The 57,671-nt window shown below is 65.7% G+C and carries 52 protein-coding genes and 1 tRNA gene (1 of these 53 cut by a window edge); 42 read left to right on the top strand and 11 right to left on the bottom strand.

Going from position 1 to position 57,671, the window contains the following annotated elements; all coding sequences use genetic code 11:
* The 3 genes in view from AC1AYR_RS03810 to AC1AYR_RS03800 are tightly spaced (each overlapping or abutting the next) and all read left to right on the top strand, a layout consistent with a single transcriptional unit that may run on beyond the window.
* Positions 1-435: the end of a lipopolysaccharide biosynthesis protein gene (locus AC1AYR_RS03810; RefSeq protein ID WP_476511345.1), read on the top strand. Its footprint begins 1,080 nt before the window's first position; only the last 435 of its 1,515 coding nucleotides appear in the window; the start codon falls outside the window, past its left edge; it ends in the stop codon at positions 433-435.
* Positions 435-1,475 (top strand): glycosyltransferase family 2 protein, encoded by a 1,041-nt coding sequence (locus tag AC1AYR_RS03805; RefSeq protein WP_084686127.1) that lies wholly within the window; start codon positions 435-437, stop codon positions 1,473-1,475. The genes AC1AYR_RS03810 and AC1AYR_RS03805 overlap by 1 nt, the downstream gene beginning before the upstream one ends.
* Positions 1,472-3,598: a hypothetical protein gene (locus AC1AYR_RS03800; RefSeq protein WP_476555135.1), complete on the top strand. Its 2,127-nt coding sequence runs from the start codon at positions 1,472-1,474 to the stop codon at positions 3,596-3,598. Before AC1AYR_RS03805 ends, AC1AYR_RS03800 begins: the two co-directional genes overlap by 4 nt.
* 52 nt (positions 3,599-3,650) lie before the next feature.
* Here AC1AYR_RS03800 and AC1AYR_RS03795 read toward each other — a convergent pair whose 3' ends face one another.
* From AC1AYR_RS03795 to AC1AYR_RS03785, 3 genes are all read right to left on the bottom strand, one after another.
* On the bottom strand, positions 3,651-5,132 hold the full coding sequence (locus tag AC1AYR_RS03795) for an ATP-binding protein (RefSeq protein WP_476511346.1): 1,482 nt from the start codon (positions 5,130-5,132) through the stop codon (positions 3,651-3,653).
* Between the two features lie 87 nt (positions 5,133-5,219).
* Positions 5,220-5,459, bottom strand: coding sequence for a helix-turn-helix transcriptional regulator (locus AC1AYR_RS03790; RefSeq protein ID WP_051922866.1), 240 nt, complete (start codon positions 5,457-5,459; stop codon positions 5,220-5,222).
* Between the two features lie 27 nt (positions 5,460-5,486).
* Entirely contained in the window at positions 5,487-6,287 is an 801-nt protein-coding gene (locus tag AC1AYR_RS03785; RefSeq protein ID WP_034528038.1) for an AIM24 family protein, read from the bottom strand.
* Between the two features lie 259 nt (positions 6,288-6,546).
* Between AC1AYR_RS03785 and nhaA the strand changes: the two genes are divergently transcribed.
* On the top strand, positions 6,547-7,914 hold the full coding sequence (gene nhaA / locus AC1AYR_RS03780; RefSeq protein ID WP_476511347.1) for a Na+/H+ antiporter NhaA: 1,368 nt from the start codon (positions 6,547-6,549) through the stop codon (positions 7,912-7,914).
* Positions 7,915-8,068: 154 nt separating this feature from the next.
* On the opposite strand, the gene AC1AYR_RS03775 is transcribed toward nhaA, so the two are convergent.
* Complete coding sequence (locus tag AC1AYR_RS03775; RefSeq protein WP_476511348.1) at positions 8,069-9,439, bottom strand: nucleobase:cation symporter-2 family protein; 1,371 nt, start codon at positions 9,437-9,439, stop codon at positions 8,069-8,071.
* A gap of 87 nt (positions 9,440-9,526) precedes the next feature.
* Complete coding sequence (locus tag AC1AYR_RS03770; protein ID WP_034528042.1) at positions 9,527-10,108, bottom strand: xanthine phosphoribosyltransferase; 582 nt, start codon at positions 10,106-10,108, stop codon at positions 9,527-9,529.
* 172 nt (positions 10,109-10,280) lie between these two features.
* On the opposite strand from AC1AYR_RS03770, the gene AC1AYR_RS03765 reads away from it, so the two are divergent.
* From AC1AYR_RS03765 to mltG, 11 genes are all read left to right on the top strand, one after another.
* Positions 10,281-12,986, top strand: a complete 2,706-nt coding sequence (locus tag AC1AYR_RS03765) for an ATP-dependent helicase (RefSeq protein ID WP_476511349.1) — start codon at positions 10,281-10,283, stop codon at positions 12,984-12,986.
* Positions 12,987-13,230: 244 nt separating this feature from the next.
* The gene (locus AC1AYR_RS03760) at positions 13,231-13,623 is read left to right on the top strand and encodes a DUF4418 family protein (protein ID WP_476511350.1); all 393 of its coding nucleotides are present in this window, start codon (positions 13,231-13,233) and stop codon (positions 13,621-13,623) included.
* Positions 13,620-14,861: an ABC transporter permease gene (locus AC1AYR_RS03755; RefSeq protein WP_476511351.1), complete on the top strand. Its 1,242-nt coding sequence runs from the start codon at positions 13,620-13,622 to the stop codon at positions 14,859-14,861. Before AC1AYR_RS03760 ends, AC1AYR_RS03755 begins: the two co-directional genes overlap by 4 nt.
* A gap of 28 nt (positions 14,862-14,889) precedes the next feature.
* Positions 14,890-15,627, top strand: coding sequence for an ABC transporter ATP-binding protein (locus AC1AYR_RS03750; protein ID WP_476511487.1), 738 nt, complete (start codon positions 14,890-14,892; stop codon positions 15,625-15,627).
* Positions 15,628-15,838: 211 nt separating this feature from the next.
* Complete coding sequence (gene rpsD / locus AC1AYR_RS03745; RefSeq protein WP_476511352.1) at positions 15,839-16,465, top strand: 30S ribosomal protein S4; 627 nt, start codon at positions 15,839-15,841, stop codon at positions 16,463-16,465.
* A 143-nt stretch (positions 16,466-16,608) separates the two neighbouring features.
* A complete protein-coding gene (locus AC1AYR_RS03740) occupies positions 16,609-17,283 on the top strand; it encodes a histidine phosphatase family protein (protein WP_476511353.1) in 675 nt (224 codons plus the stop codon).
* A gap of 36 nt (positions 17,284-17,319) precedes the next feature.
* On the top strand, positions 17,320-17,712 hold the full coding sequence (locus AC1AYR_RS03735) for a DUF948 domain-containing protein (RefSeq protein WP_476511354.1): 393 nt from the start codon (positions 17,320-17,322) through the stop codon (positions 17,710-17,712).
* Positions 17,712-17,948, top strand: coding sequence for a hypothetical protein (locus AC1AYR_RS03730; protein WP_476511355.1), 237 nt, complete (start codon positions 17,712-17,714; stop codon positions 17,946-17,948). Before AC1AYR_RS03735 ends, AC1AYR_RS03730 begins: the two co-directional genes overlap by 1 nt.
* Before the next feature lie 133 nt (positions 17,949-18,081).
* Complete coding sequence (gene alaS, locus AC1AYR_RS03725; protein ID WP_476511356.1) at positions 18,082-20,775, top strand: alanine--tRNA ligase; 2,694 nt, start codon at positions 18,082-18,084, stop codon at positions 20,773-20,775.
* 5 nt (positions 20,776-20,780) lie between these two features.
* Positions 20,781-21,236, top strand: coding sequence for a Holliday junction resolvase RuvX (gene ruvX, locus AC1AYR_RS03720; RefSeq protein WP_476511357.1), 456 nt, complete (start codon positions 20,781-20,783; stop codon positions 21,234-21,236).
* 9 nt (positions 21,237-21,245) lie between these two features.
* A complete protein-coding gene (mltG, locus tag AC1AYR_RS03715; protein WP_476511358.1) occupies positions 21,246-22,424 on the top strand; it encodes an endolytic transglycosylase MltG in 1,179 nt (392 codons plus the stop codon).
* Positions 22,425-22,496: 72 nt separating this feature from the next.
* On the opposite strand, the gene AC1AYR_RS03710 is transcribed toward mltG, so the two are convergent.
* Positions 22,497-22,955 (bottom strand): peptidase A24, encoded by a 459-nt coding sequence (locus tag AC1AYR_RS03710; RefSeq protein WP_476511359.1) that lies wholly within the window; start codon positions 22,953-22,955, stop codon positions 22,497-22,499.
* Between the two features lie 110 nt (positions 22,956-23,065).
* On the opposite strand from AC1AYR_RS03710, the gene aroC reads away from it, so the two are divergent.
* From aroC to AC1AYR_RS03660, 10 genes are all read left to right on the top strand, one after another.
* Positions 23,066-24,259: a chorismate synthase gene (aroC, locus tag AC1AYR_RS03705; RefSeq protein ID WP_476511360.1), complete on the top strand. Its 1,194-nt coding sequence runs from the start codon at positions 23,066-23,068 to the stop codon at positions 24,257-24,259.
* 8 nt (positions 24,260-24,267) lie between these two features.
* Positions 24,268-25,890: a bifunctional shikimate kinase/3-dehydroquinate synthase gene (locus tag AC1AYR_RS03700; protein WP_476511488.1), complete on the top strand. Its 1,623-nt coding sequence runs from the start codon at positions 24,268-24,270 to the stop codon at positions 25,888-25,890.
* A 36-nt stretch (positions 25,891-25,926) separates the two neighbouring features.
* Positions 25,927-26,376, top strand: coding sequence for a type II 3-dehydroquinate dehydratase (gene aroQ / locus AC1AYR_RS03695; RefSeq protein ID WP_476511361.1), 450 nt, complete (start codon positions 25,927-25,929; stop codon positions 26,374-26,376).
* A 59-nt stretch (positions 26,377-26,435) separates the two neighbouring features.
* Positions 26,436-28,097: a CTP synthase gene (locus AC1AYR_RS03690; RefSeq protein WP_034528073.1), complete on the top strand. Its 1,662-nt coding sequence runs from the start codon at positions 26,436-26,438 to the stop codon at positions 28,095-28,097.
* Positions 28,098-28,364: 267 nt separating this feature from the next.
* Positions 28,365-29,864, top strand: a complete 1,500-nt coding sequence (gene sufB / locus AC1AYR_RS03685) for a Fe-S cluster assembly protein SufB (protein ID WP_476511362.1) — start codon at positions 28,365-28,367, stop codon at positions 29,862-29,864.
* A gap of 4 nt (positions 29,865-29,868) precedes the next feature.
* Entirely contained in the window at positions 29,869-31,104 is a 1,236-nt protein-coding gene (gene sufD, locus AC1AYR_RS03680; RefSeq protein WP_476511363.1) for a Fe-S cluster assembly protein SufD, read from the top strand.
* A gap of 33 nt (positions 31,105-31,137) precedes the next feature.
* Positions 31,138-31,917, top strand: a complete 780-nt coding sequence (gene sufC / locus AC1AYR_RS03675; protein WP_476501606.1) for a Fe-S cluster assembly ATPase SufC — start codon at positions 31,138-31,140, stop codon at positions 31,915-31,917.
* 41 nt (positions 31,918-31,958) lie between these two features.
* Positions 31,959-33,230 carry a cysteine desulfurase gene (locus tag AC1AYR_RS03670; RefSeq protein WP_476555134.1) on the top strand — a complete coding sequence of 424 codons (1,272 nt, stop codon included), beginning with the start codon at positions 31,959-31,961 and terminating at the stop codon, positions 33,228-33,230.
* A gap of 67 nt (positions 33,231-33,297) precedes the next feature.
* Positions 33,298-33,855, top strand: coding sequence for a Fe-S cluster assembly sulfur transfer protein SufU (gene sufU, locus AC1AYR_RS03665; protein ID WP_476511365.1), 558 nt, complete (start codon positions 33,298-33,300; stop codon positions 33,853-33,855).
* A 90-nt stretch (positions 33,856-33,945) separates the two neighbouring features.
* The gene (locus AC1AYR_RS03660) at positions 33,946-34,533 is read left to right on the top strand and encodes a metal-sulfur cluster assembly factor (RefSeq protein WP_476511366.1); all 588 of its coding nucleotides are present in this window, start codon (positions 33,946-33,948) and stop codon (positions 34,531-34,533) included.
* Positions 34,534-34,682: 149 nt separating this feature from the next.
* Here AC1AYR_RS03660 and glgC read toward each other — a convergent pair whose 3' ends face one another.
* The 3 genes from glgC to AC1AYR_RS03645 form a co-directional block, all read right to left on the bottom strand.
* On the bottom strand, positions 34,683-35,930 hold the full coding sequence (gene glgC / locus AC1AYR_RS03655; RefSeq protein ID WP_476511367.1) for a glucose-1-phosphate adenylyltransferase: 1,248 nt from the start codon (positions 35,928-35,930) through the stop codon (positions 34,683-34,685).
* Positions 35,931-36,087: 157 nt separating this feature from the next.
* Positions 36,088-36,960: a TrmH family RNA methyltransferase gene (locus AC1AYR_RS03650; RefSeq protein ID WP_476511368.1), complete on the bottom strand. Its 873-nt coding sequence runs from the start codon at positions 36,958-36,960 to the stop codon at positions 36,088-36,090.
* 83 nt (positions 36,961-37,043) lie between these two features.
* Positions 37,044-37,134: transfer RNA gene (locus tag AC1AYR_RS03645), tRNA-Leu, on the bottom strand.
* A 99-nt stretch (positions 37,135-37,233) separates the two neighbouring features.
* On the opposite strand from AC1AYR_RS03645, the gene AC1AYR_RS03640 reads away from it, so the two are divergent.
* The 6 genes from AC1AYR_RS03640 (at position 37,234) to era (ending at position 42,824) form a co-directional block, all read left to right on the top strand.
* Positions 37,234-38,031, top strand: a complete 798-nt coding sequence (locus AC1AYR_RS03640; RefSeq protein WP_476511369.1) for a 16S rRNA (uracil(1498)-N(3))-methyltransferase — start codon at positions 37,234-37,236, stop codon at positions 38,029-38,031.
* Between the two features lie 109 nt (positions 38,032-38,140).
* Positions 38,141-38,479, top strand: a complete 339-nt coding sequence (locus AC1AYR_RS03635; protein ID WP_476511370.1) for a histidine triad nucleotide-binding protein — start codon at positions 38,141-38,143, stop codon at positions 38,477-38,479.
* 86 nt (positions 38,480-38,565) lie between these two features.
* Positions 38,566-39,750 carry a PhoH family protein gene (locus AC1AYR_RS03630; protein ID WP_476511371.1) on the top strand — a complete coding sequence of 395 codons (1,185 nt, stop codon included), beginning with the start codon at positions 38,566-38,568 and terminating at the stop codon, positions 39,748-39,750.
* Positions 39,740-40,285, top strand: coding sequence for an rRNA maturation RNase YbeY (ybeY, locus tag AC1AYR_RS03625; protein ID WP_476511372.1), 546 nt, complete (start codon positions 39,740-39,742; stop codon positions 40,283-40,285). Before AC1AYR_RS03630 ends, ybeY begins: the two co-directional genes overlap by 11 nt.
* Before the next feature lie 84 nt (positions 40,286-40,369).
* Positions 40,370-41,812 carry a hemolysin family protein gene (locus AC1AYR_RS03620; protein WP_476511373.1) on the top strand — a complete coding sequence of 481 codons (1,443 nt, stop codon included), beginning with the start codon at positions 40,370-40,372 and terminating at the stop codon, positions 41,810-41,812.
* Between the two features lies 1 nt (position 41,813).
* Positions 41,814-42,824, top strand: coding sequence for a GTPase Era (gene era, locus AC1AYR_RS03615; protein ID WP_476511374.1), 1,011 nt, complete (start codon positions 41,814-41,816; stop codon positions 42,822-42,824).
* 99 nt (positions 42,825-42,923) lie between these two features.
* Here the strand turns inward: era and AC1AYR_RS03610 are convergent, their stop codons facing one another.
* Together AC1AYR_RS03610 and AC1AYR_RS03605 are read right to left on the bottom strand one after the other, a co-directional pair.
* Positions 42,924-44,591, bottom strand: a complete 1,668-nt coding sequence (locus AC1AYR_RS03610) for a substrate-binding domain-containing protein (protein WP_476511375.1) — start codon at positions 44,589-44,591, stop codon at positions 42,924-42,926.
* 95 nt (positions 44,592-44,686) lie between these two features.
* Positions 44,687-45,907: an NADP-dependent isocitrate dehydrogenase gene (locus tag AC1AYR_RS03605; protein WP_476511376.1), complete on the bottom strand. Its 1,221-nt coding sequence runs from the start codon at positions 45,905-45,907 to the stop codon at positions 44,687-44,689.
* 139 nt (positions 45,908-46,046) lie between these two features.
* On the opposite strand from AC1AYR_RS03605, the gene AC1AYR_RS03600 reads away from it, so the two are divergent.
* From AC1AYR_RS03600 to rlmN, 11 genes are all read left to right on the top strand, one after another.
* On the top strand, positions 46,047-47,174 hold the full coding sequence (locus tag AC1AYR_RS03600; protein WP_476511377.1) for a GuaB3 family IMP dehydrogenase-related protein: 1,128 nt from the start codon (positions 46,047-46,049) through the stop codon (positions 47,172-47,174).
* Between the two features lie 146 nt (positions 47,175-47,320).
* The gene (locus AC1AYR_RS03595) at positions 47,321-47,824 is read left to right on the top strand and encodes an Rv3235 family protein (protein ID WP_476511378.1); all 504 of its coding nucleotides are present in this window, start codon (positions 47,321-47,323) and stop codon (positions 47,822-47,824) included.
* A gap of 69 nt (positions 47,825-47,893) precedes the next feature.
* On the top strand, positions 47,894-50,002 hold the full coding sequence (locus AC1AYR_RS03590) for an AMP-dependent synthetase/ligase (RefSeq protein ID WP_476511379.1): 2,109 nt from the start codon (positions 47,894-47,896) through the stop codon (positions 50,000-50,002).
* A gap of 2 nt (positions 50,003-50,004) precedes the next feature.
* Entirely contained in the window at positions 50,005-50,490 is a 486-nt protein-coding gene (gene def, locus AC1AYR_RS03585; protein ID WP_476511380.1) for a peptide deformylase, read from the top strand.
* A gap of 292 nt (positions 50,491-50,782) precedes the next feature.
* A complete protein-coding gene (rpsB, locus tag AC1AYR_RS03580) occupies positions 50,783-51,589 on the top strand; it encodes a 30S ribosomal protein S2 (RefSeq protein WP_476511381.1) in 807 nt (268 codons plus the stop codon).
* Positions 51,590-51,720: 131 nt separating this feature from the next.
* A complete protein-coding gene (tsf, locus tag AC1AYR_RS03575) occupies positions 51,721-52,572 on the top strand; it encodes a translation elongation factor Ts (protein ID WP_476511382.1) in 852 nt (283 codons plus the stop codon).
* Between the two features lie 153 nt (positions 52,573-52,725).
* Entirely contained in the window at positions 52,726-53,661 is a 936-nt protein-coding gene (gene yddG, locus AC1AYR_RS03570; RefSeq protein ID WP_476511383.1) for an aromatic amino acid DMT transporter YddG, read from the top strand.
* A 188-nt stretch (positions 53,662-53,849) separates the two neighbouring features.
* Positions 53,850-54,599, top strand: coding sequence for a UMP kinase (gene pyrH, locus AC1AYR_RS03565; RefSeq protein WP_476511384.1), 750 nt, complete (start codon positions 53,850-53,852; stop codon positions 54,597-54,599).
* A gap of 84 nt (positions 54,600-54,683) precedes the next feature.
* The gene (gene frr, locus AC1AYR_RS03560) at positions 54,684-55,238 is read left to right on the top strand and encodes a ribosome recycling factor (protein WP_476511385.1); all 555 of its coding nucleotides are present in this window, start codon (positions 54,684-54,686) and stop codon (positions 55,236-55,238) included.
* A 16-nt stretch (positions 55,239-55,254) separates the two neighbouring features.
* Positions 55,255-56,241, top strand: a complete 987-nt coding sequence (locus tag AC1AYR_RS03555; protein ID WP_476511386.1) for a phosphatidate cytidylyltransferase — start codon at positions 55,255-55,257, stop codon at positions 56,239-56,241.
* Positions 56,242-56,384: 143 nt separating this feature from the next.
* On the top strand, positions 56,385-57,587 hold the full coding sequence (rlmN, locus tag AC1AYR_RS03550; RefSeq protein ID WP_476511387.1) for a dual-specificity RNA methyltransferase RlmN: 1,203 nt from the start codon (positions 56,385-56,387) through the stop codon (positions 57,585-57,587).
* The last annotated feature ends 84 nt before the right edge of the window (positions 57,588-57,671 follow it).

Genomic DNA, 57,671 nt, shown 5'->3' with positions numbered 1-57,671 from the left:
CTGCTGTCGCTCGTCTCCCTCGCCGTGGTCGTGCCGTTGTTCGTCGCATCGGCCCGCTACGGCATCACCGCGCTCGCCGTCTCCAGCATGGCCGCGACGTTCACCGCCATGGCCGTCTCGTACGTCGAGGTCCGGCGCCGGTTCGGCGACGTGATGAGCCGTCGCGCGTGGGCGGCGATCGGCTGCGACGCGGTGTTGTGGATCGTCATGGCCGTGGTCTCGCGGACGACGTTCCACGTGACGGACTTCGTCGCGCTCATGGTGGTGTACGCGGTCGTCTACGGCGCGTTCGTGGCCGTGCTCGTGCGGATCGGCGTCCTCGACGTGCGTGGGATCGCGGCGATGTTCGCGAAACGGACGGAGGACGCCGACGGATCGGCGACCGGCGGGACCGCGACCAGGAAAACCATAGCCAAGGAAAAGGATGGCGACTGATGCACGTGTTCGTCCAGATACCCTGCCTCAACGAGGCCAAGACACTTCCGCTCGTCATGGCGCGCATGCCGAAGCGCATCCCCGGCGTCGACCGGCTCGACGTGATGATCATCGACGACGGATGCACCGACGACACGGTCGCCGTCGCGAGGAGTCTTGGCATCCGCCACATCGTACGCCACAACGGCACGATGGGATTGGCGCGCGCGTTCCGCGACGGCGTCGACTACGCGTTGAAGCACGGCGCCGACATCGTCGTCAACACGGACGGCGACAACCAGTACCCGTCTGAACGCATCGGCGACCTCGTCCGCCCGATCATCGAGGGCCGGGCCGACATCGTCGTCGGCGACCGGCAGACCGCCACGATCAGGGAGTTCAGCCCGTTCAAACGGCTCATGCAGCGATTCGGCTCATGGGTCGTCAACCGCGCCGCCGGCACGGACATCCCCGACGCGGCGAGCGGATTCCGCGCCTATTCGAAACGTTCGCTCCTCCAGCTCAACATCGTCACCGAATTCAGCTACTGCATGGAGACGATCATCCAGGCCGGGTACAAGCGCATCGCCATCACCTCCGTGCCGATCGTCACCAATCCGAAGACGCGCAGGTCGCGTCTGTTCCACAACATCTTCGAGCACATGCGCAAATCCGCCGGCGCGATCGTGCGCAGCTTCCTCATGTTCCGGGCGCATTCGGTGTTCACGTGGTCCGCGATCCTGCCCGGCATCGCCGCGCTCGTCGTCTTCGTGCGCTATCTCACGTTCTTCTTCGCCGGACAGGGACGCGGCCACATGCAGTCGTTGCTGCTCGGCGTCATGTTCTTCATCTGGATGGTCGTCTCCCTGCTGCTGCTCATCGTCTCCGAAGTGCTGCGCACCCAGCGCAAGCTCGAGGAGGACGAACTGGAACGCGTCAAGGAGATCGCGTACGCGCCGGCATCCCGCCGCCTGTGGACGGACGACGGCGATGACGACGGCGGTGATTCGGATTCCGGTATGGCGACGGACTGGTGCGGAGCGAAGGGAGGAGAGCAGTGAGTCCGATGCCGGATCCCCGACGTTCCGCATCCCGGCTCTCGCCGTGGACGAGACCCTGCGTGGTCGCGCTCGCCGTGATCGTCACGCTCGAACTGTTCGTGTTCAACCTGCCGTTCTGGCAGACGCTCGGCTCGACGCCGCGGACGGCGCACGACGACGGGTTCGGCAACGGGCTCGTCGTCGAATCCGGCGGCACCGCCGTCGTCACCGACCCGGACCACGCGTGGCGCGACATCTCCTCCGACGAACCGATCGACTACCTGTACATCGGCCACGCCGCATCCGAACGCCCCAGCCAGAACGACGCGGTGCGCTGGCAGGTGTCCACGATGAAGCCGACCGACTCCGGCTGGTACGACGCCAACGCGGACGTCGGCTATTCGCCGTCCGCCGAACACTCCCGATACCAGCGCATCGGCGACGGCTCCACGCACGTGCGCCTGCGCTACCGGATGGACAAGGGCGCGGTCATTCCGGTCAACACAATCACCGTCAACCCGCACGTGCCGATGCGGTTCGACCCCATCCGCCTCGTCGTCGAGATTCTCACGGCGCTCATCATCATCGCCTTCCGGCCCGCATCGCCCTTCTACCGCATGCGCCTCGCCTTGCGCCGCCGCTCCACGATTGTGCCGCTCGCCGTATGCGCCGCCGTCTCATGCACTCTGCCGCTCGCCCTGTTCGCCATGGCCGCGCCGCTGGAAAGCCCCGAGCCCGTGTACTGGGATTTCTTCGCCTCCTACCAGGCGACCGACCAGTACCAGCGGCTCGCCGACGCGATCCTCCATGGCAGGACATGGCTCGACTATCCGGTCAACGACGCGCTCGCCGCCATGGACAATCCGTATGACACCCGCGCACGCACGCAGGAGGCCCTCGACAGTCCGGATACGCCCGTCTACTTCGACGTGGCCTTCCACGACGGCCGGTACTACTCGTATTTCGGCGTGCTTCCCGCGCTGCTCCTGTTCGCCCCGTTCAAAGCGGTCACCGGCATGCGCCTGCCCACGAACGCGGGAGTGGCGATTGCCGTCGCCCTCGCATCCGCGGCGACCACCCTGCTCGCCATCCAGCTGGCGCGTCTGCTCGGTCGGCGCCGTCCCGTCTCGCTCGGCGCGACCATGCTCGGCGTGACCGCCATGATGTTCGGCAACGGCATCGCCATGCTCGTCCAGCTCGGCCTGTTCTACCAGATCCCGCAGGAGATAGCCGTGGCGTTCGCCTCGCTCGGCATCGCGCTGTGGATCGAGGCGAAGCTGCGCGGGCTGGAACGGCATCTGCCGCTGCTCGCCGCGGGATCGGCATGCATGGCCCTGACCATCGCCTGCCGGCCGCAGGTCATCCTCGCCACGTTCGTCGCGATCCCGTTGTTCGCCGACGAGATCCGCGACCTGTGGACGCATGGGCTGCATGACGCGCGGGCGCTGACGCAGGAGACACGCGTGTGGGCGTGGGCGGCCATCCCGTACCTGATCGTCTTCCTGCCGCAGCTCGCCTACAACCAGGCGCGATTCGGCAGGTCCACCGACTTCGGCGCGAAATACAACCTCACCGGATACGACATGACGAACACGCATCCGCCGTTGACCCAATACCTGTCGTTCGTGTTCCAATACCTGTTCCAGCCGCCGAACCTCACCGCGCATTTCCCGTTCGTCCAATTGCAGAGCGTGCCGTTGACCACATGGCGCAGCGAACACCCCATGTTCGGCGGGTGGCTGTTCACCGCCGCGCCGTTCGCGCTCCTGCTGTTCACCATGCTCGTGTGGCGGTTCGCGCTGCGCCGCGTCGCCGCCACGCGTCTCATCGTCGGCGCGCTCGCCGCATCCGCGCTGACGTTCCTCATCGACGCTCGCGTCCCCGGCGTCGACTTCCGCTACGAGATCGACTTCGGCTTCATGATCATGACCGCCGTGCTCGTCCTGCTCTACGCGGTCGACGGCGCGGCGAACCGGGCGGGGTATGGTCCGTGGCGGGACGTGACGCGGCGCCTCACCTTCGGATGGTTCACCACCGGAATCGCGGCCGCCTTCCTGTTCCTGTTCTTCAAGCAGTTCGCCTCGGGCATGAACATGCCGGCCGCCATCTGGTGGGACACGGCCTCCTGGTTCGTGTTCATGTGATGCGACGTACGATTCACGCGCCGTATGATACGCGGCGTATACGCCTGCCGGGTCAGGCGCTCGCCAGCCGGTAGCGTTGGGTCGGGTCGTCGCGGAAACGCACCTTGGTGACCCGCCCTTCGCGTATCAGTTCGCGCATGCCGGTGGTCACCGCCAGCGGCGTCAGCTGCAGCTCGTGCAGGATCTCCCGGATGCTCATCGCCGAATGGCGTTCCAGAACGCCGGTGATCGCCTTGGCGATGTCGCTGGGGGTCCCGGCCACGGCGGTCCGATGCCGGGTGATCGTCATCGTGAACGTGTTGATCGTGTTGCGCGTCGTCGCCGGTTCGATGCCCGCCTCGCGCAACGTGGCGGCGATGCGCTGGTAGCCGTCGCCGCCCTCCGGGTTCACGTAGCCGCCGCCCGGATAGGGGGTGGATTCGAGCAGGGTGAACAGGAACTGGTTGCGGGTGGAGACGAACGGCACGCCCGTGACCGGATGCGGGTTGGCGAGCACGTCATGCGTCACCGTGCCGTAGAGGCCTCCGGGATTCGTGATCTCGATGCGGTCGGTGAATACGTTGATGTTGACCTGCGTGCCGCGGGCGTCGGGGGAGTAGTCGCGGTGGGTGAGCGAGTTCGCGATCGCCTCCCGCAGGGCCACGGGCGGATAGTCGGGCTTCTTCGCGCCGATCCAGTGCATGAGCGCGTCGACCGCATCGTCGATCATCACCGGAATCGGCCCGACGATGGTCTGCGAGGCGACGAGCCGTTCGTCACCGCGGAACACGTCGTCGCGGCTCGTACCCGGAAACACGGCGATGGAGACGCTCAGACGCGGATAGTATTTCTGAGGGTAGCGGCCGAGCGCGAGGAGACCGGCGAGCGTGGGGCGCAGCACGCCGCCCACCGCCCTGACGTCGGAATCGTCGTGGCGCAGCACCTCCAGATCGAGCAGCATGTCGGTGTCGCCGCGACCGGCGAACACGTGGGGATGCTGCCGTCTGACCCGCTCCAGCAGCCCCGCGACGAGACCGGGGTCGAGGTCATCGGGCGTGGCGCGCGGCACGACGTCCAGATCGTAGGTGGGTTGCAGGTGCTCTTCGATGAGTCGGTCCACCTCGTACGAGGTCATATGCCGGTCGCCGTCGCCGGTGCGGATATAGGAGCCGCCGTAAGGTCCCCGTTCGGTGATGAAGCAGGGCTTGTCCCGGGGGATCATCTCGTCGATGCGGGCGAACACGAGGTTCGCTCCCTCGAACGGGCAGGTGACGATCACCGGGCGCACGACCGGCGTCATCTTCTCGCACGCCTGGCTCAGCGCCTCCTGCATGGCGCGCGCGTTGAACCCTTCGACCGGCGTGAACCCGTTGCGTTCGCTAAATCCGAGGATAATCCAACCGCCCGAGCCGTTCGAGAACGCGGACAGCGTGTCCGTGATCGTGGACGAGATGCGCCGCGCGCACTCCTTGACCTCGCACTGCTGCGTGTCGTTGCCGATCAGGCGCATCAGACCGATCAGTTCGGTCATCTTCGCGGTGTAGTCATCGACCATGGCGGGCCTCCTTGCCACCATTGTGCCGTATGCGAGGCGGCGTCCGGCGTGCGTGCGTCGGTTCGCCGTCGGCCGTTCACCCGGAATTCACGCGTCGAAGCTGATGGTGAGCGTGCGGCCCATCCCGTGCGCGAGCGCCTCCAGCGTCTTGAACGACGGGTTGATGTGCGCCTGTTCGATGCGCTGAATGGTGATGCGCGAGACACCGGTCGCGTCGGCCAGCTGTTGCTGGGTCATCCCCGACTCCTTGCGCGCCTTGAGCAGCGCCGCACCCACCTCCGGGTAGACGCGCGGCTTGTCGGATGCGGTCGCGTTGCCGTCGGTCATGGTTCTCCTCCTTCCGATTGGGGCCGGTCACACGGTGCCGGAGCCGGCGTTGATATTGAACGTGGGACCGGAGACCGGCGCGAGCAGCACGCGGCCGACGCCGCGGTACACGTTCACCAATCCTTCGCCGCTCGCGGCGGAGCCGATCAGCGTCTTACCGGAGCGTTCCACCGTGAACTGCAATCCGCTGGTCCACGCGATGGCGAAGTTGCCGTCGATTTTCAGCTCGTCGTTCTCCAAATCGACGGTGATGAGCTCGGACGCGGGGACGGGGGATTCCAGCGCGACCGTGCCCTGCCCTTCAAGCGCGAGGTTGAACAGCCCCTCGCCGCCGGCGACCATCGCGCTCGGGCGCGACACCATCACCGCGCGCTGCCGCACGGTCGACTCGCACGCGTAGAACAGGCCGTCGTTGACCGTCATCGAACCGCCCATCTGCGCCGCTGGGTCGATGAGCAGGATGTGACGGTACGTGGGTTCGAGCACCAGCGTGCCGATTCCCTGGTATTCGGGTTTGACCGCGGACTCCTTGGTCACCGCGCCGCGCGCCATCTTGCCGATGAAGTCGCCCACGCCCTTGACGCCCGTCGTGGCCTGGATATGGCCGGCGGTCCACTGCATGGCGCCGGCCTGCACGGTGATCCCGGTCTTGCCGTCGAGCGTGCACACCACCTGACGGCGGCGCACGTTCATCTCGGAAGCGAAATACGCGCCGGCGGCGCCACCGTAGTCGACGGACAGGTCCCGCTTCCATTCGATGACCTGGAACGGCCCCTGCCGGGCGACGATGGCGACGTCGTCGTTGTCTGTGAAGTTGTAGATGCGCATGGCAGCTCCTTTGCCGTGATGGTTCGCGAAGCGGAGGACGATCCTCCCTCCACACCAACATACCTCATCGCCGCGTGGACGGAGGCGACCGTCCGAAGTCCTGAATCGCGGCTTCGGGACGGTTTTCGCGGGCGGCGGAGGGATGTTTGGGGGAGTCCGGTACCATGGGAAGGTTGAATCCTCGCGGCCGCGCATGACGGGCACCACATGTCATGACGGGCGGCCGACTCCATTCACCGCAAGCAGTCAGGAGCCTCACATGACCTCACACCCTCCGATCCACGAGGGCATCCTCGAACCGGGCGCCGTCAGAATACACCAGGGCAAACGCCGCCTCATCCGGTTCACCCACTCGTCCACACGCGCCACCATGCTCATGGTGGGCGCCGCGTTGGCCGCATTCCTCATCGAGAACACGCCCGCCCTGCCGTATTTCAACGAATTCTGGCAGTCCGTGCACCTCGCGTTCTCCATCGGCCCGCTCCACGCGGACATCAGCCTCGAACACTTCATCAACGATTTCCTCATGGCCCTGTTCTTCCTCATGGTCGGACTGGAGATCAAACACGAGATGCGCGCCGGAGAACTCACCGAACCACGCAAAGCCGTCCTGCCGATCGTCGCCGCGGCTGGCGGCGCCATCCTGCCGGCCCTCGTCTACCTCGCCGTCAACGCGGGCGGCGACCATGCGGGCGGCTGGGGCGTGCCCATGGCCAACGACATCGCCTTCTGCCTCGGCCTGCTCGCCCTGCTCGGCAGCCGCGTGCCCGCAGGCCTGCGCGCCTACCTGTCCACGCTCACCATCGCCGACGACATGATCGCCATCGGCGTGATCGCACTGTTCTATACGTCCGACCTGAACCTGCCGTGGCTCATCGCCGCGCTGGCCATGTTCGCCGTCCTGTTCGCGTTCAACCGTCTCCACATCCACGATCTGCCGCCCTATCTCGCGGTCGGATTCGTCATGTGGGTGTGCGTGCTGTTCTCCGGCGTGCACGCCACGCTAGCCGGCGTGATGCTTGCGCTCGCCATCCCGGCGCGCTCCGAGATCAAACTCGACCGGGTGGGCGCGTGGTTCGCGAAGCGCGTGCGTTCCGCCGAGGACCGTTACGATCCGGGCGAGCCGGACATCGCGCAGAAGGAGTATCTGCGCGAGGTGGAGTCCATTCGCCGCGTCTCCAGCGCCACCATCCCGCCGACGATCCGTCTGGAGAACGGTCTGCACACGTTCGTCTACTTCTTCGTGCTGCCGCTGTTCGCGTTCTCGAACGCGGGCGTCGTGCTGCACGGCATGTCCGTGGGCGAGATCGTGACGAGCCCGGTCGCGATCGGCGTGTTCCTTGGCCTGTTCGTCGGCAAGCCGCTCGGTATCTTTCTTGCCACGTGGGCGACCGTGCGTCTCGGCGTGTCCGGTCTGCCGGACGGCGTCAGGTGGGGGCATATCGCCGGCGTGTCCATCCTCGGCGGCGTCGGCTTCACGATGGCGATCTTCGTGACGAACCTGTCGTTCGCCGACATGCAGATCGCGGCGGTCGCGAAGACCGCGATCCTCGCCGCGTCGATCCTCGCCGGAGCGATCGGCTTCCTCGTCCTGCGCCGGCAGGTGACGGACACGGACGAGGAGTGATCCCGTCGTCGATCCGTGAGCGGACGTCCGTGACAAGGACTTCGGCCGGGCCGATATACGTGAGGGCCCCGAACCACAACGGTTCGGGGCCCTCACGCGTTTGCCCGATTCGCCAGCGTCGTCAGCTGTCGTCAGCGATGAATCGGATGGAACGTCACTCGGCGGAATCCTCCGTGCGCTCGGCCGGCGCGGAGAGGAAGTGCTCCTCGCTCGGCAGCACGGCGTTGAGGATCACGGCCACGACGAACGCGACGGCGATGCAGTTCGAGGCGAAGATCTGCTGGAACAGGGCCGGGAACTGGTCGAAGATGTCGCTCACCTGCGTGAAGCCGATGCCGATCGTCAGGCTCAGCGCGGCGATCGTGATGTTGCGCTGCGTGAAGCCGGCCTCCGCGATCATCTGGAAGCCGGAAAGGATGATGTTGCCGAACATCATGATCGTGCAGCCGCCGAGCACCGCCTGCGGCAGCGAGTTGAACACCTCGGCGATGGCCGGCACGAAGCTCGCCACCACGAGGATCAGACCGCCGGAGAGGATCACCTTGCGGTTGACGACCTTCGTCATCGCGACCAGACCGATGTTCTGCGCGAACGAGGTGAGCGGCAGGCACCCGAACAGGCCCGATACGGAGGAGATGAGACCGTCGCCGGCGATCGCGCCCGCCGTCTCCTTCTCCGTGGGCAGACGGTTGAGCCCCACCTTGGTCAAGGCGGCCGTGTCGCCCAGCACCTCGACCGAGGAGACCACGTACAGCAGGCCGAGGGAGATGATCGCACCCCAGTCGAACACCGGCTTGAACGGCATGAACTGCGGCACGGAGACGATGGCGAGATGCTGGAAGCCGGAGAAATCGACCTTGCCCATGCAGATGGCCGCCACATAGCCGACGACCAGGCCGAACAGCACGGACAGCTGCTTGGCGGTGCCCTTCATCAGCAGCTGGAACGCGAGGCAGGCGACCAGCGAGATCAGGCCCAGCGTGAGGTTCTGCCACGAACCGAAGTCCTTTGCACCGCTGCCTCCGCCGAAGCTCGTCGCGCCCACGTTGAGCAGCGAGAAGCCGATCGACGTGACGACGATCGCCGAGACGATCGGCGGCACGAACCGACGCCAGTACTTCGCGGTCAGGCCGAGCACCAGCTCCAGCAGACCGCCGACCATGACCGCGCCGACGACCGCGCCGTAACCCTTGTCCGCGCAGATCGCGACCGCGGCCGCCACGTACGTGAACGAGATGCCCGTCACCATCGGCAGACGCGAGCCGATGCGCCACGCGCCGTACAGCTGCAGGCAGGTGCCGAGACCCGCCACCAGCAGACCGGCCTGGATGACGGCGGCCGACTGGGCGGCGCTCATCTTCGCCGCCGAGGCGACGATGAAGATCGGGGCGAGGTTCGCGACGAACATCGCCATCACATGCTGCAGGCCGAACGGAATGCCCTTCCAGAAGGAGACCGGCGCGTCGAGGGAGGTCAGCGCCTCCATCGAGATGCCGGCCTTCCCGACGTTCTTCTTCTCTTCCATGATGTCCTCTCTTGATTCCATGCGACATGAACGGCCCTCCCCGGGGCGACGGCCGCGGGGAGGGCCGTTCATGTCGTCATCGTATGGTCAGCGGCGGAACTCGATGTCGCCGGTCTCGGCGTCCATGCTTTCGACGATCGCGAGGGAATCCACGTCGTAGCCCTCCTCGCGCAGCCTGTCGCCGCCGCCCTGGAAGCCCTTCTCCACCGCGATGCCGATGCCCTCGACCACCGCGCCGGCCGACTCGCACAGGTCGATCAGGCCGCGCAGCGCCTTGCCGTTCGCCAGGAAGTCGTCGATGAGCAGCACATGGTCGCCCGCGTTGAGATACTTCTTCGCAACGATCACCGGGAACTCCTTCTGCTTCGTGAAGGAGTAGACGGTGGTCGTGTACTGGTCACCGTCCAGATTGATGGACTGCGCCTTCTTCGCGAACACGACCGGCACGCCGTCGAAATGACGGGCGGCGACGCAGGCGATGCCGATGCCCGACGCCTCGATCGTGAGGATCTTCGTGATGGTCTTGCCCGCGAAATGCTCGGCCCACGCGGCACCCATGTGGTCGAACAGTGTCACGTCGCACTGGTGGTTCAGAAAGGCGTCCACCTTCAGCACGTTGCCCGGCTTGACCGTGCCCTCCCTGCGGATGCGCTCCTCGAGTTCCTTCATACAACCCCTTTGATGAATAACGGGTAACGGATGATTGAAGCGACAGTCTACGCCGCGCGCATGACCTCCACGCCCCGCCCGCACGACGACGGCATGTGGTAGACATGGATGGCCGAAAACAGGGGGAGTGCGTCCTCCGAAAGAACCCATCAGACGACAATAAGGGAGCAACGTGCAGCAGGATCCGGACGTCATCGCAAGAAGCGCCGACGAACTCGTCGGAGACCTCAACCCTCAGCAGTCGCAGGCCGTGCAGTACCGCGGGCCCGCACTGCTCATCGGCGCCGGCGCCGGATCGGGCAAGACCCGCGTGCTCACCCGACGCATCGCATGGATCCTGAGCCGGTTCGGCGCATGGCCCAGCCAGATCCTCGCCATCACCTTCACCAACAAGGCCGCCGCCGAAATGCGCGAACGCCTCGAAACGCTCATCGGACCCGTCGCCCAGCGCATGTGGGTCTCCACCTTCCACTCCGCATGCGTGCGCATCCTGCGCCGCGACGGCAAGGCCATCGGGCTCAACAGCGGATTCTCCATCTACGACTCCGCCGACTCCGAACGCCTCGTCAAGATCATCGCCACCGAATTCAACATCGACGTCAAACGCTACACGCCGCGATCCATCCTCGGACGCATCTCCGACTACAAGAACCAGCTCATCGGCGTCAAGACGCAGCTCGCCCAGTACGCGCCCGACTTCAAACCCGGCCAGCGCGGCTACAAGATCGGCACCGTCGGCGACATCGAAGCGCTGTACGCGGTCGTCTACGCCGAATACCAGCACCGGCTCGCGCTCGCCAACGCCGTCGACTTCGACGACCTCATCGTGCGCACCGTCGAACTGCTGCGCGACCACCCGGACGTCGCCGAGTACTATCACCACCGGTTCCGCTACATTCTCGTCGACGAGTATCAGGACACCAACCACGCGCAGTACGTGCTCGTGCGCGAACTCGCCGGCGTTGACGCGGGGGAGGGGAAGGCCGTCGCGCCCACCGTCCCGTCGCAGGAGGCGACCGCCGGACGGCAGGGGCCGGCGTGGATCACCGTGGTGGGCGACTCCGACCAGTCTATCTACGCGTTCCGCGGCGCCGACATCCGCAACATCCAGGACTTCGAGCAGGACTTCCCCGACGCGAAGACCATCATGCTCGAACAGAACTACCGTTCCACGCAGACCATCCTCGATGCGGCGAACGCCGTCATCTCCAACAACGAGGGGCGCAAGCCGAAGAAGCTGTGGACGGCGCTCGGCAAGGGCGAGCCGATCGTCGGCTACGCGGCCGACAACGCGCAGCAGGAGGCGCAGTGGGTGGCCGGCGAGATCGCCCGCCTCCACGCCGAGGAGGCGATCGCCTACTCGGACATGGCCGTCATGTACCGCGCCAACGCGCAGTCCCGCTCCCTGGAGGAGGCGCTCATCAACGAGGGGCTGCCGTACCAGCTGGTCGGCGGCACCAAGTTCTACGAGCGCCGCGAGGTCAAGGATGCGATGGCGTACCTGCAAGCCATCGTCAACCCGAACGACGACGTGAATTTGAGGCGCATCCTCAACGTGCCCAAGCGCGGTCTCGGCGCACGTGCCGAAGGCATCATCCTCGACTACGCGCGGGCTCACGGGGCGAGCTTCTTCGCCGGCCTCATGCACATGGACGAGATCGAGGGCGTCCCCACCCGCACACTCAAGCAGCTGCACGCGTTCCGCGACCTCATGGGCGGACTGTCCGCGTTCGCGCGCGCCAACGAGACCAAGCCGAGCGAGATCGTCGCCGAGGTGCTGGAGAAGTCCGGTCTGCTCGAGGAGCTGCGCAAATCCACCGACCCGCAGGACGAGTCACGCGTCGAGAACCTCTCCCAGCTGCAGTCCACCGCCGCCGAATTCGAACAGAAGACGCCGGACGCCACGCTCGCCGGGTTCCTGGAGACCACGGCGCTCGTCGCCGACTCCGACCAGCTGCCCGGCGAGAACGAGGATTCCGGCAAGGTCACGCTGATGACCCTCCACACGGCGAAGGGCCTGGAATACCCGGTCGTGTTCCTGACGGGCATGGAGCAGGGCACGTTCCCGCATTCGCGTTCCATGGAGGACACCAGCGAACTGCAGGAGGAGCGTCGTCTTGCCTACGTGGGCATCACACGCGCCAAGCGACGCCTGTATGTGACGCGCGCCGCCGTGCGCTCCCAATGGGGGCAGGCGGCGGACATGATGCCCAGCCAGTTCCTCGACGAGATTCCCGAAGGGCTCATCGAATGGAAACGCCGCGAGGCCGGCGTCGAACGCATGCGTTCCGCATGGGACGGCGACGACGAGTTCGGCGGATGGGACGACGACCAGCCCTCATCCGGTCCGACGTTCGGCGGCTCGTACGGCTCGTACGGTTCGTCGGGTTCCTCCCGATACGGCTCGCGCTCGTACGGTTCCGGCTCGTCGTACGGAAGCTCGTCGTACGGCGGTTCATCGTATGGCTCCGGCTCCCGCTCGTACGGCTCATCCTCGTACGGCTCGGGTTCGCGTGGTTCGTCACGGCGAGGCTCATCGTCCTATGGATCGTCCGCCTACGGCGGCTCGTCGGGCTCCCGATACGGCTCCGGCACGTCCGGCTCCGGCTCGCGCTCCGGGCGTGTCACGACCCGCCGCGTCGCCCCGAAGAGCGGGGCGACGGCCGGTCACGGCGTGCCGGCATCATCGCTCACCAAGGACAACGGACTCGACGTCAAGGACTTCGCGATTGGTGACCGCATCACCCACGACCGCTACGGCATGGGCAAGATCGTCGACGTCCAGGACAAGGGCCGCAACTCGGTCATCACCGTCGACTTCGGCACCGGCGGCGTCAAACGCCTCCTGCTCCGAGTCGCGCCTGTCGAAAAGCTCTGACGGCTTTTCGACAGGCGCCTTCGCGGCCGATGCCGCTCACCTCGCCTACGGACGCTCCACCGGACCGTCCGTTTCACGTCTCGGCTATCGAAAAGCTCTGACGGCTTTTCGATAGGCGCCTTCGCGGCTGTAGCATGCGAATGTGAAAAGTCAAGACTTGTTTTCCCAAGGATTATCTGCTCATAATGCCTGACGTTCCAAAACGGATCTCAGAACCGATCCAGCAGTGCAGGAAGAGAGAATCATGAAGAACAAGCTCATCGCATCCGTACCGGCCATCATCGTCGGCGCGCTCGCCGCCGTCGCGCCGCAGACCTTCGCCCACGCATGCCAGGGGCACGATACGTTCGGCGCCTGCCACTGGTCGCAGCAGGCCGCCACCGGCATCGGCGTCGTGATCCTCGCGCTCGGCGTCATCGCCCTGTTCGTCGGTCCCAAGACCCGCATCGGCCTCAACATCGCCGTCATCGCGGATTCGCTGCTGCTCATCGCCGTGCCCACGTTCCTCATCGGCGTCTGTCCGGGCGCGATGATGCACTGCCGCATGGTCATGCTGCCGACGCTCATCGTGCTCGGCGTGCTCGGCGCCGTCCTCGCGGCGGCCGGCGCATGGCTCGACTCCCGCTCCCGCGCATGACGGGGGAACGCGCCGACGCCAAGGGGATGTACGTCGCGCTCGGCGCACTGCCGTTCGCCAATCTCAGACGCAGGCCCCTGCGCACGGCGGCGCTGCTCGCCGTCGTCACCGTGCTGTCCGTCGCGCTGTTCGGCGGCAGCATGCTCGGCATGAACCTCGGCAACGGCATGCGCAGCATGGAGCGTCGTCTCGGCGCCGACCTCATGGTCGTGCCGCAGAACAGCGCGAACCAGGCCGAGGCGCTGCTCACCGGATCGAACTCCAGCACGTTCTATTTCACACAGGACATCGCACGCAAGGTGGAGCGTGCCGACGGCATCGCGCAGGCCAGTGAGCAGACCTATATTTCGTCGCTCGCCGCCGCATGCTGCGAGGAGAAACTACAGATCATCGGATACGACCCGTCGACCGATTTCGTCATCGGACCATGGGTCGCCTCCCAATTCTCGGGGGATCTCAAGGACGGCGAGATGATCGCCGGAGCGAACGTCAACGTGTCCGTCGACGGCACCATCGAACTCTACGGCCGTGCATGGCCGGTCGTCGCGCAGCTCGCGAACACCGGCACGGGGCTCGACAATTCGGTGTTCATCAACCAGGGCACCGTGCCCGACATGGTCAAGGCGTCCGCCGCCGTCTCCAGGCGCGTCATGCCCGAGGAATACGCGGGCAAGGCCGTCTCCACCGTGATGATCAAGGTCGAGGACGGCTATGATCCGCAGACCGTGGCGGCGAGCATCAAACGACTCGATTCCCGTTTCTCCGACCTCGGATACGTGTATCCGGGAGGCGTGACCGCGGCGACGAAGACCGCCTTGGGCTCGTTGACCGGTTATATGGCCGTGTTCATAGCCGCCCTGTGGATGATGGGCGTCATCGTGCTGATCGCCGTGTTCGCCGCCAGCGCCGACGAGCGCAAACGCGAATTCGCATCGCTGCGCATCATGGGAGCCGCTCGCGGCATGGTCAACGGCGTCATCGCGAAGGAGGCCGCCGCCATCGGACTGTCTGGCGGCATGATCGGCGTCACGGTGGGCGCATTGGCGATACTGCCGTTCAGTGCGCTCATCGGCAGCAGATTGCAGCTGCCGTACCTGCAGGCTGGCCCGTGGACGGTCATCGGTCTCGCACTGCTCGCCGTCGCCTGCTCCACGCTGGTCGGCATCGTCTCGTCGTTCGTCGTCATGGGCAGGATCGCCCGCGGCGATGCCGACGTTATTCTCAAGGAGGGACGCTGACATGGCATCGGACATCGAGAAGAAGACCATGGGGGAGACCGGCCGTCCCACACGGGCCGAGACGGCCCCGCTGCTGCGCATCGACGATCTGACCCGAAGCTTCAAACGGCGCGGCAGATCGTTCGACGCGGTGAGCCATGTGCGCCTCGAACTCGCGGCGGGCGACTTCGTCGCCATCGTCGGACGATCCGGCAATGGCAAAAGCACGCTCATCAACATGGTCGCCGGGCTGGTGCGTCCGACTTCGGGATCGGTCGAGGTGGACGGCATGCGCGTCGCCGACCTCGACGACCGCGCGCTGTCGCTCCTGCGCAACCGCGTCATCGGCTTCGTCACGCAGGAGCAGACGCTGCTCGGCAATCTGCCCGTACTCGACAACGTCATCCTCCCGTCCACCTTCTTCCCCAATCGAATGCAGGAGGAAGCCCGAGACGGCGGCGACGGGCAGTCGATCGAGGACCGCGCGATGCTGTTGCTGGAACGTCTGGGCGTCGCGGAACTCGCCGGATGCTATCCGCGGGAACTGTCCGGCGGCGAGATGAGACGCGTGTCGATCGCACGGGCGCTCATCAACGATCCGAAGATCATCATCGCGGACGAGCCGACCGGCGATCTCGACATGGACAGCACCGCGACGGTCATGCGGCTGCTGCGCGAGCGCGCCGATCTCGGGACCGCGGTGCTCATGGTCACGCACGACGCCGATGCAGTCGGCTACGCCGACACGGTGTATCGCATGGACGCCGGAACGTTGTCCCGGGCATAGGTGTAGATTAGACGATTGGTGTCTGCCGCAAGGCGGATATCGTCTGGAGTCTTAGCCCGTCAACGGGTCGGCAGCCGGAATCGCAAGGAATCCGAATGATACGGCCGCTCGTGAGCAATCACGATGAAGCGTTGGAGAGGCCCGACTCAGCGCGGCGTCCCGCAAGGGGCATCGCGTTCCGTTCAGATAACGACAGAAAGAGAACAAACCAATGACGAACGTTCAGCGTTCCCGCCGTCAGGTGCGCCTGTCCCGCGCCCTCGGCATCGCCCTGACCCCGAAGGCCCAGCGCATCTTCGAGAAGCGCCCGTACGCTCCCGGCGAGCACGGCCGCACCCGCCGCCGCACCGAGTCCGATTACGCGGTGCGTCTGCGCGAGAAGCAGCGTCTGCGCGCCCAGTTCGGCGTGTCCGAGAAGCAGCTGCGCGCCTCCTACGAGAAGGCCACCCGCACCGCCGGCCAGACCGGTAACGCCATGCTGACCGACCTTGAGGTCCGTCTCGACAACCTCGTCCTGCGCGCCGGCTTCGCCCGCACCACCGCCCAGGCCCGTCAGTTCGTGACCCACCGTCACATCCTCGTGGACGGCAACATCGTGAACCGCCCGTCCTACCGCGTCAAGCCGGGCCAGACCATTCAGGTCAAGGCCAAGAGCCAGACCATGGTCCCGTTCCAGATCGCCGCTGAAGGCGTCCACCGCGACGTCCTGCCCGCGGTCCCGGGCTACCTCGATGTGAACCTGGCCTCCCTGAAGGCCACCCTGACCCGCAAGCCGGAGGCCGAAGAGGTGCCGGTGCAGGTCAACATCCAGTACGTGGTCGAATTCTACGCCCGCTGATCCGGGCCCACTTCTGTATCCATATACAGTCAAGGACATACCGCCGAAACCCCGTGCTCCCGAAAGGGACGCGGGGTTTCCGCGTTTCCGGGGTTCCGGGCCGGATGATTCGTCTCCGCCCCCGACCGTTGTAGAGTGGTGCCATGATTCTCCACCTGCATCTCGTCCGCCACGGACAGACCACGTTCAACAAATACAACCGACTCCAGGGATGGTGCAACGCGCCCCTGACCGCATCCGGCCTCGCCGACGCCGACAAGGCCGGTCGCAAGCTCGAAGGCATCGACTTCGCCGCAGCCTACTGCTCGGACACTTCCCGCGCCGAGATCACCGCGAAGCGCATCCTCGACATCAACGAGGCCGCCGGGCATCGACGCCCCGTGCTCGTCGCCGACATGCACTTCCGCGAGCAGTGCTACGGCTACTTCGAAGGACAGGACATGTCCCTCGCCTGGACGGCCGCCGGCGGCCCCCACGGCGCGAAGAACTACAACGACATCGTCGCGAAGTTCGGCCTCGCCGCCACCCGCGACTTCCTCAAGGAGGCCGACCCGTTCCACGATGCGGAATCCGACGAAGAGTATTGGACCCGCGTCGAGGGGGCGTTCGCGCTCATCGCCGCGAACCCCGACCTCAAGGACGGCGACCACGTGCTCCAGATCTCCCACGGCAACACGTTGCTCAGCCTCGGACATCGTTTCGGCGGTCCCGATCTCGACCTGAGCGAACGACCCGCGAACGGATCCGTGACCCTCGTCGACTTCGACACGGACAAGCCGTTCGCCGAGGCGATCGCCATCGTGTCGTATGGCAAGTGATACTCTTGTGCGGGTAACTGTGTACTAGGAGGCAATATGGGAGTTGGAGAGATCGCCGGTCTCGTCGCCGCGATAGCGTTCGCCGTGCTCGCCGGGTTCATGATCTATCCGCTGATCCGTCTGGGCAAGCTGTTCGACCAGATCGCCGATACCGTGCGCGAATCGGGCGAGCACGCCATCCCGGCGCTCGACGAGGGCGTCACCACCGTCAAGCAGGTCAACAAGTCGCTGGAGGACGTCAACAAGATCTCCGCCGCCGCCTCGACGACCGCGAACAACGTGGGCGCGCTCACCGACCTGTACGGTTCGTTCCTCGGCAAGCCGGTCATCAAGATCGCCTCCGCCGTGTACGCCCTCAAGTCGACCGCGCAGTCCTTCCTCGTCCGTCAGACCGCCGGACGCCCCGACGAGCAGGCCAAGGGGGAGTGATGTTCAAACGCATCTTCTGGGTCGGTCTCGGCTTTTCGCTCGGCGTGGTCGCCGTCACCAAGGCGCAGGCCTACGTCAAGGCCAACACCCCGGACGCGGCCCGTCAGTTCCTGCTCGGCCCCGACCAGGATCATGTCGGCATGAGGACGCTCGAAGGCCTCGTCAACGAGTTCAACGCCACGCGCCGAGCCCGCGAGGCTGAACTCAACAAGCAGTACATCGGCGAAGACCGCTGAGACGGTTCCGCGTCGTGTGCCGCCCGCACCGTACGGGCGGCACACGCATGATGTAGGACGGTTACGGCGACGGCATGATTCCATAGGGCTTCACGCCCGCACAAACACACACAACAAGGAGTTCCATCCGCTTATGCGCACCTCAGAAATCGCGAAGCGCTATCTCGACTATTTCGCGGCGCACGACCATCTGGTCGTCCCCTCCGCGTCGCTGATCTCCCCGAACCCGACCACGCTGTTCACCATCGCCGGCATGGTCCCGTTCATCCCGTACCTCATGGGCGAGCAGACCCCGCCGCACAAGCGCATGGCGTCCAACCAGAAGTGCGTGCGCACGCTCGACATCGACGAGGTCGGCAAGACCACCCGCCACGGCACGTTCTTCCAGATGATCGGCAACTTCTCCTTCGGCGACTACTTCAAGGAGGAAGCCATCCACTACGCGTGGGAGCTGCTCACCTCTCCGCAGGAGAAGGGTGGCTACGGCTTCGACCCCGAGAAGCTGTGGATGACCACGTTCACCGACGACGAGGAGGCCCGCTCCATGTGGGTCAACGAGGGCGTCGACCCCGAGCACATCCAGAAGATGGGCATGGAGGACAACTTCTGGACCACCGGCGGCCCCGGCCCCGGCGGTCCCTGCTCCGAGATCTACGTCGACCGCGGCCCCGCCTTCGGCAAGGAGGGCGGCCCGATCGCCGACGAGAACCGCTACATCGAGATCTGGGATCTCGTGTTCGAGAACTACGAGGTCGACAACGTCAAGTCCAAGACCGACCTGCACATCGTCGGCGAGCTCGAGAACAAGAACATCGACACCGGCGCAGGTCTGGAGCGTCTCGCCTACCTGCTGCAGGGCAAGAACAACATCTACGAGACCGACGAGGTCTTCCCCGTCATTGAGGCCGCCGAGCGTCTCTCCGGCCGCAAGTACGGCGAGGACGAGGCGATGGACGTCAAGTTCCGCGTCGTGGCCGACCACGTGCGCTCCGCGCTCATGATCATGTCCGACGGCGTGCGCCCGTCCAACAACGGCCGCGGCTACGTGCTGCGCCGCCTGCTGCGCCGCACCATCGAGGCCATGCGCGTGCTCGGCGTCGAATCCGAGGTGCTGCCCACCCTGTTCCCGACCTCCAAGGCCGCCATGGAGCCCAGCTACCCGGAGCTCGACAAGACCTTCCACGAGGTGAGCGAATCCGCGTACGGCGAGGAGGACGCCTTCCGCCGCACCCTCACCTCCGGCATCGAGATCCTCGACGTCGCCGTGAAGAAGGCGAAGAAGGACTCCGCCGAAGGCAAGGCCGAGGCCGTCGTCTCCGGCGACGACGCGTTCAAGCTGCACGACACCTACGGCTTCCCGATCGAGCTCACCCTCGAGATGGCCGCCGATCAGGGCGTGAAGGTCGACGAGGCGAAGTTCCGCGAGCTCATGGCCGAACAGAAGGGCCGCGCCCGCGCCGACGCGCTCAAGAAGCGCCACAACGTGGACCTGTCCGTCTACGACGACTTCAAGAAGACGCTCGTCAAGCCGATCGACTTCCTCGGCTACACCGACATGTCCGCCCGCGCCACCGTGCTCGGCATCATGCAGGAGGGCAAGGGCTCCGTCCCCGCCGTCACCGGTCCGGCCAACATCGAAGTCGTGCTCGACCGCACCCCGTTCTACGCGGAGGCCGGCGGCCAGCTCGCCGATCAGGGCGAGATCCTGTCCGACGACGGCGCCGTGCTCGAGGTCGACGACGTGCAGAAGCCGATCAAGGATCTCATCGTCCACCAGTGCCGCCTGACCGAGGGCACGCTGGTCGTCGGCACGCAGGTGAACGCCAGCATCGATCTGGCCCGCCGCGGCGCCATCGCCCGTTCCCACACCGCAACGCACATGGTGCATAAGGCGCTGCGCGAGGAACTCGGCCCGCAGGCCACCCAGCGCGGCTCCGAGGACGCCCCGAACCGTCTGCGCTTCGACTTCCAGTGGTCCAAGGCGCCGACCAAGCAGGTGATGAGCGCCGTCGAGGAGCGCGTCAACGACCGTCTGCGCGACAACCTCGTCGTCACCACCAAGGAGATGAAGTTCGACGACGCCATCGCGCTCGGCGCGATGCACCTGTTCGGCGAGAAGTACGGCGACGTCGTGCGTGTCGTGTCCATCGGCGAGGACGGCTGGAGCCGTGAGCTGTGCGGCGGCACCCATGTCGACCATGTCGGCAAGATCGGTGCCATCAACATCATGTCCGAGTCCTCCATCGGTTCCGGCGTGCGCCGCGTCGACGCCGTGGTGGGTGCGGGCGCCTACGAGTTCAACGCCCGCGAGCATGCGCTTGTCTCCCAGCTGAGCGACAAGCTCAACGCCCGTCCGGACGAGCTCGCCGAGCGCGTCAACGCGCTGCTCGCCAAGCTCAAGGAATCCGACCGTCGACTGGCCGCCATGTACGAGAGCCAGCTCGCCGCCGCTGTCCCGGAGCTCGTGAAGGCTGCGCAGGCCTCCCAGGCTCCCGTCAAGGTCGCCGCGAAGAACGTCGGTCACTTCGGCTCGTTCGACGCGCTGCGCAAGACCGTGCTCGACGTGCGTTCCCGTCTCGGCGAGGAGTCGCCGGTGGTCGTGGCCCTCGCCGGCGTGAGCGCCGACGACAAGCCGATGGTCGCGGTCGCCACGAACGAGGCTGCGCGCAAGCTCGGCATCAAGGCCGGCGACCTCGTGCGCGGCGCCTCCAAGATCCTCGGCGGCGGTGGCGGCGGCAAGCCGGACTTCGCCCAGGGCGGCGGCGCGGATGCGTCGAAGATCGACGACGCGATTAGCGCTCTCGAACACGAGGCGTTGAAGGGCTGAGCCGTTTGACTTGGCTCGGTATCGATCTCGGTGATGCTCGGGTCGGACTCGCATTGTCCGACCCGGAGCTCACCCTCGCACACCCCATCGGCAACATCCAGGCGTATGGGGATTCGTTCCGCGCGCTGGACGACGTGATCTATGTCATCGAAGACGAACAGGTCGACCACATTGTCATCGGACTGCCACTGCTACTGAACGGTGACGAAGGCAAAAGCGCCAAGAAGGCGCGTCGTTGGGCGGCCAACCTCGTCAAGCGCATCGATCGGATGATCGAGGACGGAGAAATCCACCTGAATACGACACCTGACGTAGAATTGATGGATGAACGACTCACCACGGTGAGCGCGCATCGGCAGCTGCATGAGGCGAACATCGCCGGCAGGCGGCATCGGCCTATGGTCGACCAGCAATCCGCGGTCGTGATCCTGCAATCCGCGTTGGATCGCAAAGAGCGATAGGGAGAAGTGATGTCCGAAAGCTTCAACGATTTCTTCGAGGAGAACGCACTGAAGGTCTCCGGCAACTCAGCCGCGCCCGCCGTCGAGCCGCCGAAGCCTCCGAAATCGCGCCGGGAGATGCGCAAGCGTCGCAGGAAAGGCCAGCGGAAGCGCGCGATCATCATCGTGGCCGTGCTCGTCATCCTGGCGTTCATCGGCGCAGGGTGCTTCTTCGGCTACCGGCGCATCGCCGCCATCCGCGCGGTCAACGAGTACAACAAGAGCATCTCCCAGGAGTTCGACGGCAAGGCATACGGCACCGTGTACTTCACCATCGAACAGGGGCAGGATTCGTTGACGATCGGCAGGAACCTCGTCAAGGCGGGCGTCGTCAAATCCGCCGAGACGTTCGCCGCCACGGTCTCCGCCAATTCAGCGACGCTGTATCCGGGCACGTACGAGCTGCAGAAGCACATGCAGTCCGCAGACGCCGTCGATATCCTCTCCGACCAGACCAAGGCCACCGGCTTCCTCGACGTGAAATCCGGCGAACGCGTGTCCGACGTGATCGCGAACGCGGCCCAGCTGAGCGGCATCGACGAATCCGAATTCCAGTCGGTGGTAGACGGCGGCGGATCGGGCATCCTGCCCGCCGAAGCCAAAGGCAAGTTCGAGGGATGGTTCGAGCCCGGACAGTACGACGTCAAGTCGAAGAAGTCCGCCTCCGACATCCTCAAGATGATGGTCGACAAGCGCATCGCCAAACTCGATGAGCTCGGCGTGCCGACCGGCGACGAACGCGAACGCATCCTCAACATCGCCTCCATCGCCGAAGCCGAAGTGAACATGAAGGACTACTACGGCAAGGTGACTCGCGTCATTCTTAACCGTCTCGACAAGAACATGACCCTCGGCATGGATTCCACCGTCGCCTACGGCAACAACGTGAAGTCCGCGGACATCACGCAGGCGATGCTCGACGACGAGTCGAATCCGTACAACACGCGCATCAGGAAGGGATTGCCTCCCACGCCGATCTCCAACCCCGGCGACGATGCGATCAAGGCCGCGTTGAACCCCGAGGACGGCAACTGGCTGTACTTCGTCACCGTGAACCTTCAGACCGGAGAGACCAAGTTCACCGACAACGAGGACACGTTCAACGAGTACGTTCAGGAGTACAAGAACAACAACGCCAACGCGAACTGATTCGGCCGTGACGGCCGAATCCGGTGAAGTGGGGCTCCCTCTGTGCAACGCGGAGGGAGCCCCACTCGCGTATCAGACCAGCACGGCGATGACGGCGGATGCCACGATCACGGGAACGAACGGCGTCCGTCCGGCATACGCCGTCCTGCGTTGAGGATCGAATCGAGTCCACAACGTGACGAACGCGAGTCCCGATACGCCCATCGCAAGCCACCAGGCGGCGACGTGACCCAGTCCGTACACGCCCACGGCGAGTCCCAGCGGCAGCATCGCGGTCACATCGCCCAACCCGAGCGCGCCAGGCTTCGCCAAAGCGAGCAGCAGCTGGATGCCGGTGCACAGGGCCGTGAACAGCAGCGCCTGCAGCACGACGAAGAAATCGTTCGCCATGACGGCCCATGTCAGATCGGCCGCCAGTTGGGTGACGGTTCCTGCCGCCACCCATGCGCGCGGCACACGCCGCCGCCGCACGTCCTCGACGGCGAGGGCGAGGCCGCAAATGAGACCGGGAAGGCAGTACAGGTATGGCATGCCTTAACATTAACCCCTAGTTGCAAAACGCGAGAGCCTTCCGCGCCGCGGCCAGGGGACAAGCTCCCGGCGACGGTCCGGAGGCACAGACCATGGAGGAGCGAGAGATTATGTTGCGTTGGCAGACGGCGGGCGAATCGCACGGCGAGGCGCTGGTCGCAATGATCGAGGGACTTCCCGCCGGGGTGGAGGTCACCAGCCAGGACGTGGTGGACGCATTGGCCCGTCGCCGACTCGGCTACGGCCGTGGCGCCCGCATGAAGTTCGAGCAGGACAAGGTCAGGCTCCTGACCGGCGTGCGGCATGGTTCCACGCTGGGCGGCCCCATCGCCGTCGAGATCGCCAACACCGAATGGCCGAAGTGGACCGAGGTGATGAGCGCCGATCCGCTCGACCATGAGATTCCGCGCGAAGGCCGCAACGCGCCGCTGAGCCGTCCGCGCCCCGGCCACGCGGACCTGACCGGCATGCGCAAGTATGGTTTCGACGACGCTCGTCCGGTGCTCGAACGCTCCAGCGCGCGCGAGACCGCCTCGCGCGTCGCGCTCGGTTCGATCGCAGCGAAGTTCCTCGAGCAGGCGTTCGGCATCCGGACCGTCGCCCACGTGATCTCCATCGGCGGCGCCGGCGTGGAGGATGCGGACGACGCCGTGCTGCCCACTCCGGACGACGTCGCCGCGCTCGCCGCTTCCCCGGTGCGCACGCTCGACAAGGCCGCGGAGAAGCGCATGGTCGAACGCATCGACGAGATCAAGGCGAACGCGGATACGGTCGGCGGCGTCATCGAGGTCATCGCCTACGGCGTGCCCGCGGGCATCGGCACCTACGTGGAGTCCGACCGCCGCCTCGACGCGGCCCTCGCCTCCGCCGTCATGGGCATCCAAGCCATCAAGGGCGTCGAGATCGGCGACGGCTTCCTCGAGGCCGTGCGCCCCGGCTCCGCCGCGCACGACGAGATGGTGCCCGGCGAGGACGGCCGCATCACACGTCTCACCAACCGCGCCGGCGGCATCGAAGGCGGCATGTCTAACGGACAGCCGATTCGCGTGCGCGCCGCCATGAAGCCGATCCCGTCCATTCCGAAGGCCCTGCGCACCGTGGACGTCGCCAACGGCGAGGCCGCGCAGGCCATCAACCAGCGTTCCGATTCGACCGCCGTACCGGCCGCCGCGGTCGTCGCCGAAGCCATGGTGAGGCTCACGCTCGCCAAGTACGCGTTGGAGAAGTTCGGCGGCGACAGCGTCGTCGAGACGCGCCGCAACTGCGAGAACTACCTCGCCTCTTGGCCGGAGCACATGAGGTGAGGCGCGGCATCATCCGCCCGAAGGCCGTCATCATCGGCATGATGGGCGCCGGCAAGACGCGCGTCGGCAAGGAGGTGGCCCACCTCATGCACCTGTCGTTCGCCGACGCCGACATCGAGATCGAACGCGAGGTCGGGATGAAGATCCCCGCCTACTTCGAACGCTACGGCGAACCCGCGTTCCGCGAGGTGGAGGCCGACCTCATCGCCGACTACCTCGAGGACTTCGACGGCATCTTCTCTCTGGGAGGGGGAGCGCCGATGACACCGTCCACCCAAACCGCGCTGGCCGACTACATCGCCGACGGCGGCCGCGTCGTCTACCTCGACGCCGACCCGCACGAGGCGATGGAACGCGCCAACCGCGGCGGCGGACGTCCCATGCTCAACGGCGACGCGAACGCGCGCTGGAAGAAGCTGTACCGGCAGCGCGACCCCGTGTTCCGCAAGATCGCGAACGTGCACGTGCATACGCGCAGACAGACGCCGCAGATGGCGGCGAGGAAGGTGATGGACATGATCGGCGAACGCACGGTTCACGTGACCGGCAGCGGCATCGAACCATACGACGTGGTGATCGGTGAGGGGGCGATGAACCATCTCGCCGACGTGCTGGGAGGTGGCGTCGCCAAGGTCGCGCTCATCCACACGCAGCCCGTGCAGCGCCACTCGGACCGCGCGCGCACGCTGCTGCGGCAGGCGGGCTACGACGTCATCGACGTGGTCGTGCCCGACGCCGAAGCCGGCAAGACGGTCGCCGTGGCGGACGGCGTCTGGCGTCGCCTCGGCGACGAGGGATTCACCCGTTCCGATGCGATTGTCGGCGTGGGCGGGGGAGCGGCCACCGATCTGGCCGGTTTCATCGCAGCCACGTGGATGCGCGGCATCCGCTATGTGAACTGCCCGACCTCCCTGCTCGCCATGGTCGATGCCTCCACCGGAGGCAAGACCGGCATCAACACCGCGGCCGGCAAGAATCTCGTCGGCTCGTTCTACACGCCCGCCGGCGTGCTCGCCGACACGAAGACGCTCGCCTCGCTGCCCAACGACATCTTCATCGAAGGCCTCGGTGAGGTCGCGAAATCCGGGTTCCTCGAGGATACGGAGATTCTGCGCATCCTCGAAGAGCATGGGGAGGAGCTGCGCGCCTTCGACGGCGCGACGTTCCTCGGTTCCGGCCTGGAGGACGTGGTCGCCGAACTCATCGAACGCACCGTGACCGTGAAGGTGCACCACGTGTCCGCCGACCTCAAGGAGAAAGGCAAGCGCGAGTTCCTCAACTACGGGCACACGCTCGGCCACGCCATCGAGAAGCTCGAGCACTTCCGTTGGCGCCACGGCAACGCGGTCGCCGTGGGCTGTGTGTACGCGGCCGAACTGGCGCACCAGCTCGGCTACATCGACCAGGAGCTCGTCGACTACCATCGTGCGCTGCTCTCGTCGCTGGGACTGCCGGTCAGCTGGAACGGCGGTTCGTTCGACGACGTGCTCGCGCTTATGCACAAGGACAAGAAGGCCCGCGGCAACAAGCTGCGCTTCGTCGTGCTCGACGGCACTCCCGGACACATGATCCATCTGGAGGATCCTCCGGCCGAGGCCGTGCACGAGGCGTTCCGCCGCATCCAACACTGAACCATCGTCACCATCGTCATGGAGGGAACGACAACCATGTCCACCAAAGTCATCGTCGTCAACGGACCGAACCTCGGGCGCCTCGGCGTGCGTCAGCCCGACGTGTACGGCCGCCAGGACCTTGCCGAGCTGCGTCGTCTGTGCACCACGTGGGGCGCCGAGCTCGGCCTGGAGGTCGAGGTGCGCCAGACCGACGACGAATCCGAGATGGTGCATTGGATGCACCAGGCGGCCGACGAGAAGACGCCGGTCGTCATGAACCCGGCCGCGTTCACCCATTACTCGTACGCGCTGGCCGACGCCGCCCACATGGTCGGTGACGCGGGCCTGCCGCTCATGGAGGTGCACATCTCCAACCCGTCCGCGCGCGACGAGTTCCGCAAGCGTTCGGTGATCTCCCCGGTCGCCACCGGCACCATCACCGGTATGGGCTTCTACGGCTACAAGCTGGCGCTCGACGCCGTCGCCCACATCGTCAACGGCTGATCGCCAGGGAGGGAGGAGAGAACACGCCGGGTCACGCGCGCGTGATAGAGTGAAATTCCATGGTTAGAAGAACACATGGCAATTCGCAAGAGCACGTCACCAAGCATATCTTCGTCACCGGCGGCGTGGTCTCCTCCCTCGGCAAAGGCCTGACGGCATCCTCGCTCGGCCGTCTCTTGCGTTCCCGCGGCCTGCATGTGCTGCAGCAGAAGCTTGATCCGTACATCAACGTCGACCCGGGCACGATGAACCCGTTCCAGCACGGCGAAGTGTACGTGACCGAGGACGGCGCCGAGACCGATCTCGACATCGGCCACTACGAGCGCTTCCTCGATGTGTTCCTTTCCCAGAAGGCGAACGTCACCACCGGTCAGATTTACCAGGAGGTGCTGCGCAAGGAGCGTGCCGGCGAATACCTCGGCCAGTGCGTGCAGGTCATCCCGCACATCACCAACGAGATCAAGTCCCGCATGCGCGCCCAGGCGGCGGACGACGTGGACGTGATCATCACCGAGATCGGCGGCACCGTCGGCGACATCGAATCCCAGCCGTTCCTTGAGGCGGCCCGCGAGGTGCGTCGCGAGCTCGGTCAGGAGAACTGCATGTTCGTGCACGTCTCCCTCGTGCCCTACATCTCCGCCGCCCATGAACTCAAGACCAAGCCGACCCAGCATTCCGTGATGATGCTGCGCCAGCTCGGCATCACGCCGGACGCGCTCGTGCTGCGCTCCGACCGTCCGCTCAACCAGTCCATCAAGGACAAAATCTCCCTCATGTGCGACGTGGACGCCGAAGGCGTGGTCAACTGCGTGGACGCGCCCAGCATCTACGACGTGCCGAAGATCCTGTTCAACGAGGGTCTCGACGCGTACGTGGTGCGCGAGCTCGGCCTGCCGTTCCACGACGTCGACTGGGACGAGTGGGCGGACCTGCTCGAGCGCGTCCACCACCCGAAGCACGAGGTCAACATCGCGATCGTCGGCAAGTACATCGACCTGCCGGACGCCTACCTGTCCGTCACCGAGGCCATCAAGGCCGGCGGCTTCGCCAACTGGGCGAAGGTGAACGTCAAGTGGGTGGCGGCCGACCGCTGCGAGACCGAGGAGGGCGCGGCCGCCGCGCTCGACCAGGTCGACGGCATCGTCGTGCCCGGAGGCTTCGGCATCCGCGGCATCGACGGCAAGATCGGCGCCCTCAAGTTCGCCCGCGAGCACAAGCTGCCCGCGCTCGGCCTGTGCCTGGGCCTGCAGTCCATGGTCATCGAGTACGCGCGCCACGTGCTCGGCATCGAGGACGCGAACTCCACCGAGTTCGAGCCGGACTGCGTCAACCCGGTCATCGCCACGATGGAGGAGCAGAAGGACATCGTCGCCGGCAAGGGCGACATGGGCCACACCATGCGTCTCGGCTCCTACCCGGCCGACCTGGAGGAGGGTTCGCTGGTCGCCGAACTGTACGGCTCCACGCACGTCACCGAGCGCCACCGTCACCGTTACGAGGTGAACGTGGCCTACAAGGACCGTCTGCGCGAGGGCGGCCTTAGGATCTCCGGCCAGAGCCCGGACGGCGAGCTCACCGAGTTCGTCGAGCTGCCGCAGGAGGTGCACCCGTTCTACGTGGCCACCCAGGCGCACCCGGAGTTCAAGTCCCGTCCGACCAAGCCGCATCCGCTGTTCGCCGGCCTCGTCAAGGCCGCGCTCGACCACCAGCGCGAGCGCTGACGCGAACGGCATGATGGTCCGTTCCATGGCGACGGATGTGTGAATGACGGCGACGGCCGGCATGGACGTTCCCCTTGGGGGAGCGGCTCCGTGCCGGCCGTCGCCGTCATTCCGGTTTGCGGTGTCCGTCGTACGCTTCCGAGACGAGGAGGACGACGTGTCCCAGTTCACGTTATCCTCTGAGCCAACATACGGTGTCGCCGTGGTGTTTGCACACCGCTTCTGCTAGGTTTGCGTAGGAACTTTATGTGAACGATGGAAGGCAGGATGGTGAGCGAAACACAAGCGCCAAACGCCGCCGCTGACGTGGAGATGAGCCAGTACGTGGCCGATCGGTCCCGCGTCAACGAGGATAAGATCAGACAGGATGACGAGATCATCCAGCAGTTCGGCGACTACAGCTACGGCTGGCATGATTCCGACGCGGCCGGCGAAGCCGCCAAACGAGGCATCGACGAACAGGTCGTGCGCGACATCAGCGCCGACAAGGGCGAGCCCGAATGGATGCTCGACATGCGTCTGCGCGGCTTCAAGGCGTTCCTCGACAAGCCGATGCCCAAGTGGGGCGTCGACCTGTCGGGCTTCAACGCCGACGACTTCAAGTACTACGTCAAGCCGATCGAGAAGCAGGCGAAGTCGTGGGAGGAGCTGCCGGGCGACATCCGCAACACCTACGATCGCCTCGGCATCCCGGAGGCGGAGAAGAACCGCCTCGTCTCCGGCGTGGCCGCCCAGTACGAGTCGGAGGTCATCTACAACTCCATCCAGGAGGACCTGAAGAAGCAGGGCGTCATCTTCGTCGACACGGACACCGCCGTGCGCGAATATCCGGACCTCGTGCGCAAGTACTTCGGCACCGTCGTGCCCCCGGAGGACAACAAGTTCGGTGCGCTCAACACCGCCGCATGGTCCGGCGGCTCGTTCGTGTACGTGCCGAAGGGCGTGCACGTGGACATCCCGCTGCAGGCGTACTTCCGCATCAACACGCCCGCCATGGGCCAGTTCGAGCGCACGCTCATCATCGCGGACGAAGGCTCCTACGTGCACTACGTGGAGGGCTGCACCGCCCCGATCTGGTCCGAGGACTCGCTGCACGCCGCCATCGTCGAGATCATCGTCGAGAAGCATGCGCGCGTGCGCTACACCACCGTGCAGAACTGGTCGAACAACGTCTACAACCTCGTCACCCAGCGCGCCTACGTGCGCGAGGGCGGCACGATGGAGTGGGTGGACGGCAACATCGGCTCCAAGGCCACGATGAAGTATCCGGCCTGCATCCTCGCCGAACCGTACGCGAAGGCGAGCACCATGTCGCTCGGCTTCGCCGGCAAGGGCCAGTACCAGGACACGGGCGCGAAGATGATTCACCTCGCCCCGCACACCAGCTCCACGATCGTCGCCAAGTCCATCTCGCGCGGCGGCGGCCGCTCCGCCTACCGCGGTCTGGTGAAGATCGTCAAGGGCGCGGAGGGCTCCTCCAATTCGACCGTGTGCGACGCGCTGCTCGTCGACGACTTCAGCCGCTCCGACACGTACCCGCATGTGGACGTGCGCGAGGACGACGTCTCCATGGCCCACGAGGCCACCGTCTCCAAGATCTCCGAGGACCAGCTGTTCTACCTGATGAGCCGCGGCCTGTCCGAGGAGGAGGCGCAGGGCATGATCGTGCGCGGCTTCGTCGAGCCGATCAGCCGTGAGCTGCCGATGGAATACGCGCTCGAACTCAACAGACTCGTCGAACTGCAGATGGAAGGATCGGTGGGCTGATCCCATGACCGAAACCGAAAACAAGGCGGCGGAACTGAACATCCCGGTCGCCGACCCGAACGATCCGTACAAGATCCCGGCGGCCATGCCGTCGAGCGCCGACCGCGCGCCCCGCTCATTCGAAGTGTCCGCGTTCCCGGTCCCCACGCGCGATCAGGAGGACTGGCGCTACACGCCGATCGACCGCATCGGCGAGTTCTTCGAGGTCTTCCGCCCCAGCGGCGAGACCGAAATCGAGGTGTCGATGATCGACGGCTCCCCGCTGTCCGAAGGCGTCACGCTCAGCCAGGTCAGGCTCGGCGAGAGCGCCTCCGGCACGGTCTCCAAGCCGAACGACCGCGTCTCCGCCGTCGAATGGAACTCCGGTTCCACGGCGACGATCCTGCACCTCGAAGGCGAGATCGCCCAGCCCGTGCTCGTCAAGGTGCACGGCGCCGGCGAGAACCTCGATGCGTTCCATCTCGTCATCGACGCGGCCGACCGCGCGCACGCCGACGTCGTCGTCGAACACGACGGCGATGCGCGTCTCGCCGAGGGCGTCGAAATCACCACCGGCAAGGACTCGCACGTCTCCGCCACGTTCATCCAGGAATGGGACCGCACCGCCAAGCACGTCGGCAACCACCGCATCCACGTGGGCGAAGGCGCGTCCCTGCGCCACTCCGTCGTCACGCTCGGCGGCGACGTGGTGCGCATCCGCATGGACCAGGACTTCGGCGGCGAGCAGGGCGAGCTCAACATGCTCGGCATCTACTTCGTCGACCCGGGCGAGCACATCGAACACCGCACGATGGTGGTCCACAACCATCCCGAATGCAAGAGCCGCGTCGTCTACAAGGGCGCGCTCGACGGCAAGGGCGCGCACTCCACGTGGGTGGGCAACGCGCTCATCGCGCCGACTGCCCCCGGCACGGACTCGTATGAACTCAACCGCAACCTCGTGCTCACGCCGGGCGCGATCGCCGATTCCGAGCCGAACCTGGAGATCGAGAACGGCAACATCATCGGTGCCGGCCACGCCTCCTCGGTGGGCCGCTTCGACGACGAGGAGCTGTTCTACCTCGAGTCGCGCGGCATCCCGGAGGCCGAGGCGCGCAAGCTCGTCGTGCGCGGCTTCTTCGGCGAGCTCGTCGAGGAGATCGGCATCCCGGCTGTCTCCGAGCATCTCATGGACGTCATCGACCGCCGGCTGGCCCGCGGCGAGGACGCGGCCATGGCGCAGGTGCTGGAAGACAAGTAACCCAAGACTTTTTACGGACCTTTAGGAGAACCAATGTCCACTCTCGAAATCAAGGACCTCTACGTCCACGTCGAAACCAAGGAAGGCACCAAGCAGATCCTCAAGGGCGCCTCCCTGACCGTCAACTCCGGCGAGACCCATGCCATCATGGGCCCCAACGGCTCCGGCAAGTCCACGCTCGCCTACACGCTGGCCGGCCACCCCAAGTACGTGGTCGACTCCGGCGAGGCGCTCCTCGACGGCCAGGACATCCTCAAGATGACCCCGGACGAGCGCGCCAAGGCGGGCCTGTTCCTCGCCATGCAGTACCCGGTCGAGGTGCCCGGCGTCTCGATGACCAATTTCCTTCGCACCGCGAAGACCGAGGTCGACGGCGAGGCGCCGTCCATCCGCACGTGGACCAAGGAGCTGTCCCAGGCGATGAAGCGTCTCAAGATGGATCCGAAGTTCGCCACGCGCTCCGTCAACGAGGGCTTCTCCGGCGGCGAGAAGAAGCGTGCCGAGGTGCTGCAGCTCGAACTGCTCAAGCCGAAGTTCGCCATCCTCGACGAGACCGACTCCGGCCTCGACGTGGACGCGCTGCGCATCGTGTCCGAGGGCGTGAACCGCGCCAAGGAGGCCAACCAGTTCGGTATCCTCATGGTCACGCACTACACGCGCATCCTCAAGTACATCAAGCCGGACATCGTGCACGTGTTCGCCGACGGCCACTTCGTGAAGACCGGCGGCCCGGAGCTGGCCGACGAGCTCGAGGAGAACGGCTACGACGCGTACCTGCCGGAGGGCGCCGACTCCGAGTCCGCGCTCGCCTGACGTCCACAACCTGTCTGCCTACACATAAGGGGGAAACGGCAATGACGGATTTCACAGCGATCAGGAGCGAGTTCCCGATCCTCGACCAGGAGATCCACGGGCATCCGCTCGTGTATCTCGACTCGGCGGCCACCTCGCAGAAGCCGCAGTGCGTGATCGACGCGGAGAGCGACTTCTACCGCACGATCAACGCGGGCGTGCATCGCGGGGCCCACGAGCTCGCCGCGCGTTCGACCGTGGCGTTCGAGGAGGCGCGTGCGAAGGTCGCGCGTCTCGTCGGCGCGAACGCCGAGGAGGGGAACGAGGAGGTCGTCGTCACCGGCGGCGCGACGGCGGGGCTGAACCTGCTCGCCACCGCGTTCGGCAACGCGTCGCTCGGCCGTGGGGGAGCGGCTGCCAAGCGTTTCGCGTTGAAGCCTGGCGACGAGATCGTCGTCTCGAAGGCGGAGCACCATTCGGTGCTGCTGCCGTTCCAGGAGCTCGCCTACCGCACCGGCGCCACGTTCAAGTGGATCGACCTGACCGAGGACGGGCGCGTGCGCACCGATAACCTCGACGAGGTCATCACCGAACGCACCAAGGTCGTCGCCGTCACGCATGTGGGCAACACGACCGGCGCCATCACCGACATCGCGCCGATCGTCGCCCGGGCGCACGCCGTGGGGGCCGTGTTCATCCTCGATGCCTGCCAGTCGGTGCCGCATCTCAAGGTCGACTTCCACGCGTTGGACGTCGACTTCGCCGCGTGGAGCGCGCACAAGATGTACGGCCCCACCGGCGTCGGCTTCCTGTACGGCAAACGCGAGCTGCTCGAGGCGCTGCCTCCGGCCAATTTCGGCGGATCGATGGTCGAGCTCGCGTGGATGGACCAGCCTGCCCAGTACATGGAGCCGCCGGCGCGCTTCGAGGCCGGCACGCAGCCGGTCGCGCAGGTCGTGGCCGCAGGCGTCGCCGCCGACTGGATGATGAACATCGGATTGGAGAACATCGAGGCGCATGAACGCACGATCGCCGCCGAACTGCTCAAGCTGGGCGACATCGACGGCATCCGCATCCTGGGGCCGCGCGAGAACGTGGACCGCATCGGCACCGTCGCGTTCGACGTCAAGGGCGTGCACCCGCACGACGTCGGCCAGTACATCGATGCGCAGGGCATCGCCATCCGCGTCGGCCACCATTGCGCGCAGCCCGTGCACCGCCACTTCGGCCTGTACGCCTCCAACCGCGCCTCGTCCGGCGTGTACAACACCGTCGAAGACGCGCAGGCGCTCGTCGAGGCGGCCAAGGGCATCAGGAAGTTCTTCGGAGCCTGACGCGCCCGGACGGTCCGGACCTCGGACCGTCCCCGTCTGTCCGAGGGGACGATACGATAAGGAAACTATGAACGATTACGGCATGAGCGGCGACGACCTCGAGCAGATGTACCAGGAGGTCATCCTCGAGGCCGCGAAGAACCCGCACGGCAAGGAGCATTTCGCGGCGGACCTCACCAAGGAGGGCGCCGGCGCCGAGACGTCCGGCGACACGGTGGTGCGCGCCCGCCACGAATACTGCACGCCCGGCGAATCCCACCAGTTCAACCCGACCTGCGGCGACGAGGCGACCGTGCACGTGGAGGTCTCCGACAAGGAGCCGCACACCATCGAACGCGTCGTGTGGGACGGTCAGGGATGCTCCATCTCGCAGGCCAGCCTGTCCGTCATGGTCGATCTGGTCGACGGCAAGACCGTGGACGAGGCCATGAAGCTGGAACACACGTTCCACAAGCTCATGGAATCGCGTGGCAAGGGCCTCGGCGACGACGACCTCGAGGAGTCGCTCGGCGACGGCATCGTCTTCCAGGGCGTGTCCAAGTATCCGATGCGCATCAAATGCGCGCTGCTCGCCTGGGAAGGGCTCAAGGATTCCATCGCCAAGGCGCTGGCCGCCAAGCAGTGACGTCCGATTCCCGTATGCGCGTCGCGCTCGTGGCGAAAAGCCGGGGGCGGCGCGTACAGTGGATACGACCCGACGATTTTGGAGTGAACTATGAGCGATAATCTCGTGCCCGAACCCCAGCCCAGCGTGTTCGACGCGGTGAACGGCGTGCTGCAGGACGAGGAGGCGGCCCGTCGTGTGATGGCCAATCCGGCCCTCGCCAAGGGATTCCCGAACGGCCGCCCCGCCGAACCGGCTTCCGGAGACGATGAGATGTGCGCGTGTGGCCGCCACAAGAAAAGCGAATGCGGTCATGACGATGCGGAATCGGATGACACCCACATCCCGCTGAAGTTCGTCGACGACATCGGCCGCGCCACCGCGGAGGACGTGCGCGAGGCGCTGCATCAGGTCATCGACCCGGAGCTCGGCATCGACGTCATCGACTTGGGACTCGTCTACGGCATCGAGATCGACGATCTCGGCCGTGCGATCATCACGATGACGCTCACCACGCCCGCCTGCCCGCTGACCGACCTCATCGAGGACGAGTGCGCGAGCACGCTCGCCGGCCTCGTCGAGGAGTTCCGCATCGACTGGACGTGGCAGCCCCGCTGGACGATGGACAAGATCACGCCGGAGGGACGCGAGCAGCTCGCCGCCCTCGGCTTCAACTTCGACAATCTGCCGAAGTACTAGGAAAACGCCGGAGACGGCATCGGCGAAACGTCCATCGCTCTCACGGTCCGCATGGTTCGTGAGAGCGGGCGATATTCCACCGCAATGAGAAGGCCGCCTCCCGAATCCATGATGGTTCGGGAGGCGGCCTTCGTCTGAAGAACCGACCGTCAGTCGTCGACGACGGTGCCCTTCGGCACGACGGTGATGCCCTCGGGCGTGACGGTGAAGCCACGGGCGAGATCATGCTCGGTGTCGATACCGACCGTCGAGTTTTCGGTGAGCACGACGTTCTTGTCGAGAATCGCCTTGTAGACGCGTGCACGACGGTTTACGACGACACCGTCGAACAGCACGGAATCCACGACCTGCGCCCACGAATGGATGCGCACGTTCGGCGAGAGCACGGAGTGGTGCACTTCGCCGCCGGAGACGATCACGCCGGGGGAGACGATCGAATCGGTCGCGTGGCCGAGGCGGTCGCGGCCGGCGTGCACGAACTTGGCCGGCGGCAGGGTGCCGGAGTTCGTGTAGATCGGCCACGCCTGGTTGTACAGGTTGAACTCGGGCACATAGGCGATGAGATCCATGTGCGCGTCGTAGAACTGCTTGATCGTACCCACGTCGCGCCAGTAGGCGTGGTCGGTGGGCGTCGAGCCCGGAATCTCGTTCGAGTTGAAGTCGTACACGCCGGCCTCGCCGCGGGAAGCGAAGTACGGGGCGATGTCGCCGCCCATGTCGTGCTTCGTGTTCTCGTTCTTCTCGTCCTTGGCGAGCGCGTCGAACAGAGCGTCCGTGTTGGCCACGTAGTTGCCCATGGAGGCGAGGAACGAGTTCGGGTCGTCCGGCAGGCCCGCGCAGGTCTCCGGCTTCTCCAGGAAGCTCTTGATCTGGTTCGGATGATCCGGGTCGACGTCGATCACGCCGAACTGGTTGGACTGTTCGATCGGCTGGCGGATGCCGGCCACGGTGAACTCCGCGCCGGATTCGATGTGCTGCTCGACCATCTGGCCGAAGTCCATGCGGTAGACGTGGTCGGCGCCGACGATCACGACGATGTCCGGCTGGACGTCCTCGATGATGTTGATGGTCTGATAGATGGCGTCCGCAGAGCCGAGGTACCAGTGCTTGCCGAGACGCTGCTGCGCGGGGACCGGGGAGACGTAGTTGCCGAGCAGCGAGGAGAAGCGCCACATCTGGGAGATGTGACGGTCAAGGGAATGGGACTTGTACTGGGTGAGCACGACGATGTGGCGGTAGTCGGAGTTCACCAGGTTGGACAGCGGGAAGTCGATGAGGCGGAACACGCCGCCGAACGGCACTGCCGGCTTCGCGCGGTCGCGGGTCAGAGGCATCAGACGGGTGCCCTCGCCGCCGGCCAATACGATCGACAAAATCTTCTGCTTGTTTTTGGCCATTGTCTTACGTTGCTCCTCTCAACAACTTCCAGCGCCTTCCGGCGCCGCTCGGGGTCACAGACCGGGCTTCCTCGCTCCGGCCTCACACTGACAATGATTGCACAAAAACGACGACACGCAAGCAACGCCGCGCCGCGCGTCCCGGCGTGTCACGGCGTTATGCCCGGTGCGGACGCGTCGCGTAGAAGGCGACCGCGCTGGAGGCCGCCACGTTGAGGGAGTCGACGCCGTGGGCCATCGGAATCTTCACCGTCAGGTCGGCGCGGGCGATGGTGTGGTGCGACAGGCCGTCGCCCTCGGTGCCGAAGATGAGGGCCAGCTTGTCGATGTGGTCGGTTTCGGACGGGTCGTTGTCGAGACGCCTGGTGAGTTCGTCGAGACTGATCGAATCGTCCTCCAACGCCATCGCGACGGTGGTGAAGCCGAGCGACTTCAGTTCGTCGATGCCCCGGAACGGCCAGTAATGCTTGTCCTCGCCGCCGATGCGCGTCCACGGGATCTGGAAGACGGTGCCCATCGAGACCCGGGCGGCGCGACGGTACAGGGGGTCGCCGCAGGAGGGGGTGACGAGCACGGCGTCCACGTCAAGAGCCGCGGCCGAACGCATGAGGGCGCCGACGTTCGTATGATCGACGATGTTCTCCATCACCGCGACGCGCGTCGCCCCCTCGCACACCTCGGCGACGGACGACAGCGGCCAGCGGCGCATCGCGGACAGCGCGCCGCGGTGCAGGCGGTATCCGGTCAGACGCTTCAGCTGGTCGGGGGAGGCGATGTAGACTGGCACGTCCGGCCCCCAATGCCCGTCGATGAACGAGAACTCGTCCGCCATACCCTCGATCCACGGTTCCTCGACCAGCAGGGAGATCGGTTCGCGGCCCGCCGCCAGAGCCCGGTCGATGACCTTCGGGGATTCGGCGATGAACAGGCCCTTGGATGGTTCGAGACGGTTGCGCAGCTGGATTTCCGTGAGATTGACGTAGGCCGACACGCGTTCGTCGTCGATGGATTCCAGGTGAACGAAGCGCATGGCGGAAGCCTCCTGTAGGTGAGCCGGATCGGGGAGTTCGTGTGGAGATACAAGAAAACCCCTTGTTTCCAAGGGGTTTTCGATGGTGCCCGAGACGGGACTTGAACCCGTACGCCCGTTAAAAATAGGCACTAGCACCTCAAGCTAGCGCGTCTACCATTCCGCCACCCGGGCAGGTGCTTGTCGCTGTGAAGCAACGAATGAATACAATACACGTTTTCCGCATCTAGGCAATCATCGGCGTGTCGCAATGGTGCTGATAGCCTTGTGGGCATGACGAAAGCCTTGTTTCTCTTGGATTCCGACCGTGACGACGTTCCGGTCCATTCGGACGAGCTCAACGCCGGGTGGAAGCTCACGCTGCCCGCGCAGGTCAGACGGCATGCGGTGCAGTCGATGCGCCTGAAAACCGGCGACGAGCTCCAGCTGTCCGACGGGCGGGGGCTGCGCGTCACCGCGGTGCTCGACGATCCGGACAACGGCGTCGCCGAAGTGCGCGAGTTCGTGCGCGAACCCGCTCCGGTGACGCGTCTCGCGCTCGTGCAGGCCCTCGCGAAGAACGGCCATGACGAACAGGCCGTCGACGTGGCCACGCAGATCGGCGTCGACGAGGTGATTCCCTGGCAGGCGGACCGTTCCATCGCCAAATGGAAGAACGGCCGCACCGACCGCAAATGGAGGACGACACTGGACGCCGCCACCGAACAGTCCCGGCGAGCATGGCGTCCCGAACTGGGGGAGTGCGTCTCCTCGAAGCAGATCGTCGCCATGTGCCTTAGGGCCAACGTGCACGGCGACCTCGTCATCGTGCTCCACCAAGACGCCACCGACACGTGGACGTCGGTGGAAAGGCTCGTGTCCGCCCTCGCGGACCGTTGTCTCGAAGACGCCAAGGCCCGCACCGTGTACGTGGTGGTCGGCCCCGAAGGCGGCATCAGCGAGGAGGAGGTCGCAGCGTTCACCGAAGCCGGCGCGCACAGCGTCGTGCTCGGCTCGAACATCCTCCGGGCGTCCGCCGCCGGCCCGGTGGCGCTGTCGCTGCTCAGCCGCGCGCTGGGACGGTACGCGTAAAGCGGATGTACGCCGGCCTGCCGGAGGACGGTGACGGGACGCGCTAAGCTGGGTGCGGAAACCATGGCCGTGCGGCCCAGCGTCGCGCGACCCGCATGAAGGAGCAACCATGAGCGCATCGGACGACTGCCTGTTCTGCAAGATCATCGCCGGGGACATCCCCAGCGCCAAGGTATACGAGGACGACACCACATACGCCTTCAAGGACATCAACCCCAAGGCCAAGGTCCACGTGCTGGTCGTGCCGAAGAAGCACTACGCGAACGTAGCCGAGCTCGCCGCCGCCGACCCCGCCCAGCTCGCCCACATCGTCGAAGTCGCCCAGCACATCGCCGACGACGCCTTCCACGGCGCGTTCCGTCTCGTGTTCAACACCGGCCTCGACGCCGGACAGACCGTCTTCCACGTGCACGCGCATGTGATGACGGGCGAGAAGCTCGACGAGTAGTCCGCCCCTCCCCGCCGGCGGACGGCCGGCGGGACCATACCTTCATCCGAACGGTCTTATATTCCAGGAAACCAGGAAAGGAATCCGTGGCGACCACAACACGCACCATCACCATCCCCACCCAGCTCGACCCGGTGGCCGTGCTCGGCCCCGTGGACGAGGTGATCCGCGAAATAGAGAAGGCGTTCCCCGAACTGACGATCATCGTGCGCGGCAACCGCGTGGCCATCGTCTCACGCTCCAAACAGACCGAGACCGACGCGTCAAAGGCCGAGGGGCTCATCAACACGATCATCGAAGCCGCCCACACGGCCCCCATGGACGCCGATACCGTGCGCCGTATGATCGATCAGGACGTGCTCGACAACCGTACGCGCGCCACCCATCCCGGCCACGGACGCGAAGTCGAGACGCTGCAGCGCGTCGAAGCCGAAAGCGCGAGAAACAGAAGAGGCGACGGACGCCGCCGTCCCGCCGTCCCCGGTGTCATCACCTACGCGAACGGCAACCCGGTACGCGCCAAAACCCCCGGACAGGCAGCCTATGCGGCGGCCATCGAATCACATACCATCACGTTCGGCATCGGACCGGCCGGCACCGGCAAGACCTACCTCGCCGTCGCCAAAGCCGTACGCGCCTTCCAGGACCGTCAGGTGCGACGCATCATCCTCACACGACCCGCCGTCGAAGCCGGCGAAAGCCTCGGCTTCCTGCCCGGCACCCTCAACGACAAGGTCGACCCATACCTGCGCCCCCTGTACGACGCGCTCGGCGACATGCTCGGCACCGACCAGCTCAGGCGGCTCATGGACGACAACACCATCGAGGTGGCGCCGCTCGCCTACATGCGAGGACGCACCCTCAACGACGCCTACGTCATCCTCGACGAGGCGCAGAACACCACCGAACAGCAGATGAAGATGTTCCTCACCCGACTCGGCTTCAACACGAAGATGGTCATCACCGGCGACATCACCCAGGTCGACCTCACCGTGCCGCGATCGGGACTCGCCACCATCGAACGCATCCTCGGCGACATCAAGGACATCGCGTTCGTGCACCTGAAGGCCGAGGACGTCGTACGCCACCGCCTCGTCGGACAGATCGTCGAGGCATACAACCGCAGCGAAGGACTGGACGGCGACCACAGGCGCATCTCGCGCGAGCACAACGCGAAAGACGCGAAGCACACGAAGACCGCGGCGAAAGACGGCACCACGGACACCATGACCGCCGCGGCGACGACACGAAAGGACACCGATGAGCGTTGACGTCTCCAACGAGACCGTATGGACGATCGACCCGAAACTCTTCTCCGACCTCGGCGTATGGGTACTCGACCAGATGAAGGTGAGCACCCAGTCCGACCTGACGATCCTGTTCGTCGACCCCGAACCCATCGCCGAAATGCACGAACACTGGATGAACCTCGAAGGCCCCACCGACGTGATGAGCTTCCCGATGGACGAGCTGCGCCCCGGCGACGGCAAGACCGTGATGGAAGGAGTGCTCGGCGACATCGTCATCTGCCCATGGGTAGCCGCCCAACAGGCCGCCGCCGCCGGACACGGCATACTTCAGGAAATGATGCTCCTGACCATCCACGGCATCCTCCACCTGCTCGGCTACGACCACGTGAACCCGCAGCAGGAACGCCAGATGTTCGGCCTGCAACGCCAGCTGCTGCTCACGTTCATCGCCGTACGCCACGACCTCGGCGACCCCGTCGCCCTGCCCGCCGGCAGCGAGGACGCGCTCGCCGCCTACGACACGCAGCACGGCTCCGGACGCCAGATCACCCGCTGATCCCACGACATAACCCCACCATCCGGCACAGGTCGGATGCACGACGACCGGACAGGTTCCGGGCATGAAGGAAACGCAACACCGATGGAGTATTCCCAACAGACCATGATTGCGGTCACCGCCGCACTCGTCATCGTCGCCGCGCTGATGGTGTGGCTGTCCCTGTCCCTCGCCGCCGCCGAAGGCGCGGTGGGCAGGGTCACGCGCGCCAGCCTCAACAACCTCGTGCTGGAGGCGCAGACCGACGGCGAACTCACCCAGTTCAGCCGCATGAAGCGCGTCGACCGCATCCACCGCGTGCAGAGGCTCATCGCCGACCGATATGTGACCGCTGGGGCGTGCGCGTTCTTCCGCATCGCCAGCAACGTGCTCGTCGGCGTGCTCGTTGCCATCGTGGCGGCACTGTGGGGTGCCCGCGTGTGGATGGAGATCGTCATCGGCGTGGTCGTCGCCATCATCGTCGCCGTGGTCAGCGTGTTCGTCCGTCCGCGCGAGACCGGCGCGATCAAGCCCGCCGACATCATGATCGAGCATTCCCGTCTCGTCGCAGCCGCCGTCCGCCTCACGCCGTTCCTGCGGCTCGGCGCGGCGCGTGAGGGGCGTCGCCGCGCCCAGGAGCTGTCCGACGACGAGGAACTGGAGAAGATCCAACAGGAGCAGGGTCGCGCCACCATCGACCGTCTCGTCGAATCGAACGACTTCGACCCCGAGGTCTCCGAGATGCTGCGCAACGTGCTCACCCTGTCCGATACGCTGACCCGCGAGATCATGGTGCCGCGCACCGACATGATCTGCATCGAACGGGATGCGACGCTCGAGGCGATGCTCAAGCTGTGCTCGCGCTCCGGATTCTCCCGCGTGCCCGTCATCGGCGACGACGTGGACGACCTCATCGGCGTCGCCTACCTCAAGGACGCCGTGCGTGCCACCGCGTTCAACCAGGCGGCGCTCGGACGCGCGGTCGAATCCATCGTGCGCGATCCGATGCTCGTGCCCGAATCCAAGCCGGTCGACGACCTGTTCCATCAGATGCAGCGCTCCCGGCAGCACGTTGCCGTCGTCGTCGACGAATACGGCGGCATCGCCGGACTCGTCACCATCGAGGACGCCATCGAACAGATCGTCGGCGAACTTGAGGACGAGCATGACCGCACGCAACACGAGGAGCCGGAGCGGATCGGCGACCGCAAGTGGCGCATGCCGGCGCGCACGCCCATCGCCGATCTGGAGGAGATCTTCGAGATCGACATCGATGAGGACGACGTCGACACCGTCTACGGACTGCTCACCAAGCTGCTCGGCCGTGTGCCGATCGTCGGGGCCTCCGCCGTGACGCGAGGGCTGAAGCTCACCGCCGTCGACTCCGCCGGACGACGCAAGAAGGTGTCCACCATCGTGGTGGAGCCGGCGCACGTCGAGGGGCACGAGGAAGATGGCAACGCCGGAGACGGCGAGCGGCAGGCCGGGGCGTCCCTGGAGGACGGCGACGGCAAGGCCGCGGATACGAAGACCCAATCCAAGGAGTGACATGACCGAAACCGCCGCAACGACGAACGAAGCAACGACCGCGGACGGCGGCGCGGACCGCCATGAGGCGCAGCCGTACCGTTCCGGATTCGTGGCGGTCGTGGGCAGGCCGAACGTCGGCAAGTCCACGCTCATCAACGCGCTCATCGGCACGCGCATCGCCATCACCTCGTCCCGTCCCGAGACCACGCGTAAGGCGATTCGTGGCATCCTCACCACCGAGAACGCGCAGCTCGTGCTCGTCGACACGCCCGGCATCCATCGTCCGCGCACGCTGCTCGGCCAGCGTCTCAACGACATCGTCGACGAAAGCCTGTCCGATGTGGACGAGGTGGCGTTCCTGCTGCCTGCCGACCAGGAGATCGGTCCCGGCGACAAGCGCATCCTGTCCCGTCTGCGCTCCGATTTCGCCGTGAAGCGCGAGGACGGCACGTTCGCGTGGAAAGTGCCGCTTATCGCCATCGTCACCAAGATCGACGAGCTCACGCGCGAACAGCTCGTCGCCAAGCTCATCGAGATCGACGGGTTCGCCGACTTCGCCGACATCGTGCCGGTGAGCGCGCTCGGTCACGACAACCTCGACGAGGTGAAGAAGGTGCTCATCGAGCACACGCCGGAAGGCCCGCAGATGTATCCGGAGGAGCAGATCAGCGAGGAGCGTCCCGAGGAGACGATCGCCGAGCTCATCCGCGGCGCGTTCCTCGAACAGCTGGACGACGAGCTGCCGCATTCGCTGGCGGTCGTCGTCGACTCCATCGACTATCCGGAGGACAACGAGACCGGCGAGGTTTACGACGGCAAGGCGGATGTGCGCGTGTCCATCTACGTGGAGCGCGACTCGCAGAAGCCGATCATCATCGGCAAGGGCGCGAGGAACCTGACCGCCGTGAAGAAGAAGCTGCGCACCCCGGTCAACCGCATCGTCGGGCAGAAGGCACGTCTCGACCTGCACGTCAAGGTCGCCAAGAGCTGGCAATCCGACCCCAAGCAGCTGGAACGCCTCGGCTTCTGATTGCCGGGCGGTACCAGGTTCTTCCGCCGCATGACGGCATGATGAAGGCCTGCTCCCCAAGACGGGGAGCAGGCCTTCATCATGCCGGTGCCCCTACGGTCACAGCCCGGCGTCGGCCATGGTGATGTATCCGGGGTCGATGAGCGTCGCCTTGAGATTCGACGCGCTGACGGCCAACGGCTCCTCCTCGACGACAATCGATTTCTTCAGTGCGCCGGGAGCCTTCTTCCTCGACACGTAGGTGAGTTTGCCGAGCGACTCTCCGCGGTTGAGCTTCACCGCGACCTCGGCCGTATCGGAGGCCAGGGCGACGCGGTTCTCCAATCCCGTCATCCACTGTTTGCCGTTCACCACCTGAGGCAGTGTGTCCACGTAGCCGCCGAACCCGGTGACGATCGGCCAGCGGCGGTTCGTCTCGTCGACGCCGGACTGGGAGGAAACCGTCGAATCCGAGGCGTCCGTATCCTCATTCTCCGTACCGTTGGCGTCGCCGGATCCATCGGTCGAATCGTCTTCAGGGGCCTTCGCTGGATCCGGGACGCTGCCGCGTTGCAGATCCTTGCGTCCGGCGATGTTGCCTACGATGCCGGAAATGGTGATCTGCGGATTGATGTCGGCGGCCGATCCGGTGTATCCGAGCGTGTCGAGCTCATTGGTCACGACGGAGGCGACGTAGTCGTTCATCGCGATGATGCCGTCGATGCGCGTGTACGACGTGCCTTCGGAGGTCTTCTTCGTCGGCAGACGTTTGTCGATCTCCTCCGCGATGTTCTTCTCGTCGGTCGTGTCGACGGTCACGTCGCGCCAATCGGAGTCGGAGGAGTCTTTCGTGAGCAGTCCGGACGGCGAATACGCCTTGCCTTGGGTGAAGTAGGGTTGCAGCACCTGCCATATGCCGGCGAACGCCTCGCGTGCGAATGCGTCGTCATCGCCGGAATCGGCCGTGTCGTCGCCGTCCTTCGTGTCCGCGGCATAGGGGATGACCACTTCGACGGCCTTGGGGTTGTCTTTGCTTGCCTTCGCCAGATCGAGCTTCGTGACGAGTTTCTGCGCCTGCACACGACCGATCTGCTCGGCCGTGGAGAATCGCACGAACGCGTCCGGCGTGATGTCGTTCACTCCGTTGGCGAGCAGTATGACGTGCATGCCGGAATCCTGCGCGAGCTGCAATGCGGAGGCGAGACGGGAGTAGGCGTCGCTCGAATCGTCGTCCGTGGTCGATTCCGAGGTGTCCGATGTGCCGGACGTTCCCGCCGTTCCCGACGTCTCGGTGGAGGACGAATCGGACAGCGGCTGCGTGACGTAGTCGCCGTACTGTCGCGTCGACGAATCCACGTCGACGGCGGGGGCGACGATCAGCGTCGTGCGCTTCGCAGCCTCCTTGTCGGACTCCGACTCGTCGGCGGCGGTCATATGGTTCACGACCCAATCCTGCACGTCGCGGCTCTGCGCGTCGAGATCGGAGGAGGTCTTCGTTTCGATCGACTTCTTCGGCATGCCGGCTTCGACGAGCCTCGCCGTGATCTCGGGGGTCAGCTTCGCCCATTTGTTGAGCGGCGTGCGCTGCGAGATGGTGATGCCGTCGGATGGTGTGAAGATGACCGCGCTTCCCGCGGTCTTCGTCGTCGTTGTGGCGGCGCTGTCCGACGTGCCGGCGTTCGTGTCTTCGGCCTGCGTGGCGCCGCATGCCGTGCAGGAGGCGAGCATGGCGAATCCCGCCGCCATGGCGATCAGTCGTGCCGCGATGCTGCTGCTGCGAAGTGCCATGGGACGGGATTCCTTTCGATTGACTGGCTGTGCACTGTCGTCGATTGTAGTAGCACCCATGCGAATCCGTCGCATGGGTGCCCTGCGCGCCGTCGTCAGTCGGCGAGCGCCATGGCGAGGTTCTCGTCGAGTGCGTTCATGAAGCCCTCGGTGTCGAGCCACGGCTCGTCGGGGCCGATGAGCATGGCGAGGTCCTTGGTCATCTGGCCGCCTTCGACGGTGGCGACGATGACCTTCTCCAGCGTTTCGGCGAAGTGGCGGACCTCGGGCGTGCCGTCGAGGTCGGCGCGGTGCTTGAGGCCGCCGGTCCAGGCGAAGATCGATGCGATCGGGTTGGTGGAGGTCTTCTCGCCCTTGAGCCAGCGGCGGTAGTGGCGGGTGACGGTGCCGTGGGCGGCCTCGGCCTCGACGGTCTGCCCGTCGGGGGTCATGAGCACGGAGGTCATGAGGCCGAGGGAGCCGAAGCCCTGGGCGACGGAGTCGGACTGCACGTCGCCGTCGTAGTTCTTGCAGGCCCAGATGTAGCCGCCGTGCCATTTGAGCGAGCTGGCGACCATGTCGTCGATGAGGCGGTGCTCGTAGGTGAGGCCTTCGGCCTCGTAGCGCTCCTTGTATTCGGTCTCGTAGATCTCGGCGAAGATGTCCTTGAACTGGCCGTCGTAGGCTTTGAGGATCGTGTTCTTCGTGGACAGGTATACGGGGTAGTGGCGCATGAGGCCGTAGTTGAAGCATGCGCGCGCGAAGCCGCGGATCGAATCGTTGACGTTGTACTGCACCTGGGCGACGCCGCCGTCGGCTCCGTAGTCGTAGACCACGTGCTGGATCGGCTCGGAGCCGTCATCCGGCGTGAACGTGACGGTGAGGCGCCCGGCGCCCGGCACCTTGAAATCGGTGGCCTTGTACTGGTCGCCGAAGGCGTGGCGGGCCACGACGATCGGCTTGGTCCAGCCGGGCACGAGGCGGGGCACGTTGCTCATGACGATCGGCTCGCGGAAGATGGTGCCGCCGAGAATGTTGCGGATCGTGCCGTTGGGGGACTTCCACATCTTCTTCAGACCGAACTCCTTGACACGGGCCTCGTCGGGTGTGATCGTGGCGCACTTGACGCCCACGTGCTCGCGTTGGATGGCGCGTGCCGCGTCGATGGTGACCTGGTCGTCGGTGGCGTCGCGGTTCTCGATGCCCAGATCGTAGTAGTCGAGGTCCACGTCGAGGTACGGCAGGATGAGTCGATTCTTGATGTCCTTCCAGATGACGCGCGTCATCTCGTCGCCGTCGAGTTCGACGACCTTGCCTTCGACCTTGATTCTGGCCATGGTTCCTCCTGGGGGATGCTGTTGAGACAGTGCCAATTCCTAGCGCAGGTTTGTAACGTCGAACGATTGCGTTCGAGTATGTGAGATGGGAGGGGCTCCGCGGTTCCGCCCGTCCCGCGCGCGCATTAGGCTCGAAGCCATGTCTCAGGAAATTGAAATCGGTTTGGGCAAGAAGGGCCGCATGGCCTACTCGCTGGACGACGTCTCGATCGTCCCCTCCCGCAGGACGCGCGACCCCCAGGACGTCTCCACGTCATGGCAGGTCGACGCCTACGAGTTCGACGTGCCGGTCATCGGCGCGCCGATGGATTCGGTGACCAGTCCGGCCACGGCGATCGCGATGGGCAAGCTCGGCGCGCTCGGCGTACTCGATCTTGAGGGCCTGTGGACCCGTTACGACGATCCGGAACCGTATCTGGAGGAGATCGCGAATCTGCCGGCCGACGGCGCCACCCGCCGTATCCAGGAGATCTACGCGGAGCCGATCAAGCCGGAGCTCATCACGAAGCGTCTGCACGAGATCCGCGACGCCGGCGTCACCGTGGCCGGCGCGCTTTCCCCGCAGCGCACCCAGCAGTTCTACTCGACCGTCGTCGACGCGGGCGTCGACCTGTTCGTGATCCGCGGCACCGCCGTCTCCGCCGAGCATGTCTCGCAGGACCACGAGCCGCTCAACCTCAAGCAGTTCATCTACGATCTGGATGTTCCGGTCATCGTCGGCGGTGCCGCCAACTACACGGCGGCCCTGCACCTGATGCGCACGGGCGCGGCGGGTGTGCTCGTCGGCTTCGGCGGCGGCGCCGTGTCCGCCACGCGCCAGACGATCGGCGTCGAGGCCCCGATGGCGACCGCCATCGCCGACGTGGCCGAGGCACGCCGCGACTACATGGACGAGTCCGGCGGCCGTTACGTGCAGCTCATCGCCGACGGTGGCATGGGCGACTCCGGCAGCTTCGTCAAGGCGCTCGCGCTCGGCGCCGACGCGGTCATGCTCGGCGCGCCGCTCGCCCGCGCCGCCGAGGCGCCGGGCCACGGCAAGCACTGGGGCGCCGAGGCCCGCCACCAGACGCTGCCGCGCGGCTTCCGCACCGATGTCGGCACGGTCGCCCCGCTCGAGCAGATCCTGTTCGGACCGAGCCACACCGCCGACGGCACGACGAACTTCGTCGGCGCGCTGCGTCGCGCGATGGCGTCCACCGGTTATGTGGACGTGAAGAACTTCCAGCGTTGCGGCGTGGTCGTCACGCCGTATGCCGGCCGTCGCTGACGGGAGATTATCCACCGTGTTGTCCACGGTGATGCACCGGGGCCCCACGTCTGTTGACGTGGGGCCCCGGTGCATGATGTGATGGGTTCGGTCGTCGTCCGGAAGCGGGCGGGGAAGCCGGTGTAGGACGGACGAAGGAGCCCAACATGCAGCCGCAACGATATGTCATCTTCCCCTCGGCCGGATTCGCGCACGGCCGGGTTCCTCCCGTGTATGAGGGCGTCATCTGCGTCGAACTCGCGCCGGAACCGGTCCCGTACCGCATCGTCGCGGTCGTGGACGACGCGATGACGGACGAACAGATGCATGCGATGGCCGTGTCCGGATGCCGCGTCGCCTGTCTCGCCGCCGACGTGATCCGCGGCAGCCTGTCCCCGTCATTCCTGCGTCGCGCGGTCGATCCGCCATGCGTGGGGAAGTTGGAGCGGATGGCCTATCTGATGGACAGCACCATGCGGGCCGACGACGTGTACCGGACGCGCATGCGCTATCTACCGGTCGTGCCGTTCTCCCTCGACGGCATGCTGGTGGGCCCCACCGCGCTCGAACTCGCCGTCCACCTGTCCGTCGGCGGCGAATCATACTGGTCGAACCTCAGATTCGAGGTGCGCGGGTCACGGTGGCTGTGCACCGTCGCGGACATCGGATGACGGGGGACCGCCCCGCGGGCGCGCTGCCGCCGGCATGGCTGATACCGGACCGGGTATAGTCTGGTGTCCATGTTGCGTGAGTATATTTCCGATCCCGAGTATGTGACCGACGACGGCGACACGATCTTCTCCCTGCTCGCCGCCCGCGCCGAAAGCGCTCCTGATGACGAGATCGCCGAATACCAGGACGACGACCGCCGCTGGCATTCGGTGAAGGCCTCCGAGATGCTCTCCCGCGTCAGGGATGTGGCGAAGGGCCTCATCGGCCTCGGCGTGCGTCCGGGAACCATGGTCGCCATCTACTCGGCCACCTGCTACGAGTGGGGCGTGACCGATTTCGCCTGCGCCGCCATCGGCGCGGTGAGCGTGCCGATCTACGAGACCGATTCGGAACGTCAGGCCGCTTCGATCATCGAGGACACGTCGCCGCTGATCGCCTTCGCCGGCGACCAAAGCCACGCGCAGACCCTCGAACAGGTCCGCGACGAGGTGACGAGCCTCGAATACGTGTTCAACTTCAAGGCGAACGGCCTCGACGCGGTCGCCGACTTCGGGGCGAACGTCTCCGACGAGGAGCTTGACGCCGCCATCGCGCGCGTGAAGGCCGACGACATGACCACCATCGTCTACACGTCCGGATCGACCGGCAAGCCGAAGGGCGCCATGCTGTCCAACCGCAACTTCACGCATATCGTGAAGAACGGCTACATCATCCTCGAGGACATGCTCTACAACCAGAACCGTCTGCTGCTGTTCCTCCCGCTGGCGCACTGCTTCGCCCGCTACATCCAGTACGTGGCCATCGGAGGCCACGGAGTCGTCGGATACATCCCCGGGGCGAAGCATCTGCTCGCCGACCTGCGCTCGTTCAAGCCCACCTACCTGCTCGGCGTGCCCCGCGTGTTCGAGAAGGTGTACAACGCCGCCTCCCAGAAGGCCGGCAACGGCATCGCCGGCCGCGTGTTCGCCGCCGCATACCGTCACTTCGTACAGTGGTCGAAGGACGAGCAGGCAGGCAAGGCCCATTCGCCGCTGGCCCGCATCCAACACTCGTTCTACATGGCGACGGTCGGCAAATCGGTGCGCTCCGCCCTCGGACCCAACCTCGCATGGCTGGCGTGCGGCGGCGCGCCCCTCAACCCGGATCTCGCGCACTTCTTCAACGGTATGGACGGCATCACGTTCATCCAGGGATACGGCATGACCGAAACCGCCGCGCCGATGCTCGTCAACTGGCAGGACGCCAACAAGGTGGGCTCGGTCGGCAAGCCCGGCCCCGGCATGGGCGTGCGTCAGGGGGAGGGCGACGAACTGCTGCTCACCGGCCCCAACGTGTTCCTCGGCTACTACAAGCAGCCGGAGCTCACCGCCGAGACGAAGACCGACGACGGGTGGATCCGCACCGGAGACCTCGGCTCGATCGACGACGACGGCTTCGTCACCATCACCGGCCGCAAGAAGGACATCATCATCACAGCCGGAGGCAAGAACGTGAGTCCCGCCCCGATGGAGGAGACCATCGCCACCTGCCCGATCGTCGACCATGCGGTCGTCGTCGGCGACGGCAAGCCGTTCATCGCCGCGCTCATCGAACTCGAGCCGGAGATGACGCGCTCCTGGCTCGTCTCGCAGGGGCTCGACGGGGACGCGCCGATGGCCGACATCGCTTCCAACGACGCGGTGCGCGCATTCGTCCAGCAGTACGTCGACAAGGCGAACGCGAACGTGTCCCGCGCCGAATCGGTGCGCAAGTTCGCCATCCTCGACGAGGAGTTCAGTCAGGATGCCGGTACGCTGACACCCAGCATGAAGGTCGTGCGCCCGAAGGTGCTCAAGCGCTACGAGGATGTCATCGAGAACGAGATATACACGCCGCGCAACTCCGGCAAGCCGCTGCCCGCCACCGTGCGCATCCTCGACAAGACCACCGAATCGGTCAAACGCACCGCCGAGACCGTCAAGCAGGCCTCCGAGAACGTCAATCCCAAGAACCTGCGCACCGCGTACGAGCAGGCCAAGGAGAACGTGTCGGATTCGCTTGCTAGCGTGTCCGGGAAGATCAAGCGCCAGTCCGACGGCGCGGATGGGGGCGCCGGAGCCGCTCCCTCCGATGTCCCAGTCGGTGACGCCGACCATACCCATACCGACCATACCGAGAACGACAACGAGGAGAATTAGCCTTGGCAATCCGTGAGATCCGCATCGTCCCCGACCCCGTGCTGCGCACCCCCTGCGACGAGATCCGCGAGATCACGCCCGCCGTGCGCCGACTGGTCGACGACCTGCTCGAGACCGTCGACGACCCGGGACGCGCCGGCCTGTCCGCCAACCAGATCGGCGTGAGCCTCAGGGCCTTCTCCTACAACATCGACGGGAAGATCGGCTATATCCTCAACCCGGTGCTTGAGGAGACACGCGGCGAACAGTACGGCGACGAGGGATGCCTGTCCGTTCCCGGCCTGTGGTACAAGACGCGCCGCGCCGACTACGCCCGCGTGCGCGGCATCGACCTCGACGGCAAGGAGATCGTGCTGGAGGGCAGCGGGCTCATGGGACGCATGCTCCAGCATGAGACCGACCACCTCGACGGCCACGTCTACCTCGACCGTCTGGAGAAGGAGGAGCGCCGCGCGGCGCTCCGATACATGCGCGCACACCAGAAGTGAGCCGCATCCCGCGGGAACACGGGAGCGGAGACAAGGGCGTCCGGCCGGACGATACGTCGGCGGGACGCCCTTTTTCCATGACGTGTGTTATCTTTGTGCATCGTGCGTCAACCGGCGAGGAGCGGAGTCGCAGCCGTTCCGGACCACCCATTACCGTCAACCGGCGCACGACGAATTCGCGTCATGTCCGCGACGGCCTGTGTCGGTCGGCCCCGCCCTGTGGAAACACGGTCCGGAGCTGCACGCAGGTGCGCATGGCCAGGCAATAACCGACAAGAAAGGTAGCATCACCATGGCTCAGATCACGATGAGCGAAATGCTGAAGGCAGGTCTGCACTTCGGCCACCAGACCCGTCGTTGGAACCCGAAGATGAAGCAGTTCATCCTCACCCAGCGCAACGGCATCCACATCATCAACCTGTTCAAGTCGCTCGAGATGATCGACAAGGCGTACGACTTCATCAAGACCACCGTCGCCCACAACGGCACCGTGCTCTTCGTCGGCACCAAGAAGCAGGCCCAGGAGGCCGTCTCCGCCCAGGCCACCCGCGTGAACATGCCGTACGTCTCCGAGCGTTGGCTCGGCGGCATGCTGACCAACTTCCAGACCGTCTCCAAGCGCGTCAGCCGCCTTAAGGAGCTCGAGGAGATGGACTTCTCCGACGTGCACGGCTCCGGCCTGACCAAGAAGGAGCTCCTGCTCCTCGAGCGCGAGAAGGACAAGCTGGAGAAGCAGCTCGGCGGCATCCGCAACATGGGCCGCACCCCGTCCGCGATGTTCGTCGTCGACATCAACAAGGAGGCGCTGGCCGTCGAGGAAGCCCACAAGCTGGGCATCCCGGTCGTCGCTATCGTCGACACCAACACCGACCCGGAGTCCGTCGACTACCCGATTCCGGCCAACGACGACGCCATCCGCGGCATCGAGCTGCTGACCAGCCTCATGGCCGACGCCGTCGCCGACGGTCTGCTGGAGCGCTCCGGCAAGGCCGCCAAGGAAGAGGGCGCCTCCGAGCAGCCGATGGCCGCTTGGGAGAAGGAGCTCCTGGAGAACCAGGACGCCGCCCCGGCCGCCGAAGGCGAAGCCAAGGCCGAGTGAATCCCCGATTAAGGATTCGCCGAGCGTGAACCATGCAGGTTCACCTACCGCTAGGATGGGAGGTGCAACTATGATTGCACCTCCTGTCATAGGGGAACGCAATCGATTTTCATCCCAAGGAGACAAGTTTCATGGCAGCAATTACCGCCGCTCTGATCAAGCAGGTTCGTGAGGACACCGGCGCCGGCATGCTCGACGTCAAGAAGGCCCTGACCGAGGCCGAGGGCGACGTCGCCCGAGCCAAGGAGATCATCCGCGCCAAGGGCATCGCCGCGGCCGGCAAGCGCGAAGGCCGCAAGGCCCAGGAAGGCACCATCGCCTCCAAGGTCGTCGCCGGCGCCGAAGGCGAGACCGGCTACGCGGTCGAGCTGAACTCCGAGACCGACTTCGTGGCCAAGACCCCGAAGTTCGTCGAGTTCGCCGACACCATCCTCGGCTACGCCGTGGCCGCCGACGCGAACAACGCCGACGAGCTGCTGGCCGCCAAGGCCGGTGACGAGACCGTCAAGGAGGCCATCGAGGAGGCCGCCGCCCTGTTCGGCGAGCACGTCAAGGTCGGCCAGTTCGCGAAGATCTCCGGCGAGCACGTCGAGATCTACGCCCACAAGAAGTCCGCCGAGATGCCGCCGAGCATCGTCGCGATGATCGCCACCGACAAGGCCGGCGCCGCCGTCGCGCACGAGGCCGCCCTGCAGATCTCCGCGATGGGTGCCAAGTGGCTGACCCGTGAGGACGTTCCGGCCGACGTGGTCGAGTCCGAGCGTCGCGTCGCCACCGAGAAGTCCCTCGCCGAGGGCAAGCCGGAGAAGATCGTCCCGAAGATCGTCGAAGGCCGTCTCAACGCCTTCTTCAAGGAGGTCGTCCTCCTCGAGCAGCCGTTCGTCAAGGATCCGTCCAAGAACGTCGGCAAGCTCTTCGACGAGGTCGGCGGCAAGGCCCTCGCCTTCGCCCGCGTCGAGGTCGGCAAGGGCGAGGAGGAGTGAGCCACTCCCTCGCAAGGCCATCGGTTGATTCGATCGACGGCCACACGACACGCTGAATGATGGCGGCCGCGCATCCATGATGCGCGGCCGCCATCCTGTTGTTGGAACCCTCGACAAGTCCGAGAAATCGGAAGGAAAGGATGTGGACGCCGTATGAATCCCGAGGAGAATCGTCCCGGAGCCGTCCCCGCCACGCGTGCCACCGCGGTGGGACTTCTGGCCATCGCCGTGTGGAGCCTGATGACCGGATTGGTGCGCGTCGTCGCCGAGGCGTTCGGCGCCACGCTCGGCTCGGCGATCATCTACACGTGCGGCGCGGTGCTGCTGCTCGTCTTCCATCGCCCCTCGCCGTTGCGTGACTATCCCAGACGGTATCTGATTGTCGGGGGAGTGCTTTTCGTGTTCTACGAGTCCTCCATATCGCTGTCCATCGGCTTGGCGTCCACAGCCGAGCAATCCGTCGAAGTGAGTCTCGTCAACTATCTGTGGCCCACGCTTATGGTGCTGCTCGCCGCCGCCATCGGCAGGCCGCGGCGCAAAGGCGCGGTCTGGCGGGCGCTGCCGGGAGCCATCGTCGCCACCGTTGGCGTGGCGTTGGCCGTCGGCGGCAACGGCGGACTGCGCCCCGAAGCGGCGATCGGGCATATCGCGTCCAATCCGCTGCCGTATCTGCTCGCATTTCTCGGCGCGTTCGCATGGTCGCTCTACGCGGTGATCACACCCGCCATGTCCGGTGGGCTGGACGGTACATCGGTCTTCTTCCCCGGGGTGGCGGCCTCCCTGTGGGTCATCCACCTCATGTCGGGCGAGGGGCTGCCGGCGTCGATGCCGGGTCCGTTCGACTGGCTCGCCGTCGTCGCCTGCGCCGCAGTCATCGGCGGCGGATACGCGCTCTGGGGGTACGGCATCCTGCACGGCAGCCTGAGAACGCTCGCCGTGGCCTCATATGCGACGCCGGTGCTGTCGGTCGCCGCCAGTTCGGTCATTCTCGGACTGTCGCTGTCCCTGCCGTTCTGGTGCGGCGCATTGCTCGTCGTGGCCGGCTCCGCGCTCAATCTGATTGCGGAACGGTTGGGCGGCGGACGATGAGGGGTGCGCGGCGAACACGGGAATCGTCCGTCGCCCGTGTGGCGATGTGGTAGATGCGGCCCGGCACACGGCGTTGCCGTGCAGTGTCGTGAACGGCGGATAACCTGTCAGATGGTAATTTTCGTGGACGCGCGGTATGTCGTCGATTCGTCGTGCCGCGCGTCCGAGAAACGAAAGGTGTAACAGGTATGACTGGCAACGAGGCGAAGGACAAGCCGCGCAGGGTGCTGCTCAAGCTGTCGGGCGAAGCGTTCGGCGGCGGCAGGGTCGGCATCGACACCAAGGTGATTCGCCGGATCGCCGAGGAGATCGTCCCCGCCGTCCAGCAGGGCGTGCAGGTCGCCATCGTGACCGGCGGCGGCAACTTCTTCCGCGGCGCCGAACTGCAGCAGGCCGGCATCGACCGTTCCCGCGGCGACTACATGGGCATGCTCGGCACCGTGATGAACTGCCTCGCTCTTCAGGACTTCCTCGAGCAGGAGGGGCAGGCCACCCGCGTGCAGACCGCCATCACCATGGGGCAGGTCGCCGAACCGTACATTCCGCTCAAGGCAATCCGCCATCTGGAGAAGGGCCGCGTGGTCATCTTCGGCGCCGGAGCGGGCATGCCGTACTTCTCCACCGACACCGTCTCCATCCAGCGTTCGCTGGAGATCCACTGCGACGAGGTCCTGATGGGCAAGAACGGCGTCGACGGCGTGTACACCGCCGATCCGCGCCGGAACCCGGAGGCCAAGCGTTTCGAGACTCTGAGCTACAACCGCGCCCTGGTCGACAACCTCGCCGTCATGGACGCCTCCGCGCTGTCCATGGCCCGCGACAACAAGAAGCGCATCCGCGTCTTCGGCCTCGAGGAGCCGGGCAACGTGACCCGCGCCCTGCTCGGTGACGAGATCGGCACGCTCGTCTCCACCGCCGAATCGCGCGTGGCGGAATAGCCCGAATCCGCGTCGAACCCCTACAATCGGTAGGGAAGCAAACCGCATAACAACCGTTCGCAGACGAACAGCAAGGAGCACAACATGGCAAACGTCATCGAACAGGCCAAGGAGCAGATGGCCAAGACCGTGGAGAACACCAAGGAGAACTTCGCGGGCATCCGCACCGGCCGCGCCAACCCGGCCCTCCTCAACGGCATCGTGGTCGACTACTACGGCGCCCCCACGCCGATCAAGGCCGTCGCCTCCATCGGCGTGCCGGAGCCGCGCACCCTCTCCGTCACCCCGTTCGACGCCTCCCAGGCTGGCGCCGTCGAGAAGGCCATCCGCAACTCCGATCTCGGCGTGAGCCCGAACCGCGACGGCAACGTGATCCGAATCACCATGCCGGAGCTCACCGAGGAACGCCGCAAGGAGTACGTCAAGCTCGCCAAGTCGAAGGCCGAGGACGGCAAGGTCGCGGTGCGCAACATCCGCCGCAAGACCAAGGAAGGCATCGACAAGTCCGTCAAGGACGGCGACATGGGCGAGGACGAGGGCGATCGTCTCCTCAAGGACCTCGACAAGGTCACCAAGTCCGTCACCGACGAGATCGACACCCTGCTGGAGACCAAGCAGAAGGAGATCATGGAGGTCTGAACCTCCGGATAGGGATATGGAACGCAACGAACAACTCCACGAAGAGGCCGAAGTCGCACTCGACGAGATCAACAAGAAGACCGGCAGGAACATGCCACAGGCGATCGGCACCGCCGTCGTCCTGATCGCCATCATCCTCGCCGCGATGCTGCTCAGCATCGACCTGTTCGTGGCGTTGATCGTCGTGTTCATGATCCTCGCCCTGTGGGAGCTGCGCGTCGACTTCGCGACCGTCGGGTTGCACATCCCGTTCGCCATGCTGTGCGTATGCTCGGCCGCGACCCTGTTCGCCACCTACTATGCCCCCTTGCACGTCGTGGCGATGGCGCTTTGCGCCATGGCATCGATCATGCTGGTCGCGCTGACGGCGACCGCCAAGCTGAGCTTCGGCAACCGCCTGTCGCTCGCCGTGGCCGACAAGCTCTCCCACACGGAGGCCGGCGCTCGTCTCGAATCCTCGTTCAACCACGAGGGCGGCGAACAGCATCATTCCCGGCTCAGCCACGTGTCCGTGTCGGTGCTCACCGTGCTGTACATCCCCGTGCTGGCCGCGTGCATCGTCGTACCGCTGACCTTCCATGGCCATCCGGTCGCGCACGCGATCATGCTCGTGTTCCTTCCCGCCCTGTCCGACACCGGCGGTCTGTTCGCCGGAGCGTGGCTCGGCAAGCACAAGCTCTCACCGCGCATCTCGCCGAAGAAGAGCTGGGAGGGTCTCGCCGGCTCGGTGCTGTTCGCCATGGCCGGAGCCTTCGCCGTCATGTTCTGCACGTATGCGCCGGACGTGTGGACGTCGAAGTGGTGGGTTCCCGTGCTTGAAGGCGTGCTCGTCGGCGTGACCGGCACGTTCGGCGACCTGTGCGCCTCGATGATCAAGCGCGATCTCGGCATCAAGGACATGGGCCACCTGCTCAAGGGTCACGGCGGCGTGATGGATCGCGTCGACTCCATCCTCATGGCGGCGCCGTTCACCTGCATTCTCCTGTGGTTCACCGGACTGTGACGCCGATGACCCGACGCCGGTGAGAGACCGGTCGATTCCCGGGCCGGACAGTCGTGACGATTGTCCGGCCCGTTTGACGTTCGCGGCGGACCCGCGACGCACCGTGAAGACACGCGACGAACCGTGACGAAAGGAAGCCAGACATGGCCGACCAGAACACCATCATCGGCGGGGAGACCCCCGAGACAGGCATCACGCCGGGAGGCACCACCGGCGCGTTCCGCGACGTGCTGTCCAAGGACCACGCACGCCGGGGCAAACCGCCGCTGCACTTCGCCGACATGACGCCCGAGCAACGCATCGAAACGGCGAAGGGCCTCGGCATGCCGAAGTTCCGCGTCAAGCAGCTTGCCAACCACTATTACGGACGTTTCGACGTGAACGCCGCCGAATTCACCGACTTTCCGGCCTCCAAGCGTGACGAGGCGGCGGCCGCGTTCTTCCCCGAGCTCATCCACGAGGTCACCCGCCAGGTGGCTGACGGTGGTTCCACCATCAAGACGTTGTGGCGGCTGTTCGATGGGTCGCACATCGAATCGGTGCTCATGCGCTATCCGACCCGCACTACGCTGTGCATCTCCTCCCAGGTCGGCTGCGGTATGGGATGCCCGTTCTGTGCCACCGGCAAGCTCGGCCTCACCCGCAACATGTCCGCCGGGGAGATCCTCGAGCAGGTGCGCGTGGCCGCCCGCATGATGCGTGACGGCGAGGTGGCGGGCGGCCCCGGACGCCTGAGCAACATCGTGTTCATGGGCATGGGAGAGCCGATGGGCAACTACCGTTCCGTCCTGTCCGCCGTGCGCCAGATCTCCGCCATGCCTCCCGAGGGCTTCGGCATCTCCGCGCGCAACATCACCGTCTCCACGGTGGGCGTCGTGCCCGGCATCAGGAAGCTTGCCGACGAAGGCATCCCCGTGCGTCTCGCCGTATCCCTGCACGCGCCGAGCGACGAGCTGCGCGACGAGCTCGTGCCGATGAACAAGCGTTTCGACACCACGCAGGTGCTCGACGCCGCCCATGACTACTGGCTCGCCTCCAAACGCCGCGTCAGCATCGAATACGCGCTGATGCGCGGCATCAACGACCAGGCCGAGCATGCGCGTCTGCTCGCCAAACGTCTCAACCATTACGGCGACGATTGGGCGCATGTGAACCCGATCCCGCTCAACCCGATCGAAGGCTCCCGCTGGACCGCCTCCAAGCCGGAGGACGAGGCACGGTTCCTCGAGATCCTGCACAGCGCGGGCATCACCGCCACCCTGCGTGACACGCGCGGCCAGGACATCGACGGCGCGTGCGGCCAGCTCGCCGCCAAGACCAAGGAGGCGTTCGAGCGCGCACAATGACGCGGTCCGGTTCCTCTGGTCAGCATAGCGAGACGCCGGCCGCACAAGCGACGTGCGGCCGTTAGTCTGGACTCCTGTACAGAG

Source organism: Bifidobacterium sp. LH_417, assembly GCF_056357035.1.
Note: the sequence above shows the minus strand (reverse complement) of the source record. Positions and strands in the feature narration are given on the sequence as shown.

Bases quoted from the DNA above. Each gene is read 5' to 3' on its own strand.
- sufD (WP_476511363.1), top strand. From the start codon at position 29,869: ATGACCGAAACCGAAAACAAGGCGGCGGAACTGAACATCCCGGTCGCC.
- sufU (WP_476511365.1), top strand. From the start codon at position 33,298: ATGAACGATTACGGCATGAGCGGCGACGACCTCGAGCAGATGTACCAG.
- AC1AYR_RS03590 (WP_476511379.1), top strand. From the start codon at position 47,894: ATGTTGCGTGAGTATATTTCCGATCCCGAGTATGTGACCGACGACGGC.
- frr (WP_476511385.1), top strand. From the start codon at position 54,684: ATGGCAAACGTCATCGAACAGGCCAAGGAGCAGATGGCCAAGACCGTG.
- AC1AYR_RS03795 (WP_476511346.1), bottom strand. From the start codon at position 5,132: ATGGTCGATGACTACACCGCGAAGATGACCGAACTGATCGGTCTGATG.
- AC1AYR_RS03605 (WP_476511376.1), bottom strand. From the start codon at position 45,907: ATGGCCAGAATCAAGGTCGAAGGCAAGGTCGTCGAACTCGACGGCGAC.
- AC1AYR_RS03690 (WP_034528073.1), top strand. From the start codon at position 26,436: ATGGTTAGAAGAACACATGGCAATTCGCAAGAGCACGTCACCAAGCAT.
- aroQ (WP_476511361.1), top strand. From the start codon at position 25,927: ATGTCCACCAAAGTCATCGTCGTCAACGGACCGAACCTCGGGCGCCTC.
- AC1AYR_RS03650 (WP_476511368.1), bottom strand. From the start codon at position 36,960: ATGCGCTTCGTTCACCTGGAATCCATCGACGACGAACGCGTGTCGGCC.
- AC1AYR_RS03735 (WP_476511354.1), top strand. From the start codon at position 17,320: ATGGGAGTTGGAGAGATCGCCGGTCTCGTCGCCGCGATAGCGTTCGCC.
- AC1AYR_RS03750 (WP_476511487.1), top strand. From the start codon at position 14,890: ATGGGGGAGACCGGCCGTCCCACACGGGCCGAGACGGCCCCGCTGCTG.
- AC1AYR_RS03785 (WP_034528038.1), bottom strand. From the start codon at position 6,287: ATGCGCATCTACAACTTCACAGACAACGACGACGTCGCCATCGTCGCC.
- era (WP_476511374.1), top strand. From the start codon at position 41,814: ATGACCGAAACCGCCGCAACGACGAACGAAGCAACGACCGCGGACGGC.
- AC1AYR_RS03635 (WP_476511370.1), top strand. From the start codon at position 38,141: ATGAGCGCATCGGACGACTGCCTGTTCTGCAAGATCATCGCCGGGGAC.
- sufB (WP_476511362.1), top strand. From the start codon at position 28,365: ATGGTGAGCGAAACACAAGCGCCAAACGCCGCCGCTGACGTGGAGATG.
- AC1AYR_RS03670 (WP_476555134.1), top strand. From the start codon at position 31,959: ATGACGGATTTCACAGCGATCAGGAGCGAGTTCCCGATCCTCGACCAG.
- AC1AYR_RS03640 (WP_476511369.1), top strand. From the start codon at position 37,234: ATGACGAAAGCCTTGTTTCTCTTGGATTCCGACCGTGACGACGTTCCG.
- rlmN (WP_476511387.1), top strand. From the start codon at position 56,385: ATGGCCGACCAGAACACCATCATCGGCGGGGAGACCCCCGAGACAGGC.
- rpsD (WP_476511352.1), top strand. From the start codon at position 15,839: ATGACGAACGTTCAGCGTTCCCGCCGTCAGGTGCGCCTGTCCCGCGCC.
- tsf (WP_476511382.1), top strand. From the start codon at position 51,721: ATGGCAGCAATTACCGCCGCTCTGATCAAGCAGGTTCGTGAGGACACC.
- aroC (WP_476511360.1), top strand. From the start codon at position 23,066: ATGTTGCGTTGGCAGACGGCGGGCGAATCGCACGGCGAGGCGCTGGTC.
- yddG (WP_476511383.1), top strand. From the start codon at position 52,726: ATGAATCCCGAGGAGAATCGTCCCGGAGCCGTCCCCGCCACGCGTGCC.
- ybeY (WP_476511372.1), top strand. From the start codon at position 39,740: ATGAGCGTTGACGTCTCCAACGAGACCGTATGGACGATCGACCCGAAA.
- AC1AYR_RS03710 (WP_476511359.1), bottom strand. From the start codon at position 22,955: ATGCCATACCTGTACTGCCTTCCCGGTCTCATTTGCGGCCTCGCCCTC.
- AC1AYR_RS03595 (WP_476511378.1), top strand. From the start codon at position 47,321: ATGCAGCCGCAACGATATGTCATCTTCCCCTCGGCCGGATTCGCGCAC.
- AC1AYR_RS03805 (WP_084686127.1), top strand. From the start codon at position 435: ATGCACGTGTTCGTCCAGATACCCTGCCTCAACGAGGCCAAGACACTT.
- AC1AYR_RS03740 (WP_476511353.1), top strand. From the start codon at position 16,609: ATGATTCTCCACCTGCATCTCGTCCGCCACGGACAGACCACGTTCAAC.
- AC1AYR_RS03775 (WP_476511348.1), bottom strand. From the start codon at position 9,439: ATGGAAGAGAAGAAGAACGTCGGGAAGGCCGGCATCTCGATGGAGGCG.
- AC1AYR_RS03660 (WP_476511366.1), top strand. From the start codon at position 33,946: ATGAGCGATAATCTCGTGCCCGAACCCCAGCCCAGCGTGTTCGACGCG.
- alaS (WP_476511356.1), top strand. From the start codon at position 18,082: ATGCGCACCTCAGAAATCGCGAAGCGCTATCTCGACTATTTCGCGGCG.
- mltG (WP_476511358.1), top strand. From the start codon at position 21,246: ATGTCCGAAAGCTTCAACGATTTCTTCGAGGAGAACGCACTGAAGGTC.
- AC1AYR_RS03600 (WP_476511377.1), top strand. From the start codon at position 46,047: ATGTCTCAGGAAATTGAAATCGGTTTGGGCAAGAAGGGCCGCATGGCC.
- AC1AYR_RS03790 (WP_051922866.1), bottom strand. From the start codon at position 5,459: ATGACCGACGGCAACGCGACCGCATCCGACAAGCCGCGCGTCTACCCG.
- AC1AYR_RS03610 (WP_476511375.1), bottom strand. From the start codon at position 44,591: ATGGCACTTCGCAGCAGCAGCATCGCGGCACGACTGATCGCCATGGCG.
- sufC (WP_476501606.1), top strand. From the start codon at position 31,138: ATGTCCACTCTCGAAATCAAGGACCTCTACGTCCACGTCGAAACCAAG.
- nhaA (WP_476511347.1), top strand. From the start codon at position 6,547: ATGACCTCACACCCTCCGATCCACGAGGGCATCCTCGAACCGGGCGCC.
- rpsB (WP_476511381.1), top strand. From the start codon at position 50,783: ATGGCTCAGATCACGATGAGCGAAATGCTGAAGGCAGGTCTGCACTTC.
- AC1AYR_RS03770 (WP_034528042.1), bottom strand. From the start codon at position 10,108: ATGAAGGAACTCGAGGAGCGCATCCGCAGGGAGGGCACGGTCAAGCCG.
- AC1AYR_RS03760 (WP_476511350.1), top strand. From the start codon at position 13,231: ATGAAGAACAAGCTCATCGCATCCGTACCGGCCATCATCGTCGGCGCG.
- glgC (WP_476511367.1), bottom strand. From the start codon at position 35,930: ATGGCCAAAAACAAGCAGAAGATTTTGTCGATCGTATTGGCCGGCGGC.
- AC1AYR_RS03620 (WP_476511373.1), top strand. From the start codon at position 40,370: ATGGAGTATTCCCAACAGACCATGATTGCGGTCACCGCCGCACTCGTC.
- pyrH (WP_476511384.1), top strand. From the start codon at position 53,850: ATGACTGGCAACGAGGCGAAGGACAAGCCGCGCAGGGTGCTGCTCAAG.
- AC1AYR_RS03755 (WP_476511351.1), top strand. From the start codon at position 13,620: ATGACGGGGGAACGCGCCGACGCCAAGGGGATGTACGTCGCGCTCGGC.
- AC1AYR_RS03730 (WP_476511355.1), top strand. From the start codon at position 17,712: ATGTTCAAACGCATCTTCTGGGTCGGTCTCGGCTTTTCGCTCGGCGTG.
- AC1AYR_RS03555 (WP_476511386.1), top strand. From the start codon at position 55,255: ATGGAACGCAACGAACAACTCCACGAAGAGGCCGAAGTCGCACTCGAC.